At 42.1% G+C, this 57,671-nt stretch carries 55 protein-coding genes and 3 pseudogenes; 29 read left to right on the forward strand and 29 right to left on the reverse strand.

Annotation, left to right across the window (positions count from 1 at the left end; genetic code table 11):
• Positions 1-206: 206 nt before the first annotated feature.
• On the reverse strand, positions 207-1,277 hold the full coding sequence (locus PUQ00_RS07525; protein WP_300414736.1) for an Mrp/NBP35 family ATP-binding protein: 1,071 nt from the start codon (positions 1,275-1,277) through the stop codon (positions 207-209).
• Between the two features lie 387 nt (positions 1,278-1,664).
• Positions 1,665-2,189 carry an SRPBCC family protein gene (locus PUQ00_RS07530; RefSeq protein ID WP_300414738.1) on the reverse strand — a complete coding sequence of 175 codons (525 nt, stop codon included), beginning with the start codon at positions 2,187-2,189 and terminating at the stop codon, positions 1,665-1,667.
• 453 nt (positions 2,190-2,642) lie between these two features.
• On the opposite strand from PUQ00_RS07530, the gene hemF reads away from it, so the two are divergent.
• The 3 genes from hemF to PUQ00_RS07545 all read left to right on the forward strand — a co-directional run bounded on the left by hemF (position 2,643) and on the right by PUQ00_RS07545 (position 4,352).
• The gene (gene hemF, locus PUQ00_RS07535) at positions 2,643-3,683 is read left to right on the forward strand and encodes an oxygen-dependent coproporphyrinogen oxidase (RefSeq protein ID WP_300414740.1); all 1,041 of its coding nucleotides are present in this window, start codon (positions 2,643-2,645) and stop codon (positions 3,681-3,683) included.
• Positions 3,684-3,728: 45 nt separating this feature from the next.
• Positions 3,729-3,860, forward strand: a complete 132-nt coding sequence (locus PUQ00_RS07540; protein ID WP_300414742.1) for a hypothetical protein — start codon at positions 3,729-3,731, stop codon at positions 3,858-3,860.
• Between the two features lie 123 nt (positions 3,861-3,983).
• Positions 3,984-4,352 (forward strand): STAS domain-containing protein, encoded by a 369-nt coding sequence (locus PUQ00_RS07545; RefSeq protein WP_292830645.1) that lies wholly within the window; start codon positions 3,984-3,986, stop codon positions 4,350-4,352.
• A 97-nt stretch (positions 4,353-4,449) separates the two neighbouring features.
• Here PUQ00_RS07545 and PUQ00_RS07550 read toward each other — a convergent pair whose 3' ends face one another.
• Positions 4,450-5,046, reverse strand: coding sequence for a chromophore lyase CpcT/CpeT (locus PUQ00_RS07550; RefSeq protein WP_300414744.1), 597 nt, complete (start codon positions 5,044-5,046; stop codon positions 4,450-4,452).
• A gap of 350 nt (positions 5,047-5,396) precedes the next feature.
• On the opposite strand from PUQ00_RS07550, the gene psb29 reads away from it, so the two are divergent.
• On the forward strand, positions 5,397-6,104 hold the full coding sequence (psb29, locus tag PUQ00_RS07555) for a photosystem II biogenesis protein Psp29 (RefSeq protein ID WP_300414746.1): 708 nt from the start codon (positions 5,397-5,399) through the stop codon (positions 6,102-6,104).
• Between the two features lie 104 nt (positions 6,105-6,208).
• On the opposite strand, the gene PUQ00_RS07560 is transcribed toward psb29, so the two are convergent.
• The 3 genes from PUQ00_RS07560 to PUQ00_RS07570 all read right to left on the reverse strand — a co-directional run bounded on the left by PUQ00_RS07560 (position 6,209) and on the right by PUQ00_RS07570 (position 8,309).
• On the reverse strand, positions 6,209-6,571 hold the full coding sequence (locus PUQ00_RS07560; RefSeq protein WP_300414748.1) for a phage holin family protein: 363 nt from the start codon (positions 6,569-6,571) through the stop codon (positions 6,209-6,211).
• A 270-nt stretch (positions 6,572-6,841) separates the two neighbouring features.
• The gene (locus PUQ00_RS07565; RefSeq protein WP_300414750.1) at positions 6,842-7,537 is read right to left on the reverse strand and encodes a biopolymer transporter ExbD; all 696 of its coding nucleotides are present in this window, start codon (positions 7,535-7,537) and stop codon (positions 6,842-6,844) included.
• Between the two features lie 40 nt (positions 7,538-7,577).
• On the reverse strand, positions 7,578-8,309 hold the full coding sequence (locus PUQ00_RS07570) for a MotA/TolQ/ExbB proton channel family protein (protein ID WP_300414752.1): 732 nt from the start codon (positions 8,307-8,309) through the stop codon (positions 7,578-7,580).
• Positions 8,310-8,580: 271 nt separating this feature from the next.
• On the opposite strand from PUQ00_RS07570, the gene PUQ00_RS07575 reads away from it, so the two are divergent.
• Together PUQ00_RS07575 and PUQ00_RS07580 are read left to right on the forward strand one after the other, a co-directional pair.
• Entirely contained in the window at positions 8,581-8,736 is a 156-nt protein-coding gene (locus PUQ00_RS07575) for a hypothetical protein (RefSeq protein WP_300414754.1), read from the forward strand.
• An 87-nt stretch (positions 8,737-8,823) separates the two neighbouring features.
• The gene (locus PUQ00_RS07580) at positions 8,824-9,138 is read left to right on the forward strand and encodes a YkvA family protein (RefSeq protein ID WP_300414756.1); all 315 of its coding nucleotides are present in this window, start codon (positions 8,824-8,826) and stop codon (positions 9,136-9,138) included.
• Between the two features lie 31 nt (positions 9,139-9,169).
• Here PUQ00_RS07580 and PUQ00_RS07585 read toward each other — a convergent pair whose 3' ends face one another.
• Positions 9,170-9,547, reverse strand: coding sequence for a GxxExxY protein (locus tag PUQ00_RS07585; protein ID WP_300414758.1), 378 nt, complete (start codon positions 9,545-9,547; stop codon positions 9,170-9,172).
• A gap of 31 nt (positions 9,548-9,578) precedes the next feature.
• Positions 9,579-12,785 carry a glycoside hydrolase family 15 protein gene (locus PUQ00_RS07590; RefSeq protein WP_300414760.1) on the reverse strand — a complete coding sequence of 1,069 codons (3,207 nt, stop codon included), beginning with the start codon at positions 12,783-12,785 and terminating at the stop codon, positions 9,579-9,581.
• Positions 12,786-13,817: 1,032 nt separating this feature from the next.
• Between PUQ00_RS07590 and mgtE the strand changes: the two genes are divergently transcribed.
• The 3 genes from mgtE to PUQ00_RS07605 all read left to right on the forward strand — a co-directional run bounded on the left by mgtE (position 13,818) and on the right by PUQ00_RS07605 (position 18,041).
• Complete coding sequence (mgtE, locus tag PUQ00_RS07595; RefSeq protein ID WP_300414761.1) at positions 13,818-15,170, forward strand: magnesium transporter; 1,353 nt, start codon at positions 13,818-13,820, stop codon at positions 15,168-15,170.
• Between the two features lie 505 nt (positions 15,171-15,675).
• Positions 15,676-16,728: an aspartate carbamoyltransferase catalytic subunit gene (locus PUQ00_RS07600; RefSeq protein WP_300414763.1), complete on the forward strand. Its 1,053-nt coding sequence runs from the start codon at positions 15,676-15,678 to the stop codon at positions 16,726-16,728.
• 872 nt (positions 16,729-17,600) lie between these two features.
• The gene (locus PUQ00_RS07605; protein WP_300414765.1) at positions 17,601-18,041 is read left to right on the forward strand and encodes a pentapeptide repeat-containing protein; all 441 of its coding nucleotides are present in this window, start codon (positions 17,601-17,603) and stop codon (positions 18,039-18,041) included.
• Positions 18,042-18,111: 70 nt separating this feature from the next.
• Here the strand turns inward: PUQ00_RS07605 and PUQ00_RS07610 are convergent, their stop codons facing one another.
• The 9 genes and pseudogenes from PUQ00_RS07610 to PUQ00_RS07650 all read right to left on the reverse strand — a co-directional run bounded on the left by PUQ00_RS07610 (position 18,112) and on the right by PUQ00_RS07650 (position 26,763).
• Positions 18,112-19,452 (reverse strand): TldD/PmbA family protein, encoded by a 1,341-nt coding sequence (locus tag PUQ00_RS07610; RefSeq protein WP_300414767.1) that lies wholly within the window; start codon positions 19,450-19,452, stop codon positions 18,112-18,114.
• A gap of 79 nt (positions 19,453-19,531) precedes the next feature.
• Positions 19,532-19,891: pseudogene (locus tag PUQ00_RS07615) on the reverse strand (four helix bundle protein).
• A 33-nt stretch (positions 19,892-19,924) separates the two neighbouring features.
• Entirely contained in the window at positions 19,925-21,397 is a 1,473-nt protein-coding gene (locus PUQ00_RS07620) for a TldD/PmbA family protein (protein ID WP_300414769.1), read from the reverse strand.
• A 375-nt stretch (positions 21,398-21,772) separates the two neighbouring features.
• Complete coding sequence (locus PUQ00_RS07625) at positions 21,773-22,597, reverse strand: glycosyltransferase family 2 protein (protein WP_300414771.1); 825 nt, start codon at positions 22,595-22,597, stop codon at positions 21,773-21,775.
• 45 nt (positions 22,598-22,642) lie between these two features.
• Positions 22,643-23,947: an NAD(P)/FAD-dependent oxidoreductase gene (locus PUQ00_RS07630; RefSeq protein WP_300414774.1), complete on the reverse strand. Its 1,305-nt coding sequence runs from the start codon at positions 23,945-23,947 to the stop codon at positions 22,643-22,645.
• A gap of 92 nt (positions 23,948-24,039) precedes the next feature.
• Positions 24,040-24,396, reverse strand: coding sequence for an EamA family transporter (locus tag PUQ00_RS07635; protein WP_300414776.1), 357 nt, complete (start codon positions 24,394-24,396; stop codon positions 24,040-24,042).
• On the reverse strand, positions 24,393-24,812 hold the full coding sequence (locus PUQ00_RS07640; protein WP_300414778.1) for an EamA family transporter: 420 nt from the start codon (positions 24,810-24,812) through the stop codon (positions 24,393-24,395). The genes PUQ00_RS07635 and PUQ00_RS07640 overlap by 4 nt, the downstream gene beginning before the upstream one ends.
• 277 nt (positions 24,813-25,089) lie before the next feature.
• The gene (locus tag PUQ00_RS07645; RefSeq protein WP_300414780.1) at positions 25,090-25,266 is read right to left on the reverse strand and encodes a hypothetical protein; all 177 of its coding nucleotides are present in this window, start codon (positions 25,264-25,266) and stop codon (positions 25,090-25,092) included.
• A gap of 1,242 nt (positions 25,267-26,508) precedes the next feature.
• Positions 26,509-26,763 (reverse strand): hypothetical protein, encoded by a 255-nt coding sequence (locus PUQ00_RS07650; protein ID WP_300414782.1) that lies wholly within the window; start codon positions 26,761-26,763, stop codon positions 26,509-26,511.
• A gap of 521 nt (positions 26,764-27,284) precedes the next feature.
• Between PUQ00_RS07650 and PUQ00_RS07655 the strand changes: the two genes are divergently transcribed.
• Positions 27,285-29,444, forward strand: coding sequence for a Tex family protein (locus PUQ00_RS07655; RefSeq protein ID WP_300414784.1), 2,160 nt, complete (start codon positions 27,285-27,287; stop codon positions 29,442-29,444).
• A 506-nt stretch (positions 29,445-29,950) separates the two neighbouring features.
• Here PUQ00_RS07655 and PUQ00_RS07660 read toward each other — a convergent pair.
• Complete coding sequence (locus PUQ00_RS07660) at positions 29,951-31,234, reverse strand: HAMP domain-containing sensor histidine kinase (protein ID WP_300414786.1); 1,284 nt, start codon at positions 31,232-31,234, stop codon at positions 29,951-29,953.
• Positions 31,235-31,419: 185 nt separating this feature from the next.
• Positions 31,420-32,100 (reverse strand): two-component system response regulator RppA, encoded by a 681-nt coding sequence (rppA, locus tag PUQ00_RS07665; protein ID WP_300414788.1) that lies wholly within the window; start codon positions 32,098-32,100, stop codon positions 31,420-31,422.
• 144 nt (positions 32,101-32,244) lie between these two features.
• Here rppA and PUQ00_RS07670 point away from each other — a divergent pair, with 144 nt between their 5' ends.
• Positions 32,245-32,631 carry a hypothetical protein gene (locus PUQ00_RS07670; protein WP_300414791.1) on the forward strand — a complete coding sequence of 129 codons (387 nt, stop codon included), beginning with the start codon at positions 32,245-32,247 and terminating at the stop codon, positions 32,629-32,631.
• 68 nt (positions 32,632-32,699) lie between these two features.
• Here PUQ00_RS07670 and PUQ00_RS07675 read toward each other — a convergent pair whose 3' ends face one another.
• Complete coding sequence (locus tag PUQ00_RS07675) at positions 32,700-32,933, reverse strand: hypothetical protein (protein ID WP_300414794.1); 234 nt, start codon at positions 32,931-32,933, stop codon at positions 32,700-32,702.
• A 160-nt stretch (positions 32,934-33,093) separates the two neighbouring features.
• Here PUQ00_RS07675 and PUQ00_RS07680 point away from each other — a divergent pair, with 160 nt between their 5' ends.
• Together PUQ00_RS07680 and PUQ00_RS07685 are read left to right on the forward strand one after the other, a co-directional pair.
• Positions 33,094-33,318, forward strand: a complete 225-nt coding sequence (locus tag PUQ00_RS07680) for a hypothetical protein (protein WP_300414797.1) — start codon at positions 33,094-33,096, stop codon at positions 33,316-33,318.
• Between the two features lie 174 nt (positions 33,319-33,492).
• Positions 33,493-35,586, forward strand: a complete 2,094-nt coding sequence (locus PUQ00_RS07685; RefSeq protein WP_300414800.1) for a glycoside hydrolase family 32 protein — start codon at positions 33,493-33,495, stop codon at positions 35,584-35,586.
• 498 nt (positions 35,587-36,084) lie between these two features.
• On the opposite strand, the gene PUQ00_RS07690 is transcribed toward PUQ00_RS07685, so the two are convergent.
• The 4 genes from PUQ00_RS07690 to PUQ00_RS07705 form a co-directional block, all read right to left on the reverse strand.
• A complete protein-coding gene (locus PUQ00_RS07690) occupies positions 36,085-36,573 on the reverse strand; it encodes an SRPBCC domain-containing protein (RefSeq protein WP_300414802.1) in 489 nt (162 codons plus the stop codon).
• On the reverse strand, positions 36,557-36,736 hold the full coding sequence (locus tag PUQ00_RS07695) for a hypothetical protein (protein ID WP_300414805.1): 180 nt from the start codon (positions 36,734-36,736) through the stop codon (positions 36,557-36,559). Before PUQ00_RS07695 ends, PUQ00_RS07690 begins: the two co-directional genes overlap by 17 nt.
• 88 nt (positions 36,737-36,824) lie before the next feature.
• Positions 36,825-36,953, reverse strand: a complete 129-nt coding sequence (locus PUQ00_RS07700; RefSeq protein WP_300414808.1) for a hypothetical protein — start codon at positions 36,951-36,953, stop codon at positions 36,825-36,827.
• Between the two features lie 78 nt (positions 36,954-37,031).
• A complete protein-coding gene (locus tag PUQ00_RS07705) occupies positions 37,032-37,283 on the reverse strand; it encodes a universal stress protein (RefSeq protein WP_300414811.1) in 252 nt (83 codons plus the stop codon).
• A 290-nt stretch (positions 37,284-37,573) separates the two neighbouring features.
• On the opposite strand from PUQ00_RS07705, the gene PUQ00_RS07710 reads away from it, so the two are divergent.
• The 5 genes from PUQ00_RS07710 (at position 37,574) to PUQ00_RS07730 (ending at position 42,445) form a co-directional block, all read left to right on the forward strand.
• Positions 37,574-38,116 (forward strand): hypothetical protein, encoded by a 543-nt coding sequence (locus PUQ00_RS07710; RefSeq protein WP_300414813.1) that lies wholly within the window; start codon positions 37,574-37,576, stop codon positions 38,114-38,116.
• 128 nt (positions 38,117-38,244) lie between these two features.
• Positions 38,245-40,995, forward strand: a complete 2,751-nt coding sequence (locus PUQ00_RS07715) for an HAD-IC family P-type ATPase (protein ID WP_300414816.1) — start codon at positions 38,245-38,247, stop codon at positions 40,993-40,995.
• A gap of 87 nt (positions 40,996-41,082) precedes the next feature.
• A complete protein-coding gene (locus PUQ00_RS07720) occupies positions 41,083-41,424 on the forward strand; it encodes a 2Fe-2S iron-sulfur cluster-binding protein (protein ID WP_300414818.1) in 342 nt (113 codons plus the stop codon).
• Positions 41,425-41,732: 308 nt separating this feature from the next.
• Complete coding sequence (locus PUQ00_RS07725; RefSeq protein WP_300414821.1) at positions 41,733-42,131, forward strand: phage holin family protein; 399 nt, start codon at positions 41,733-41,735, stop codon at positions 42,129-42,131.
• A 122-nt stretch (positions 42,132-42,253) separates the two neighbouring features.
• A complete protein-coding gene (locus PUQ00_RS07730; protein ID WP_300414824.1) occupies positions 42,254-42,445 on the forward strand; it encodes a YqaE/Pmp3 family membrane protein in 192 nt (63 codons plus the stop codon).
• Between the two features lie 444 nt (positions 42,446-42,889).
• On the opposite strand, the gene PUQ00_RS07735 is transcribed toward PUQ00_RS07730, so the two are convergent.
• Positions 42,890-43,690: a histidine kinase gene (locus PUQ00_RS07735; protein ID WP_300414826.1), complete on the reverse strand. Its 801-nt coding sequence runs from the start codon at positions 43,688-43,690 to the stop codon at positions 42,890-42,892.
• 195 nt (positions 43,691-43,885) lie between these two features.
• Here PUQ00_RS07735 and PUQ00_RS07740 point away from each other — a divergent pair, with 195 nt between their 5' ends.
• The 6 genes and pseudogenes from PUQ00_RS07740 (at position 43,886) to PUQ00_RS32745 (ending at position 49,293) form a co-directional block, all read left to right on the forward strand.
• Positions 43,886-44,110 carry a hypothetical protein gene (locus tag PUQ00_RS07740; RefSeq protein WP_300414827.1) on the forward strand — a complete coding sequence of 75 codons (225 nt, stop codon included), beginning with the start codon at positions 43,886-43,888 and terminating at the stop codon, positions 44,108-44,110.
• A gap of 133 nt (positions 44,111-44,243) precedes the next feature.
• Positions 44,244-45,263 (forward strand): aldo/keto reductase, encoded by a 1,020-nt coding sequence (locus PUQ00_RS07745; protein WP_300414829.1) that lies wholly within the window; start codon positions 44,244-44,246, stop codon positions 45,261-45,263.
• Positions 45,264-45,472: 209 nt separating this feature from the next.
• The gene (locus tag PUQ00_RS07750) at positions 45,473-46,654 is read left to right on the forward strand and encodes a CHAT domain-containing protein (RefSeq protein WP_300414831.1); all 1,182 of its coding nucleotides are present in this window, start codon (positions 45,473-45,475) and stop codon (positions 46,652-46,654) included.
• Positions 46,642-48,141 carry a tetratricopeptide repeat protein gene (locus PUQ00_RS07755; RefSeq protein ID WP_300414833.1) on the forward strand — a complete coding sequence of 500 codons (1,500 nt, stop codon included), beginning with the start codon at positions 46,642-46,644 and terminating at the stop codon, positions 48,139-48,141. The genes PUQ00_RS07750 and PUQ00_RS07755 overlap by 13 nt, the downstream gene beginning before the upstream one ends.
• 89 nt (positions 48,142-48,230) lie before the next feature.
• Positions 48,231-48,353, forward strand: a pseudogene (locus PUQ00_RS07760) (DUF433 domain-containing protein); the annotation flags it as partial.
• A 688-nt stretch (positions 48,354-49,041) separates the two neighbouring features.
• Positions 49,042-49,293, forward strand: coding sequence for a DUF5992 family protein (locus PUQ00_RS32745; protein WP_366145948.1), 252 nt, complete (start codon positions 49,042-49,044; stop codon positions 49,291-49,293).
• Between the two features lie 340 nt (positions 49,294-49,633).
• On the opposite strand, the gene PUQ00_RS07765 is transcribed toward PUQ00_RS32745, so the two are convergent.
• Positions 49,634-50,137 carry a DUF4385 domain-containing protein gene (locus PUQ00_RS07765; RefSeq protein ID WP_300414835.1) on the reverse strand — a complete coding sequence of 168 codons (504 nt, stop codon included), beginning with the start codon at positions 50,135-50,137 and terminating at the stop codon, positions 49,634-49,636.
• A gap of 76 nt (positions 50,138-50,213) precedes the next feature.
• On the opposite strand from PUQ00_RS07765, the gene PUQ00_RS07770 reads away from it, so the two are divergent.
• The 3 genes and pseudogenes from PUQ00_RS07770 (at position 50,214) to PUQ00_RS07780 (ending at position 51,731) form a co-directional block, all read left to right on the forward strand.
• A complete protein-coding gene (locus PUQ00_RS07770; protein WP_300414837.1) occupies positions 50,214-50,681 on the forward strand; it encodes a VOC family protein in 468 nt (155 codons plus the stop codon).
• Between the two features lie 39 nt (positions 50,682-50,720).
• A pseudogene (locus PUQ00_RS07775) lies at positions 50,721-51,299 on the forward strand (Uma2 family endonuclease).
• A 150-nt stretch (positions 51,300-51,449) separates the two neighbouring features.
• Positions 51,450-51,731, forward strand: a complete 282-nt coding sequence (locus PUQ00_RS07780) for a hypothetical protein (RefSeq protein WP_300414840.1) — start codon at positions 51,450-51,452, stop codon at positions 51,729-51,731.
• 38 nt (positions 51,732-51,769) lie between these two features.
• Here PUQ00_RS07780 and PUQ00_RS07785 read toward each other — a convergent pair whose 3' ends face one another.
• The gene (locus PUQ00_RS07785) at positions 51,770-52,483 is read right to left on the reverse strand and encodes a Uma2 family endonuclease (RefSeq protein WP_300414842.1); all 714 of its coding nucleotides are present in this window, start codon (positions 52,481-52,483) and stop codon (positions 51,770-51,772) included.
• A gap of 202 nt (positions 52,484-52,685) precedes the next feature.
• Positions 52,686-53,453, reverse strand: a complete 768-nt coding sequence (locus tag PUQ00_RS07790; protein ID WP_300414843.1) for a class I SAM-dependent methyltransferase — start codon at positions 53,451-53,453, stop codon at positions 52,686-52,688.
• A gap of 6 nt (positions 53,454-53,459) precedes the next feature.
• Between PUQ00_RS07790 and PUQ00_RS07795 the strand changes: the two genes are divergently transcribed.
• Complete coding sequence (locus tag PUQ00_RS07795; RefSeq protein ID WP_300414844.1) at positions 53,460-54,278, forward strand: methyltransferase domain-containing protein; 819 nt, start codon at positions 53,460-53,462, stop codon at positions 54,276-54,278.
• 108 nt (positions 54,279-54,386) lie between these two features.
• Here PUQ00_RS07795 and PUQ00_RS07800 read toward each other — a convergent pair whose 3' ends face one another.
• A complete protein-coding gene (locus tag PUQ00_RS07800; RefSeq protein ID WP_300414846.1) occupies positions 54,387-54,620 on the reverse strand; it encodes a hypothetical protein in 234 nt (77 codons plus the stop codon).
• A 106-nt stretch (positions 54,621-54,726) separates the two neighbouring features.
• Between PUQ00_RS07800 and PUQ00_RS07805 the strand changes: the two genes are divergently transcribed.
• The gene (locus PUQ00_RS07805) at positions 54,727-56,988 is read left to right on the forward strand and encodes a cation:proton antiporter (RefSeq protein ID WP_300414848.1); all 2,262 of its coding nucleotides are present in this window, start codon (positions 54,727-54,729) and stop codon (positions 56,986-56,988) included.
• The last annotated feature ends 683 nt before the right edge of the window (positions 56,989-57,671 follow it).

The raw sequence follows: 57,671 nt of genomic DNA on the forward strand, positions 1-57,671 counted from the left end.
ATTGGGCATTGGGCATTGGGCATTGGGCATTGGGCATTGGGCATTGGGCATTGGGAAGAGACAAGAAAGAAACTTGTTTAAGAATTCTCCCCCATCTCCCCCATCTCCCCCATCTCCCCCATCTCCCCCATCTCCCCACTCCCCACTCCCCACTCCCTAGTATTCCCAGGCTATAGCCCAGGAAGCAAATAGAAATTAAAATTAATTTATGTCAAAGCAGCAACTGATACTTTACCAGCAATCGTAAGAGCGATCGCTGTTAATGCTTTTGCCGAAGCCGAATCTGGTTCACCAACTACTATCGGCACACCACTGTCACCACCAACTCGCGTGGAAATCTCTAGAGGTACACACCCCAAAAGTGGCACTCCTAATTCTGCGGCTGTTTTGGAGCCACCACCGGAACCAAAGATGTCATATTGCTTATCTGGTTGATCAGGGGGTATAAAATAGCTCATATTTTCCACGATCCCCAATACCGGGACATTCATTTGTTGGAACATCCGCAATCCCTTGCGAGAATCTAACAGGGCTACAGTTTGTGGCGTGGTGACAATTACTGCCCCTGCCATCGACACTGCTTGGGTTAAGGTTAACTGAGCATCTCCGGTTCCCGGTGGCATATCTACAATCAAATAGTCCAGTTCTCCCCATTCAACTTGATAGAGAAACTGGCGAATTACACCATTGAGCATAGGCCCCCGCCAAATTACTGGTTGATCTCGGTCAATCAAAAAGCCCATTGAAACTAATTTGACACCGTGATTAAAAGCAGGTTCCAAGATGTCACCTGTTTGGGTTGAGCGCACAGTAATTTGGGCATCAGCTAGACCCAGCATGGTAGGGTCATTGGGGCCGTAAATATCAGCATCTAGCAAGCCGACTTTCGCCCCAGTTTGAGCTAGAGCCACTGCTACATTCACAGCCACCGTACTTTTACCAACGCCACCTTTGCCACTGGAAATAGCAATGATATTTTTCACCCCAGAAATGCCAGTGCGGTCGGGTAAACTTTTTTGTTGCAGTGTTTCTGCCGTCACTTCTATGTTGACATCTGTAACGCCTGGGAGTTTTTTGACAGCTTTCTGACAGTCTTCAACGATAAATTCACGTAAAGGACAAGCAGGAGTGGTTAACACTAAAGTGAAACTAACCTTACCAGCGTCAATTTTGACGTTGCGAATCATATTCAGTTCTACCAGACTTTTGCGGAGTTCTGGGTCTTCCACTGGTCGCAAAACTTCTAAGACAGAGTGAGAATCGAGGACATCGTACATAAAAATTCAAAATGAAGAAATACACTCGTGGCGAACATCTTAGTTATCAACTGGATGCTTTCTTAAGTAAGGTCAGCTTAGTGTTTTTACTGTTACTGCCGTAATAAAACTTAGCAAATTGCATTATCACCTAATAGAATCTTAACTTTCTTTAGGAACATAAAAAGGTAATAGGGTACAGGTTACAGGTAAGCCAATGCGGTCTTCTCTACGAGAAGGTACGCAAAGGGGGTTTCCACGCCACTTCCTTCTCCCTACAGCCCTTCTCAAGACATGAGACGATACGCGTAGCTTGCTTGTATTGTAGGGGTACGAACCCGAAGGGGCACAGATTATTCGCTATCAGCTGTAACCTCTAACCTGTACCCTAACGCCACTCTCCAGTACCTAAAAATCAAAACAACTGTCATTAAGGGATTTTTTCTTACTAGATACCGTTGCCAATGCTGTCTTTTCTACTGACTCTACTAAAGACCGTGCTACGCGGTCTGCATAAGGACGGGATAAAGACCAAATCAGGGGCGATAACCAACCCCGTAGCGTTACAGAATAAGACAGACAAGTACCACAAACCGTTGACTCTACTTGATAAGTCACCCGTTCCTCTATCCCAGGAATCGCCAGCACTCGGATACTCAGCATCTCTCTAGGATTGACGCGTTCGACAAAAATCCGAATGGGAATCGGGGAAAAGCGTGTTACAGCTTGAAAAATCAATCCTGGTTTGGGTACTAATCCGTATGGGACATTAGTACTCTTAAGTTGTGGATGCCAGGAAACATCTGTTAAGTCAACCACTTTTTGCCACAGTTCGTCTACAGAAGCAGAACTAATCTCTCGATACGTCCACACCAGAGAAGCGCAAAAACGACGACGTTTGCGGTGGATGAATTTGGATAACCAACCTTGCATTTTCCTAATCCTGCTCCCTTGAGACTTTCTGGTAACTCTGGTATGGTGTGCAACTAGGCTCAACCCCTAAATTAAAACTTTCTCAGAAATGCCCTAAACATAGCAAGCCCCGATTCCGCGCAGACACCAACAGCCAACATCGGAATATGGCAAAGAAGTTTTGAGTAAGGCAGTCAAACCCTTGATATTTCAAGGTTACGACTAAAGTCTAGTGTTTATATCAAAATATTCCAATTAAAAATAAAATTTCAAAAAAAACTCAGTCAATATACAAGCGTATACGCATTTGAGGGAAAATAACTCTAGTGATGCCCATCAATCCTATAAATGCTTAACCAGTAATAAAAAAGCGGGTTGGGCAAATAGAGCTTGATTGTTGGTGCGTGTTTCCCCTAAATTTTAAGATGATAAATTTGTGGCTTTCTGGAAATTGTAATTTAGGTTCAAGAATCTATGTTGACCAACTCACAAACACCAACTGTAGCAGCATCATCCAAGTCTTTGCCAGCGACTGACGCTCAGACTAGGGTCAGTCAGTTTATGAAACAGCTGCAAGACGAAATTACCGAATCATTGGCAAAACTAGATGGTGTGGGTAAGTTTCTCGAAGATAGTTGGGAACGCCCAGAAGGAGGCGGAGGCAGATCGCGTATTCTCCGTGATGGTGCAATCTTTGAACAAGCAGGTGTAGGTTTTTCGGAAGTTTGGGGAGATAGTTTGCCCCCATCAATTTTAACCCAACGCCCTGAAGCAGCAGGACATGGCTTTTATGCCACGGGCACTTCACTAGTATTACATCCTCGTAATCCTTACGTGCCGACAGTTCATCTAAATTATCGCTACTTTGAAGCGGGGCCAGTGTGGTGGTTTGGTGGTGGTATTGACTTGACACCTTATTACCCCTTTGCTGAAGATGCGGCACATTTACACAAAACATTAAAACAGGCTTGCGACCAACACCACCCAGAGTATTACCCAGTGTTTAAGCGGTGGTGTGATGAATATTTCTACCTCAAGCATCGTGATGAGACACGGGGTGTAGGTGGTCTGTTTTTTGATTACCAAGATGGTCAGGGTGCTTTATATCGCGGGCCAAACCCCAATGGGGAAGCGGCTATTTATAGCAACCAGGTGGGAATACCAGCAACCCGCAATTGGGAAGATTTATTTGCCTTTGTGCAAGGCTGTGGCAAAGCATTTTTACCAGCTTACGTACCAATTGTAGAACGGCGACATGGGATAGAGTATGGCGATCGCCAACGGAATTTTCAACTCTACCGCCGGGGACGGTATGTAGAATTTAACTTGGTTTATGACCGAGGCACAATTTTTGGTCTGCAAACTAACGGACGCACCGAATCAATTCTCATGTCCCTACCACCTTTAGTGCGCTGGGAATACGGCTATCAGCCAGAACCCAATTCCCCTGAAGCCGAGTTATATGAAACCTTCCTCAAGCCCCAAGATTGGATTAACTGGACACCACCTCAATAGTGACTTGAAAACCGGGCATTAGGCATTAGGCATTAGGCATTAGGCATGGGGCATTGGGAAAACACTTTCTTCATCCCCCTGTCTCCCACCCTGCGGGAAGCTAAAGCTACATCCCCCTCATCTCCCCACTCCCCATTTCAACTTGCAACTCAGCACTATTTTGGTGAGTTAAACTAAGTAGGTGGGCACTTAGCAGAAAAAGGTGACAATTTTAGCTATAGCTTGTTAGTCTCAAGTGACAGCATTAGAAAATTCTGTAAGTAGTTAATCTGACAAAAGAATGCCACGGGGAGGGCTTTAGTGATTCATATAGACCAAAAAAGTTATACAACCCAAGACGGAAACACCGTTATTGTCCTGACGCCAGCAGGTCGCCTAGATATCACCACTGCTTGGCAATTTCGCCTAAAGTTACAGGAGTGTATTTCCAAACTCAGCCGCCATGTAGTTGTAAATCTGGCTCTGGTAAATTTTATTGATAGTTCCGGTCTTACGTCTTTGGTAGCTGGGATGCGTGATGCTGATAAAGTCAAGGGCAGTTTCCGTATCTCGAATGTACATCCAGAAGCCAAACTCGTGTTTGAAGTGACCATGATGGATACTGTCTTTGAAATCTTTGAAACAGAAGAGGAAGCTTTAGAAGGTGTGCCTCGTAGCATCGCCAGCTAAAAAGGAGTTAGGAGTTAAGAGTGAGGAGTTAATTCAAAATTCAAACTCATAATTCAAACTCATAATTCATAACTCATGACTCATAACTTTATCTTGTTCAATACTGATTTCGCTTGGTGTAGCGATAAGGCCCCATAATCGCTCCCCAAGTTGCTTTTCCAGTTACTGGATCAATTCCTTTGTCGTAGCTGTGAAATTCGGCTCCAGTGGCTTCAAATCCCAAGGAAACATAGACGCTATTGCCAAGATAAGTAAAGCTGCAACGAGTCTCTGATAGTGGGGTAGCGGTAAACTGATAGCGATCGCGGGCCAGTGTTTCCTGGGTAACTGTGAGGATACAACCTGGTAGTAAATCTAATTGTTCAGGTGTTAGTGTGTTCAGTAGGGCAGGGTTATCACCTGCACCTCTTAATGCACCTGGATCTTGAGGCATGTAGTATTGTACTTCCAGAGATGCGTCAGAGTTGCTCCTCTGACGCAACCGCATAATTCGCTGGCGGTAAGGTTGATCTATGTTAATAATGTTTGCTTGTTCGGCAAACAGGGTGATGCTATCTTCTGTGAACAGATTAACTGGTCTTTGCCACATGCGGAGGTGGACATACCAAACTGGCTCTGCTATGGCTTGTTCCCGATTATCAAATTCACCAGCTAGGTACTCACCTAAAGCAATTAACTGGGGCGAGAAGTTCATAAATGCGATAAACGAATCATTCAGGATAAGAATTTTTGGCTAGTTTTTAGGGTAAAGGGTCTTATTCCCTGTGGCTAGCAGCTTATAAAGTACTTCTGATTTAGTCTATATTAGACTTATCCGGAAATGAGAACTTTATTTGGCTGAAACCTAGCTCTGGAGAGGGTTTTAGAGGTTCCTGTTTTATATAAGCTAAAAAGCCAGCTATGTAAGGGTTTCAGCTATTTTGAGGTTTATTTGTGGATAAGTCTATTGTAAATGAAACCGTCACCAGCTAAAAGCTTAACTTGGCAAAGTTGGCTTTAAGCGAGAAAATAAAGGAACGTCGCCCTTAACATTCTCTTTTCTTTGTGAACAACGTCCGTACTGTCTCTGATACAAAGCGAACTTTCTACAATCTTCACACCCGTCCGATCAACACTATTTATCGTCGGGTAGTAGAAGAATTGATGGTGGAAATGCATCTGCTGTCAGTAAATATCGATTTTAGCTACAATCCAATTTATGCCTTGGGTGTCGTCACTACCTTTGACCGCTTCATGGAAGGCTATCAACCAGAACGTGATCAAGAATCAATTTTTAACGCCCTATGTCGCGCTATAGAACGAGATCCGCAACACTATCAACAGGATGCCCAAAGATTGCAAACTGTAGCTAAAGGTTTACCAGTTAAAGATTTAATTGCGTGGCTAAGTCAAACTACTCACTTAGATCGAGATGCTAACTTGCAAGCGCACCTGCAAGCGATCGCCAACAATCCTAACTTTAAATACAACCGTTTGTTTGCAATTGGTGTGTTTTCGTTATTAGAACTGTCAGATCCGGAATTGGTTAAAAATGAAAAGCAACTCACTGAGGCACTAAAAGCGATCGCTGCTGGCTTGCACCTCTTTGATGACAAACTAAACAAGGATTTGGAACTATATCGTTCTAACCTAGACAAAATGGCGCAAGCCCTGGTGGTGATGGCAGATATGCTCTCAGCCGATCGCAAAAAACGCGAGCAACGTAAACAACAAACAACTACCCCAGTTGCTCCCCCAAGTTCCAACGAATAGTTAGGAGTTATTCAATTTTAGATTTTAAATTTTAGATTTTAGATTTTTACTCAAATCCAAAATTCAAAATCTAAAATTGGGAGAGTTAAGAGTTGCTCTTAACTTTATACGCCCAATAATTTGTAGATTAAACTGTTAATTATAGTGAGCGCAAATGCCCCAATAACAGCACTCCAAATCCCGTAACGCAAGCGAAAACCTTCTACTAACCAAGCAGCCATACTAAAACAAACCACAGCAATCATAAATGTGAAAATGCTGGATAACAAGTCTAATGTGAGTAAATTTGGTACTGCAAAAACGAGGCTTAAAATTGGTCTGACTATTGCCGTCACAATACCAAGCACTGCGGCAGAAAAGAAGGCTTTACCTGGAGTATCAATTTCGACTCCCAGAGGCAATTTGCTAATGATCAACAGACTGATAGCTGTTACTATCCAAACAATTAAAAGCGTCACGAGATTCATGCCACAACCCTTGAAACGTGAATGGCAATTGGTGATAAATTACTTTAGTTTATCGGTGGAAAAATCTTTAAAGCTCAACCAATTATTTATAAATTAGCAGTAAATTTTTCTCTAACCAAATTTTATTTTAGATATCTTTAGGATTGGGAAAGAGCTTGAAGGGGAGTGGAGATAGGGGATGAAGAAGCAGGGGAGGCAAGAGGAGAAATAACCAATGCCCCATGCCCCATGCCCAATGCCCCATGCCCCATGCCCTTATCTCATTTTTTATTAAGAAGTAGGTTGGGTTTGTTTGGGTGCTACAGGCGCTTGAGATGCTGGTGGGTTAGAAATACCAGGATTGATTGGACTGATGCCTTGTCTAGTTGAAGGTTGACCAGTTACCGTAGGCAAGGGTACAGAATTAGGTGCTAAGGGAAATTTAGGGGTAATATTCCCTTCGGGATTAATGCCTGGAAATGGTGCTGTGGTGGGTACTGGTGCTGCACCAGGATTGAATGGAAATGACGGGACAGTAGGCTGGTTAAGTGAGTTTGTGGGTGGTTCAGATGGGCCGGGAATAATTCCCAAAGAAACGCGATCGCCCCCTACTTGCCGTAGCAAGTCCAATGTCTCAATCACATCATTGTAAGTTGCTGTCCGTGAAGCATTAAGCACCACAATGGCACTGGGATTTCGTTGGAGATACTGTTTTAAGCTCTGTCGCAAATCCTCCCGTTTTACAGGCTGTTTTTCTATATAAGTATTGCCAACGGCATCGATACTTACAATCAGACTTCCACTCTGTGAGCTTATCCCAGATACTGTACTGGGGCTGGCTTTAGGCAAATCAACATTTATTGCTTGTTGCCGGGTAAATTGCAAAGCTGCTAACAAAAAAAACGTCAGGATACAAAAAATTACATCAATTAAGGGAATGATTTGAACTTGGACTTCTTCAATTGGAGTATGTAGATTAACTTTCATTGTCTCACTCTAACGTCTAGTTCAGGGGTTGAATTCTTGACTATTGCTCAGATGAATTTGGAGGTTCAGGGGGTTCAGAAAGCTTAGTCTTTCCTGGCTTGCGGGGTGGAGTAAAATTTTCCCCCACAATTGCTGATGTTCTATTACTAAAATCAGGGGGGGACTGGCGGTAGAGCAATTCCATCTCATTCCCTGCCTTCCGAAAAACTTTAACTTGGTTGACTACAAAACTTTGAAATAGGCGGTAAAATGCCAAACTAATAATCGCAACGATTAGCCCAGTTGCCGTAGCAATCAGTGATTCACCAATACCAGTTGTCACTCCAGCTGTAGATTCAGTTCCCAAATCGCCAATCCGAATTGAGCGCAAAGCGCGGATCAAACCCAAAACCGTACCTAACAATCCCAGCAGTGGCGCTAGGGCAATTACGGCTTCTAAAAGTTTTTCGCCCCGCCGCATTCCAGCTAATTCATCTTCCGCCGTAGCCTCCAGTGCTAGTCGAAAGATTTCCGCATCACTTTTTGTGAAGCGTAGAGGGGCATAGAGAAAACGCCCGACAGGCTGATGGCTTGCTTGTCTTGCAATGTCCGCAGCTAGTTCCCAATTATCCTGGGCAGCATTCAGGATGCGATCGACTATTTGCTTTTCCTGAGTCAAAATTCGCAACCAGAACCACAAACGTTCAAAAATCACACTTAAAGACAGAATCGAGAGAACTAGCAAAGGCCACATCGCGGGCCCGCCCTTATAAAATAAATCTAAAATATCCACTGTTTAAGTTTCCTCCCTCCATGACTAGAGCAAATATGCTAAAGCATTTTAATTCTAGAGATTAATGCAAAATGAGGGACTTCCAAAAAATAAATTTCTCGAAAACCTAAAAAGACGGTGTAAGTATGGCGTATTTGACTTTGACTGCTGTAGAAACTTGGTGCTGGGTAGGCAATTGAATGATAAACTGACTTCCTTCACCAAGAGTAGAAAAACATTAATGGGACGACCTGCTGAAGCAGCGATGTATGGATGATTGGGATAATTCGAGGTGAAAATCCTCGACCAAATAGGTTTACCAAGTTTCCTTAAAGTTGTCCCAATCATAAATAGTAGTAACATGGGTGCGATCGCCCTGATTATTTGTTGTCAGGGAATTACTAGACTCTTGTGTAGAATCGCAGAGGAGGTATTTGGTGACGAGTAGCGTCTTCCAGACTAACTAGGGCGGTTATTCCCACCAGGAATTTTTAGGATAATTTGTCAAAATTAAAGATAACTAGAGGTTCAAAATATGAAATTTTCAATTCAATCACTTTACACTTGGTATGGCAATTTGCTTCGTAACCCCAAGTACCGTTGGTGGGTAATTTTAGGAACGTTAGTCTATTTGGTCAGCCCAATTGATATTGCCCCAGATTTTATACCTGTTGTGGGACAGATTGATGATGTTTTCCTTTTGACCCTGCTAGTTAGTGAGGTATCCGGGCTAGTAATTGAAGGCTGGAAAGCTCGTAAAGGTGATGTGGATACTGAAGTAGCTAATAGTACTGAGGGTTCTACCTCCACTGGAAGCACCATTGATGTTGATGCTGTTTCTGTTAAGTAGATTTTTAAGGCAAAGGAACGCGGAGGAAGAGTTAGAGGTTGTTGACTACGCGTTTAAGACCTTCTTTGAGGTGGAGGACGTTGAAGTTGATGAGAAGACCTAGTTTGCAGTTTGCTAGTTTGAGATAGGTTAGGAGTTGAACGGAGTGAATCGGGTGGAAGGATTCTACAGATTTAATTTCTACAATTACTTTGTTTTCAACTATCAAATCTAATCGATAAACACATTCCAGTTGCACATCTTGGTAAACCAAAAGCAATGGAATTTGCTTACCAACATTCAATCCGGCTTCCTTCAACTCGTAATCCAAGCACACTTCATAAGCCGACTCCAATAAACCAGGCCCCAAACCAGTATGCACCCTCATCGCACAACCAATAATCACTCCACTCAACTCATTCTCTCTCATCCTTTGCGTTCCTCTGCGCGTTCCTCTGCGTTTAAAAATCTTTCACAAACTCTGTTAAAAAGCGGAAAGCTTTCAAAATATAACTAGCGCAATCTCTAGAAGAGGTGTTGTAAAACGATCGCCACGCATTAGCCTTATCCTCATCATAGAGATCGCCTCTATCGGGATGGTGTTCTAACCATGCTAATCGTACTGCATGACCAATTAACACATCCAACACAATATATTCTTCGATTTGCAGGTTGGGATTATTGGCAGCGATCGCAGCTAATTCTCTTAATGCTTCAATATTAACTTGGCGATATTCTGGAGCTTCGATTTTATTCAGCAAATGCTCAACTAACAGAGCAAAATTTCTTTCCCCGGCTGTCATTTCTGACAACATTAGCTCACTATCTAAACGATTGCGGCGCTCTAGTTTATCGCCAATTACTAGACCCTTGCAATGTTGCATTAATAGCCAAACTTGCTTAAAAAACTCTTTTGGTACGCGCCCCGTCGCACCCTCAGCTTGGCGAAATCGTCGCCAACCGTCTGGCGGGACTTCCATTACTTCTCCTATTGCTGGTAACACCACCCAAGCAATATCACTTTCTTTTTGCTTGACGTGCAGTGATTCTTGCTGGCGCAACAGGTTACTCATGCCAGCATATCTAGTTAATACTTGACGCAAGCGCATTTTCACTTCAAAGGGTGAGAGTTGCATTAAGTGATCGTATGCTTCATCTTGAGTAACATCCAATTCCTGGGCTAGTTCACTGGTTATCAATAAGATGAGATAGCCGACTCTCAGCGTCAGTAGTCCCTGAAATAGTTCAGATTCTGATCGAATTAAGATACCAAGATAGATTAAAATCTCTTGAGTTAGGACGCGATCGCGTATATCCTCACGACAAAAATGATTAATTTTATCGGCAATTTCATTGTGGGACATGGGTACGGTAATTAAGGACGTTTCACTGTAAGCTTTACCCACAGCAATCTGCTTGCCCCGTACCAAAATACTTGTGACTGCATCTGATAGGCTGATATCAACCATTTGCCGTAATCCCGCAGCTCGGCGTACCACTGCCCAAATACCTAAATCTCCAGCTTTGGTGTAAACTTCATCTAGTAAATCGGCTACGATCACGGGATGTCCTGGTTCCCCGTACCCTGTATCAAATTTCATTCCTTGCAAGCGAGTTAAAGTTTGCAACAACTCAATTTGCTCGTAGATATTCTCTGATGAGCGTAAGTAAGAAAGTAATAACCCCAAGTTGGTTTCGCACTCCATTTGAAACTCTTGGGTATTTCTTAAGCGCCAGTTTTTCTCAGGATGATAAGGTAGGTAATAGCAACGTAGCCCAGCATTTTTCACTGGCGATCGCGAGAATTCTGCATTTGGAAGAAAATCAATTCTTTGGATTCCAGCTGTCAGCATTAGCTGATTTAGCCGCCCTAATTTCACCCGCACACCGTTACAAACACCATTTTTCAGTTCTTGCATTAGTTCTAGTAATGCCTCAGAACCGATTTCTAACATGGTATGCGTCAACATTAAAGTCAAAGTAGGACGCCCTAAATCATTCCAATATTTTTGAATGTAAGCTAGTTCGCTTCTAATTTGATCCAGGAGAAAATGGTAATCAAGGGTTAAGTAAAACTGTTGAGAGTCGGAAAAGGAAGGTAAAAATACAATTGTTTCGCCACGAATCCGAAAGATTCTAGATGTTGTTAAACTCCGCAGCCGCCGCACTGGACGCCCAGTTAAACCAAGTTTATCGTTACGTCCAATTTGGGTATAAATAGCGGAAAAATCTCCAGCTTTTCTCACCTGAATCGGTTCTACTTGGGTAGGCGTTTGTGTTTCAATTCCGTGAACTTCTAGTTTCGTCTGTAAATCTTCATCTTCTGCTAAGAAAGCGATTTGTACCAACGCTTCACGCTGTTTTCCCACACACAAATGTCTCCCCAAAGGGTCGATATCACCAACCGCGACTAAGCCTTCACTCAACATTTGACTGAGAAAATATAAACTCTGCGCCCACACCAAGGGAATATTTTCATTGGGCAAACGTGGTTGCGTTTGGGGTGCTAACTTTTCTGCTTCTATGTTTTCTGCTGGAACATAATAAAGTTCTGGCAATAAACGCAACCCATTTTGTTCTATAAGTAATGATTCTAAAAGCTCTTGGTATTTTTTAACTTGCTCTTGCTCGCCGCTAAATAAGCCATCTAGAACTAAATAAGTGAAAAATAACGGCCATTCGCATTCAATATGCTCAAATTGCTTGAGTTCCCACGGTTCGTAGTGCAAGCGTTGATGATCTTCTAAAACGGTTTGGTGTCCATCACGTAGAAAGCGTTTGCAGCCGTATTTACCTGCGAGTTTATTGATGATATCGTTCAACGTGCGATCGCGTAACTGCAAATCTTCCACTGCAAAGGCAGGATAACTAATAATACTTAACAACGCTGCATCAATTTCTTTGGAACCAGATTCTCTCGGTAATAAGGATTCTAAAGTAATCCGGGCGCGGGCGATTTCATCTGGTAGCACATGAATCACCGATGCTTGACTACCACGCACACCAAATAAATTTAGTCCGTTGATAGCTTCTAAAGCAGCTTTTGCCATGCCTACGGAACTGGCATTTAACTCAGCACTACCACGATTAATTTTATTGCCACGTTCCCAAATGCCGTAATCTGGTGTGCGGTAAGCTCGTCCAATGTAGTAAACCAAATTTTGGACGAAATTAACTTCATCAATGGTAAAAATTATTTGCAATCCGGCTGCGGTCATTTGTGCCAACATCAGTAAAAATATAGATGTGGCATCCAGTTGTAAATGTCCCCATTTGTCATCACCAACAACAATGTCGCCGGTTGCGGTATTATATTTAGCGTGCAGTCCATCCAGTAGCGACTGAGTATGTTTAAATGTCTCTACTTTATGAGCCTGTCGCATCATTGCAAAGAGCAACCCGCGCATCAGTTTGATCACACTGTGTTCTAGCTCATAAGTGCGTCCCTGATCGTCATCAATCTTGCGGTATGCAAGTCCTAAACCCCAAACTGCCAAAATGCTGTAAACGTTGTCTCGTACCCAAGCATCAGTATAATCGCCGTGGGCTGTAATCGCTGTACTCGCAGGTAGTAAACCAGTAATCGGATTCTGCCGAGTCAGGATGATCGTTTTGATTTGCTGGTAATAATACTCCAGGCGAGCTAGCAATTTGGTAGATGTTTTCATTGTTTGGTTCAGAACAACTTGCAAAATTTGACCCTGTGACTGTCAAGTGAATTACCTAAACCAAGCCAGAATAAGTTCTGTAATGGTTGATGGGACAACAGCTGAAGGTGATGTGAGCTTATTATTATCTCGTGTAAATAGGTTTATGGGTACTTAATTTTAGCGATCGCAAACTAAAATATGATCTTTATTCAAATATTTATCAGTACGTAGAATAATTTATACTTAACCTATACCTTTTCTTAAGGCATAATGAATTCTTTTGTTGATAGTTTACATTAGATAAACGAGCGCTAATTTCAGCGATCACTCGCAGAACGTTTAGGAAGTTATGAAGCAGAAAGAATTTATTACGATATCTTTCACAGCACTACTACTGAAAGCCTGCAATAAGAGAGCATTTATAAAGTTTAGTTGACTAAATGAATGCTCTTTGTTTTCGAGATAATCAAGGAGTCCGCGAAAGCTTTTACCCTTGGTTTGGTTGCCAATGATTGATCGCGACGATCCTTAAGTATCAATTTTTGTTTGTATGTCTAAGTATAGAGTAAACTAGGCACACCCAAGAGCGATCGCCAAAGCTCAAACAGATTACTGCAACTATGAAGTGAAACCTGCTAACCCATTTCTGATTCTTCGTCGTCCAGGTGACTACGCATGAAGTTGCTTGATACCAACAGACTACTTATAAGGTTGTAAATATTTTAACTCGATAAAGTTTGGGAGTAAATTCGTTGATTGGCTTGACATAGCTTGGAGGAGTAGTAAAATCTGCTTAGTTATACGGAAATTAGCTGAAACTCAGGGCTAATTGAGTTAGTGAAGAATATCACAAGTACTGAATGCTAATATTCAGTATCTTCCGAAGATTGCTATTCCGGGTTAGGATGATGACTAGCGATGCGTTGATTTAGATATCGATATTGAATTGTTGAAATTTTATGGACCATAGTCCACAAGATGGCAGTATCAACCTCCTCTGATCTGGCGAGGAAGTCTCCCAGCCCGGGGGAGACTTAGGAGATATATCTCATGCTCACACAAGATATTCGAGATTTGCTGACTGATACTACCGATTTAAACCAGTTGAAATGGGATTTAAATCGCTTACAACCGGTGGATGTGGGAGAATATATCACACAATTGCCTGAAAAACAACGGGCGATCGCATTCCGTTTACTCAACAAAGGTCAGGCAATTGATGTATTTGAATATCTGCCCACAGAGGTGCAGGAAGAACTAATTAATTCTCTGCATGATGTGCAGGTAGTGCAACTTGTAGAAGCGATGAGTCCCGACGAACGGGCAGAATTGTTTGATGAACTACCTGCTGGGGTAATCAAACGGCTATTGCAAGAACTCAGTCCAGAACAAAGGCAAGCAACAGCAACGATTCTCGGCTATCCAGAAGGCACTGCTGGGCGGGTGATGACAACCGAATATGTCCGGTTGCGGCAAGGATTGACTGTAGGCGAAGCCTTGAGCAAAATCCGCCGTCAGGACGAAGACAAGGAATCGATTTACTACGCCTACGTCACAGATGACAACCGGACACTGGTGAGAGTAGTTTCACTGCGCCAGTTGCTGTTTACCTTTCCCGATGTTTTCATCAAGGATATTGCTAGCGATCGCGTCATTAAGGTGACAACTGAAACCCCCCAAGAAGAAGTGGCGCGAATCATGCAACGTTATGACCTAATCGCTATTCCCGTAGTTGACCGAGAAGACCGATTGGTTGGCATTGTCACCATTGATGATGTTATGGATATTTTGGAAGAAGAAGCCACAGAAGATATTCAAAAACTGGCGGGTGTGAGTGGTGATGAAGCAGCTTTATCCTCTCCCCTACTCACCATCCGCAACCGCTTGCCTTGGCTGTTGGGCATCATGGCACTGTATATTGGTGCAGCCAGTGCGATCGCGCCTTTTCAATCTGTAATTGCCGCAGTGCCAGTTCTAGCAGTAATCATGCCGATTTTTTCTAACACTGGTGGTACTGTTGGTATTCAATCATTAACGGTAACAATTCGCGGCTTAGGGGTGGGCGAGGTAACACCCAAAGATACCTTGAAAATTCTTCGTAAAGAACTTTTAGCCGGTTTAGCTACAGCCCTAGTTTTAGCCACAACGATGATCCTGCTTTCCTTAATTTGGGCACGACCTCAAGAGCGATGGGTGGCTTTAATTGCCGGAATGGTAATGGCAACTAATACAATTGTGGCTGTTACACTCGGTACTTTACTGCCAATGGGTTTGAGACGACTGAAGCTTGACCCGGCACTAGTTAGTGGGCCGTTGGTGACTACAATGCTAGATACAATTGGGTTTTTAACGTTCCTTACCCTGATTTCGTTTGCTTTGCAGGTATTACATTTACCAAGTTAATGGACGTATGAAAGACCAAGAAAATCTGAAGTCTCCTAACGTTTTAGAGCACATTCAGGCAGAGTCTGAAGCCCTAAATTTTCGTATGGCTTCAGACTCACTGACAGGTTCTTTTCTAAATTGATGATATGTTGCCTCAAGCCATGTGGTCTGAGGATCAGGCTTCAAAAGCTAGCCAGCTGATTTCAAGCTTAGAATGCAGGAGCGATTTGACGCTTTCAAAAATTAACTGGTCTACAGGGTTAGTAATTGCAGCGAAAGTTAGAGGGGAGACAGCGGTAGGATTGCCAGGAGAGGGATTTTTTTCGGGGGAGATGGGTAACAATTAAGTGATTTATGTAATACCTGCTCCAATTGACAAGCGCTATATAAATCCTTGATGCTAGAAAGAACAAGTAGGTAATTTGATATAAAACAGGTGATATCATTTCCTCTGCATATGTAAATTAAAAAGCTATAGAGACGCGATTGCTCGGATCTCTATGCAGGAAACTGATTGCTATTTATGCCTACTACCACTTGGAATCGTCATCACATTCTTTCCCTAGCTGACTTCACTACCACTGAATATGATACAGTTTTGCAAACTGCTGCCAGTTTTCAAGAGGTGCTATCACGGCGGACGAAGAAAGTGCCAACCTTGCAGGGACAGGTGGTGGCGAATTTATTTTTTGAACCCTCTACTCGGACTCGTAGCAGTTTTGAAATCGCTGCCAAACGCTTAAGTGCGGATACGCTGAACTTCGCCGCAGCCACTTCCTCTATGACTAAGGGAGAGACAATTCTCGACACGGCGAAAACCTATTTGGCTATGGGAACTGATATTATGGTAGTCCGCCATCGAGAGGCAGGAGTACCGAATGCGATCGCGGCTGAAATGGATCGTTTAGGTGTAAAAGTTAGTGTCCTCAATGCTGGTGATGGTCAACATGAGCATCCTTCCCAAGCCCTGCTAGATTTATTTACCATTTGTACTCTAATTGACCCAGCGAGTCCCCGACTGGATCTTTTAAAGGGTAAAAAGATTGCCATTGTTGGGGATATTCTCCATTCTCGTGTGGCGCGATCAAATATCTGGAGTTTAATTGCTAGTGATGCCGAAGTGCATCTGGCAGCACCACCTACTCTCTTACCCAAGTTATTTGCCGAATTTCTCTTGGAATCAGGAGTCAGGAGTCAAGAGTTTATTATCTCTTCATCCCCCTCATTCCCCACTCCCCACTCCCCAAATCAACAACTTTTTCTACATTGGCAACTAGAACCAGCTTTACAGAATGCCGATTTTGTCATGACTTTGCGCCTGCAAAAGGAACGCATGACGGCTCATTTACTGCCAAGTTTGCGAGAATATCATCAGCTGTTTGGCATTACACGCACAAAGCTGCAACTTTGTAAACCTAATGTGAAAGTTTTGCATCCAGGCCCAGTTAACCGTGGTGTCGAAATAAGCTCTGAGTTGATGGATGACCCGGAATTTAGTCTCATTCAATCGCAAGTTACCAGTGGTGTCGCCGTTCGCATGGCCCTGCTGTATTTATTAGGCAGCGGCAAAGCTTAATAACAGGATAAACTCAAGCTAAATCCTAGCAATACATTTTCACCTGATAATCTTGTAGGTAGATTTCGCACTTCTACATTCTGTCCTTGGCAATAGCTGCGGCAAGTTTGAAAGATTTTTTGACCTGAAAGTTTGCTTCTGTATATAGGACTGATATTTGATTTTTGAAATATACGTAGGGTGCGTTACGTCAAAGGATAACGCACCACCTCTGATTCCAGGTGCGTTACGCTACGCGATAACACACCCTACATATACTTAGATTTTTTCACAAATCAAATCGGATTGCTATATACCCATTAGTAACAAGTTAAGGCTGTAAGAGACCATTTATAAAGTAAATCTTTAGAGGCTATTTATAAAATAAATATTAAGTAGGGTGTGTTACGGCTATGCAAGGATTTGGGAGTTTGAGAGAGTGAGAAGTAGCCGTAACGCACCAGTTTCTCGGTGCGTTAAGCATTGCTATAACGCACCCGACAATTTAAGGTTTACTTTATAAATCATCTCTAAGATAAGCGTAAATCCTTGAGATTACTGGTTTTGGGGTGTGGGGAATTAAGAGACAACTGACGGCTGCCTCTAACCCCTTCCTGTTTTTTTAGTTATCATTCTTAGATTGGATTAATTTCTATACTTGGGCATATTGACAAAATTTGCTCGTTTTTAACTTGTTACCAATGCTATATGCCTAAAGTTATGACTTAAAATCTTTTAATTTTAGTCCTATGGGACTAGCTCAGAGAAGAATACCTCATCTCATAGAAATTATATCTTCCTCCGATCGCATGAGGACAGAATCCTGTAATCTTGGCACACTGGTAGCGTAGAAGTTAAGAATTTAATGACTTCTAGAAGTGTCGGAGGTAAATATGAAACGAATTTTTTTGACGGCAGCAGCCATACTCAGCACGCTATCTTTAGCTGCTCCTATTCCCGTCAAAGCAGAAAACTCCGCCCCTGTCCGGCGTTTGCTGGAAACTAGAGCATGTTTGGGATGTAATTTAGCAGGTGCAAACCTCAAAGGCGCTCATCTGATAGGTGTTGACTTGAGAAATGCAAATTTAAAAGGAGCTAATCTCGAAGGTGCTAACTTAGAAGGTGCCGATTTAACTGGTGCCAATTTGAAGTCTGCTAATCTCACAAAAGCATTCGTCAGCGATACTATCTTAAATAATGCTAATCTCACCAACGTTAATTTGAGTAATTCGCGTTTATATAACACTGACGTAAATGGCGCAGTTATGGCTAATATTGATTTAAGCGGTGCTGATGTATTTAATACTGCCATTAGCGTCGGTGGTGAATATTAATGGTGAGTAACAATTTCAAAGTGATGAGTTAAGAGTCATATTCAACTCCTAACTCTGCACTTTTTAAGTTTTATTCACCAGTAATCGACAGTTCATCAACCCAGATTTTCGGGCAAACTCCCCCTGGCGTTAACTCCACCTCTTTTTCCACATAAATAATTGACTTTAAGAGTTCTAAGAAATCGCCAGCAACAGTTGCTGACTCAATACTCGTCTTGACACCCTTATTAACTAGCCAGCCATCAAACGGCAAAGAAAACGAACCTTGCAAGGATTTAACTCCTGCATGGAGAGCTTGTAAATCATCGATAAGAATCACATTTTCAGCCGTTTCTAAGCTAAACTCCTGCTCAGGAGTAGCTGTTGTAAAAACGTGATAAAAATTGGGACTGACGCTGACTTTTGCGCCAATACTGGCATTACCTGTTGGCTTAGTATTTAACCTTTTAGCAGTCCCTGCACTGTGGAGAAAGCTGGTTAAAACACCATTTTCAATCAGCGAAATCTGACGAGTAGGAGTTCCTTCACCATCAAAACTTTCTGCTCCTACGTTAGCTGGGTGTAGTGCATCATCAAAAACTGAAAGCAGAGGCGAAGCAATTTGCTTACCTAAATCATCAGGAGTAGATAGGCTTTGATTGTCCAAAATACTTTGGGCATTGAACAAGTTAGAAAAACCACCCAACAGACTTAAGAAAGCTTCCGCTGAGAAAACAACTCGATATTTACCAGTCTTGATTTTTTCATAGTTCAAGTGACTGATAGTTTTATCGGCGGTTTCTTTGATGCAACCATTAATGTCTAGTTTATCTAAACTTTGGTTGATTCTAAAAGCACCTGCACTGCGAGGTTTTTTTCCTTCTTCCTCAGTTTTGCTGTAAAGATAAACTGATGCTAAAGAGTGAGATTCAGTTCTGGCTGCACCGTCGCTATTGAGATAAAACCTGTCAATATCTCTTTGCGATAAACCATTATAAGGTACACCTTTGATGGCTGGATGAGCTGCCAGTAATTCTTTTTCAGCTACCAACAATCTTTCTATGAGTTCAGCAACAGGTGCTTGGGGTGTCTTATCCTGAGGTTTATTTGGAATAAGAACAGTAGCCTCTGGACTAAAATCAGGAACGTTTTCTTTAACACCAAAGAAACTGGCTTCGTATGCAGTCTTCAAAGCTAATTCTAGTCCCTTGGCATCTACATCTGTAGTGCTGGTGACACCCATTGTATTATCTTCATTCCAGACACGAACTGTAACGCCAGAGCGATTGGAGGCTTTGACTTGTTTTGGCTCACCTTGGTCTACTTGGACATTAGTGTCATCTACTGTTGAGCCATAAATGTCGAATTTCTTAATACCAAGCTTATCAGCATTGTCCTTGGCAGAATTTGCAATCTCATTGATATTCGGCATAGTCAATTTTAGATTTTGGATTTTAGATTTTGGATTGGAAGCGATTCCATTTTAGATATTAAATTTTGGATTTTAGATGTTATGACTTATATTTTTCTCGTAGTGTTTTTATTGACGAAACAGTCATAGCTAGAATTTCGGTAGCTTCTTGCATTAGGCTTTTTAGTTTTTCTGCTGTCATTAATCCAGATTCAATAACAAGCTCCAACCAGTAAAGCGTTTCATCAGCTTCTTCTTACACAATACCGAGTTTGGCAATTAAATCAGCTGTTGATTTAGCTCGACAGGCTGCTCGATAATTAGCACCAACTGAAGTTGCTGAACGTAACAACTGTTTGCCAATGACATCAGCAACTCTAGTTTCTGGCAGTTGCTCAACTAGACGAATAACTCCTAATGCCAGCTGCTTTGTTCTAGCCTTAAACTCCTGCTGATTCACAATCTAAAATCCAAAATCTAAAATCTAAAATTTTTATCGTCCCCCGAGGGTAATAGAATCAACCTTGATGTGGGGTTGTCCAACTGTGGTGTAAATACTGCCACTGACGGAGCCACAAAAACCGGGTGCAATTTCCAAATCTTGGGAACACATGGAAATTTTATTCATAATTTCCTTGGCTTCACCGATAAGAATTGCTCCTTTTAAAGGTTTAGTGATTTTGCCATTTTCAATCAAATAAGCTTCATCAACACTAAAGTTAAATTGGCCTGTAGCACCAACACTACCACCACCCATCTTTTTACAGTAAATACCTTTATCAACAGAGGCAAATAACTCATCAATGCTGTATTCGCCAGAATCAATATAAGTATTACGCATCCGGCTAGCAGCAGCATAGGTATAATTTTGGCGGCGTCCACTTCCAGTTCTGGGGTGTCCGGTACGTGTAGAACCTGTTCTATCTGCTAAAAAGTTTTTCAGAACGCCTTTTTCAATTAGTAGGGTTCTTTGAGCTGGCATACCTTCGTCATCCATGTCAATTGTCCCGAAGGCATTTTCAGAGCGCCCTTCATCCCAGGCTGTCAAACTTTCATGGGCAATTTTTTCGCCTTTTTTGTCAGCAAAGGGAGAGGTATCGCGTTCAATTTGAGTGGTTTCTAGTAGGTGTCCGCAAGCTTCGTGGAAGATGACACCGCCAAAGTGATTGGCCATAATGATGGGGTAAGTACCCGATTCCACGTAATCTGCGTAGAGCATTTTTCCCGCAGATTCTGCTATTTTCTCAGCAGCTTGTTGAGAATCCCAAGTTCTCAAGAAGTTGGCATCGCTAGTATTACCCGCGCGATCGCCAATTGAGGTACGATTAGTACCATCAGCAGACAACAGGTTAAACCCTACTGACTGTGTAAGGCGAATATCGCGGGCAAAAGTACCATCACTGGCGGCGATTAAAACTTCTTGCCAATCCCGGAAATAGGTAGCACGGCGCGATTGAACGTGGCTAGCTTTTTGCTTCAGGTGGGCAGTACCATCAAGGAGAACTTCTCCCATTTCTCGGATGGAGCTACATACTGGTAGCCAGGCATCTTTACCTCTTTTGGTGGCGTAATCTCTCAATAATTCCAGGTTGATTTCTGGAATGAAAGCTTTAGGAGTAGGTAGTTGCAATCCCAAGATAGAAAGACCTTTTTCTAAGGCTGCTTTCAAACCGGAAAAAGAAAGGTCATTAGTGCTAACGTAGCAGTCAGCTTTACCGCGAAATACTCTGACTCCCGCACCTGTAGATAGACTGGGTGAAATACTTGTGATGGCGTCATCTTCTGCAAGACAACTAATATAGTTGCGACGCTCTAAAAATAATTCGATGAAGTCAGCGCCAGCGGCGCGTCCTAGTCCCAGAAGGGTAGCCAGGGGGGCTTCCCAGGTTTCATCGAAACGCTCTGGTGTGGAGGAATATTGGAGGGTCGGAAGTTGATTTGAGAGAAGTAGCGTACTTGTAAGCATGGGTAGCCTCGTCTGCTGGCGTAATTCAGAGATTTGACTGAAAAATCCTGGTGTGTTCAGTCTAACAAATGAGCGAAAGCCAAAGTCGGCAGAAAGGCAGTAGAGGTTTCCTCACCTGGGAAACTCACTTTCCCCTCTTAAGCGTCAATGAAATATTGTCAGTAACCCCCTTTCCAGAGCGATGCCTACGGCGGTAAACTACGCACTTCATGTAAATTCGAGATAGAATACAGTTTCATTTTGCGACAATAGGGGTAAAAGTTCCACTGCATTGCTAATACCCGCAGGGACTGTTTTACCTAGAAAAGGAATATAACAAATGAGTTCGTATGCTTTTTGAGTTAATTATTGGTGAGAGCCTATTCCTTCTCAGGTTTATTTACGATTTCCCATTTTTAGGGGAATTCTTGATGTTTCTTGCCCATTGAAAGTCTGACCTAAATTGGAAGTTGGCGCTGCCCCTAATAGATTCTTAAACAAGAGCTTTAGTATTCTAGTAATAGTTTTAATAACTTTCATTTTACTGGCAGTCGGCTTTTGATCGTATCTCAAAACCATTGGAATTTCTACGATTTTTGGTTTGAGTACTTTGGCTTTCAGCAGTAAATCTATCATGCAAGCAAATCCACTTTCAGTGAATAAACTGTCCCCATAATACATATCCAGTTTAGTGACGAAAGTACGGTTATACAGCCTGTAACCACAAGTGTAGTCTCTTACACCTGGTAGAGGGGCTGCAATTCTAAAAAGCCAGCTAGCTCCGTAACTCATCAGCTCTCTAAATTTTGATAAGCCTATGACTTTAGAGCCTTTTCGATATCTAGATGCGATCGCAATATCATAGCTGCCAGCTATCATAGTGTCATACATCTTGATTAATAGTTCTGGTGGTTGAGTGTTGTCACAATCCATAGCAGCTAAAAAATCACCTTCTTTGGAAATTTCTAAGAAAGTCGCGAAACCTGTTTTAATTGCTTCACCTAAACCAGCATTTTTCGGATGTTGTACTAATTTCAGTAATATACCCAGTGATTGAGATTCATCTAAAGCAGTCTGAGCAGTTTTATCACTACTGCCATCATCAACAAGAATCAGTTCTATCTCCATATTAGAGATTTGCTGCAATGTCTGAAACCTTTTGAACAAGGGGCGAATTGATTCTTGCTCGTTGTATGCGGGTAAAAGAACAAAAAGACTCATAATTACCTCGTATGACTTTTAAAATAAAATAATATTTCTCAACTTTCAATAATTCAGTAATATTGATTTTTTGAGAAATTCATCGACCTGTCGCACAACTGCGTTATTATTAACGCTATCATTGACCAACTGTGAGGTATTGACGATGAAAAAATCATCGTTTTCAGTACTCACTTTGGGAACAATATTTGAATAGTCTAAAACTTGTAGCGGCTGTACTTTAATAGCTCGATTAATGTGTACTGCCACAATATCATCTGCTTCGAGTTCTGGAAACATCAAACGTATACCCTGGAAAAATACTTGGCGCAATTCATCATCTGGTTGTTTTAATAACGGGTCAGTGGAAAGTATATATTTTGGTAGGAATGTCATGTGATATCCTGCCGTTTCTTGCAAAGAAACTAAGTTACTCATACCGATAACTCCGGTAAAGGGAATATTTCTATCGGCAATATTTACTACGTAATAAGGAACTATAGCCTTGCGAGTAATAAGTACCATGCAGATTACACCCAGGTATTCTACTGTTGCACCAGTGTCTGAAACTTTCACCAGTTCTTTGGCAGCAACCTGTTGCAAAATATTAACCGGGCCAGTAAAGATGACTTTATCAAAATGTTCCTTTTTACCCTGAGATTCTACCCACATTCCACCCCCTGAATGAGGTGCAATATATTCCACCGCAACACCTGTGCGAATATGACCTCCATCTGCATAAATTAATTTTTCTATATGGTCAAAAACAGTTTTGTAACCGCCTGAAACATAACCAAGTTGTTCTTTATTTAATGAAGAATCCCGCGCTGAAAATAGTCGTTTGATATAAGCCCAGATAAAAACTGCTGATATTCGCTTATAGTTCTCTCCTAATTTGGATAGAAGCAAAGGTTTCCAGAGCTTTTCGTATGTGTTTTTACCACTAAGTTTCAAAAGCCAATCTTCAACTAAAATCTTCTCTAAGCGCCGCCAATTATTAAGGCGCGAACCATACAGCAGAGTAACAGCTAATCTGATTTTACCTATGAGTCCAAACAGAGGAAAGCGCAGAAATTCTATAGTGTTACTAATAGAATAAAATTTTTGATGCTCGTAAAAACCTGTTAAACTTCGATGCCAACGCAGTTTATCTCCAAGACCAATATCTCTCAAGAAATTTATTAAATGAGTATCAGAAGGTAGGATAACGTGATAAAAGCGATCCCAGGTAAACAACCCGTAATCATGATAGGTGGTAAGTCCACCAAGCTGCTTATTGCTGTCGAATATAGTTACTATATGTCCTTGATGTGAAAGACGTTGGGCTAATACTAACCCAGTTATACCCCCGCCAATGATGCCTATATTCATATAAATTAGATTCAGATTTTTTCGGGATGTTTGTGAGAACTATATTCAGAAATTCTTAATATTAATAACCTAATTTATTGCCTGTTAAGCTATTAATGGACAACAAGAATTACGCCAGTTATAATCACGGAAATTCCTAACCACTGGCTAAAAATAACTTCCTCTTTTAAAAGATAGTGAGAAGCAATTGGTATAAGTGCATACATTAATCCTAGAACTGGAAATGCTTGACTCAGAGGAATTGTCCGCAATACATAAAGCCACAATATAGTCATAAATGTATAACAGATAAACCAAATCAAAAAATAACGAGAGAATAATAGATTTTTGATAGATGTGCTTTCTCCCTTAGTAGCGCTAGAAATGTAAAGTCCATACTTGAGTGATACGTTAGCTGTTGTTCCGAGTAAAACTACAAGCATTAAAATTAGCCAAGTAATGATGTTCATTTGTCAATACTTTTTGGGGAATTTCCTAGAGAAAATATAGATTTTTTAATGGGAATAACCACTAAAATAACACCTAGAAAAATAGTGATTACTCCTACTATTCGAGTTAGTGTAATCACCTCATTAAAAAAATAGTATGAACCGAAAAGTATACCGACATAATTTAAACTAGTGAGTGGATAAGCAATACTCAATTTTACAGAGCGCAGAGCCAATATCCAATTTACTACTCCCAAGCAATAAACACTTACAGCTAATGCTAATTGTTGAATAAATACCCAAGTAAATAATCCTTCATTTACATTACTCATGGTATTTTTCATCAGCAATTGCCCAGCAATACTAAATAAAATACTGATAAATAAAAGGGTATAAGGAATTATTTGAAACTGGGAAATTTGCAATATAAATTTCATTGTACATTTGCCTCAATCGAGATAGTAGGTATGAACCGGACAGGAAACAACTTGTTGTTTTGAACGTTTCGGATCTCGGTAACACCTTCTGTGCAATTCGACTTCCACTTCAGTAAATAGACAACGAAATTAGGAAGGCTATGTTGAAGAAACTGATATCAAAATGACCGTTTCAGCTGATGTCCTAGAGTTAAAAATTAATAGCTGTATTATCTGAGCCTCCGATATTATCAAAGTAGAGTACGCTAATTAGGTTTAGTGGGTTATACCAGAGAAATCAGTTTTCTTGCTTGGCAATTGGCATAATTAATTTAGGCTTTGTCCAACTGTGAATTACAGAAATCTTCTGTGTCAGCCAGTTATGCATCAAGACTACTTTTGGCGCGATCGCAATATTTATGTTATAAACGATACAGATATAGTCAAGGTTGAGAGCTTTGTCAGTCGTAGACATCGCCTACTGAAATTCTCAAGCCATTAAATTAACTGGATTGATAAATGTTCTTACTTTCCTCCAGAAAAGTTTATTAATTTACTGATATCCCATAGAATCTCTCTAGGCTCACAGACATATCTGTAACCTCGGCTGGAAACTAAGCCAATTCATAAAAATTTTTACTCACATTCAGTGTGTATACGTGCTCTTTCTGCACATGGGAACACAATAAGTAATAGAAGTCTGCTTGGCTGCGGAAACCATAGATAAATCAGTCTACAGGAATGTGCTTTACAGGTTTCTAGGGAATTTTGCTGAATGTGCAAACGGAATTTTTGACCACACTAACGGCTAATGTAAACTAGCTTTGGCTGATCAACTCGGAGTTAATGTTAATTGCATCTGATTTGAGATGTTTTTACATTACTTAGTATTAGGTTGGCTTAACTTGTTCTGAATTACATGTAATTTTAACTATAGGTTTACTTTAACTTTATTGTTACATGTAATCACCTACTAGAATACCATGAGAAAAGCGGGTTGCAAATTTATCGCCACACTTTATCAAAAATTCATTTACTGAAAATATACTGAAACACAAACTTCATCAAATCGAAATTTTCTCTACATGAATTTTTATTTTTAAGGATTTGTGCATTTATGAAGCACTTTCTGGCTAAGAAACTTGCCGAAGTAGCGATTTAGCCTCAGACTCTAGAAGTGCAAATGTAAAAGTTTGATAAAGCAGAATTGAAATTTCAACAACAGTGTAAGCACTGGGAAATTGTAGTATAAAAATACATTATTTACAGCACAAGTTATAAATGCAACCGATAGTCTGAATCGTTTTTTGTTTATCCAAGAAAATTTTCAAATTTACATATTTCAGACAAAACTTGGTTGATAGTTAATTCTGACACTAAGTAAGTCAAAATATTTTATCTCTGAATTCTGTCATCAAAGTTTATTTGATACTAAAGATTGATTGTAAGTATACTTTTAAAAGTTAGCGTAGGTTTAGAGATACAAAAGCTCAACAATACCTAACCATAGCGTTCATGGGGTGAAGGAGAAGATCAAGCTTGCCATTATAAGAAAATATTTCATTTCAAAAGCGAGTATCAAGTGGTCAAAATCATACTCATAGACAAGAATTTCCCATAAAAAACTACCAACTTCCGTGTTTAAAGACATTACTGGGTTAGCTGTCTGATAATTTCCAGCAGTTTCAAGTTGAGAAAAAATTCGTGATACTCGGTATTATTTAATTTCTCTAAGTTGTTTTCTTCTAGCTTCAGTTTGTTTTAACTCATTTTCCTGCAAAAGCCTGTTGGTAATGATCAAGACAATGATTAACAATCCAAACTGAATCTGCCAGGGTGCTAATACTAAAGTTAAAATCAAGCTAATAGCTGCAAATACACCTGCAAGATATGCTATTTCATCAGTACTTTTTTTAAATAAGTAGCCAGTGGCTAAAGCAGTACATAGTGGTATCAAGAAAAACAAAGGCATTTTACTCACCTCTGAACTAAAGGTTGTAGTGTTTATGAAACAAACTTTTTGGAATTGGGGTTAATTTTACATCCAATCAGGTTTTAGCCACAACAGTCGATCGAAATAAATATTATAGAAACTCAAGATTATGCAATGTTGTATATTACACCAATTTGAATAATTATTGCGACAGGTGAAGCTACCCAAAAGCTTGGCGAATAACTCCTTATTCTGTGGTTGTCGGTGGGTTGTGTTTATTTCGCCAATTGCACTCTTACAGCAGATTTCAAGGAAGGTGAAGTAGACAACGATTCGTTTCAAAGCCAGGTATAAAGCGTGTTTTAATTCTGTTAGCACGGGGCGTAGCCTATTCACCAATTCTGACACCTCGGCGGAGTAATCGCAAGTTCCGCTCCTGAATTCTGCTGTCTGAGCAATCATCTGGTAAATTAGCTTAAAACTTTGGCCTTGCGCCAGGATAAGGATCTAGCATATTACCTTTAGAAGTAGCTTTTTCATTTTTTCATTTTAGACACCTAATGCTGAACATTCCCCAACTACTGGCAACTGAAATAAACCTCAAACCCCATCAGGTGCAAAACGCGCTGGAACTTTTGGCGGAGGGTGCAACAATTCCCTTTATTGCACGTTACCGCAAAGAGCGCACGGATGAGATGAATGAAGTGCAACTACGTGAACTGGCTGATCGATATACTTATTTAACAGAACTGGAAGAACGAAAATCGGTGATTTTAAGTGCGATCGCTCAACAAGGTAAACTTACAGATGAACTCAAAGCCAAAATCTCATCCTGCTTACAAAAAACCGAACTTGAGGATTTATACTTACCTTATCGACCAAAGCGTCGCACCCGCGCCACCATCGCCAGAGAAAAAGGACTCGAACCACTGGCGGAGTTCATCAAGTCGCTAAATGTCAAAAATGCTGCAACGGCTTCCCTGGAGGAAGAAGCGGCTAAGTATATTTCCCAAACCAAGGGAGTAAAAACAGCAGAAGAAGCGCTCAAAGGTGCTGCTGATATTTTGGCGGAAGAAGTAGCTGAAAAAGCTGAGTTACGGGCTTATATCCGTGACTACCTTTTAGAAGAAGGGGTATTTGTCTCCCGCATCAAAGATGATTATCCCGAAGGTACAACCAAATTTGAGATGTACCGTAACTATCAAATTAGGGTAAAAAATATTGCGCCCCACAATATGTTGGCGTTGTGTCGGGGTGAAACTGAGAAAGTATTAAGCTTTGAAATTGCTTTTGATGAGGATACGGTACTTTACTATCTTGAGTCGCAAGAAATTAAAACCAAAGTTCGGACAATTCGGGATTTTTATCAGTCAATGCTGAAAGATGCATTCAACCGTTTGATGAAAGTCTCTCTTATGGGAGAAGTAATTTCTGAGAAGAAAGTTTATGCAGACATGGAATCAATTAAGACATTTGAAACTAATCTGCGGGAGTTACTACTGTCTGCACCAGCAGGAATGAAACCAACGCTGGCCATAGACCCTGGATTTAGAACTGGGTGTAAGGTTGCAGTCCTCGACCAAACTGGGAAATTTTTGGAATACCAAGCAGTATTTCCCCATCAAGCGGCTGAACAACGACTCAAAGCAGCACAAACTGTCAAAAATCTGATTGAAAAGTACAAAATTGAGTTAATCGCCATCGGTAACGGTACAGCGTCCCGCGAGACAGAGGAATTTGTCACACAAGTATTGCAAAGTATAGAACGCAAACCAGTTAAGGTAATGGTGAATGAGTCTGGCGCATCTATATATTCTGCGAGTACTGTGGCGCTGGAAGAATTTCCCGATTTAGATATTACCGTGCGCGGCGCTATTAGCATCGGTCGCCGTTTACAAGATCCCTTAGCAGAATTGGTGAAAATTGATCCCAAATCCATTGGTGTAGGACAATATCAGCACGATGTCGATCAGAAGTTGTTGAAAAAGAAATTGGATGACACTATAGAAAGCTGCGTTAATTACGTCGGCGTAGACTTAAACACCGCCTCCAAAGAACTTTTGACTTCCGTCTCTGGAATTACGGCAACAGTTGCCAATAATATTGTTGTCTATCGCAACCAGTATGGAGCCTTTAAAAATCGCCGACAACTTTTAAAAGTTCCCAAATTGGGGCCAAAGGCTTTTGAACAAGCAGCAGGTTTTCTGCGGATTCGCGGCGGTGACAACCCATTAGATAATACAGCAGTGCATCCAGAGAGTTATTCTGTAGTAGAAGCGATCGCATCTGATCTAAATGTGCCATTAAATCAGGTGACACAAATTGCCGAAAAACTCAAAAAGACCAACCTGAAGAAATACGTTACCGATAGCGTTGGCGAACCCACACTACGCGACATCCTCAGCGAACTGGAAAAACCAGGTAGAGATCCTCGTGCTGAATTTAAGTATGCCACCTTCAAAGAAGGAATTAAGGAAATCAGGGATTTAAAGGTGGGAATGGAACTAGAGGGAATCGTGACGAACGTCGCCAACTTCGGCGCCTTCGTTGATATTGGCGTACATCAAGATGGTTTAGTGCATATATCCCAACTTGCTGATAGATTTGTAGACGATCCCAACAAAGTTGTCAAAGTTGCACAAGTAGTTAAAGTGCAGGTGTTAGAAATCAATGAGAAACTCAAGCGGATTAGTTTGTCGATGAAAGCAGTTAAACAGTAAATCTCAGTATAAATACGAAGAATGCATCTAAACAAGCAGACCTAGAGATGTTAAATCTGTCTACTGCCACTGGAGAAATAGACCTGAAGTATTTGGATTAATCAGGTTTCTGTATGTGGAGCGAGCCAAGTTATACATATTACCAACCAGGTGAGCAAAAACGCTTAAAGTAAACGAAGTACGTGAGTGTAGATTAAACTTCGTCATTTATCTCGTATCTCGTTCCCAGTCTCCGACTGGGAATGCCTGATTAGAGGCTCTGCCTCCAGTCAGAATGTTAGACATCTCCGAAAAAGAATGTAGAGACGCGAAATTTCGTGTCTCTACAAGGGTTCTAGATAACGCATATTTAATTTCACCAGATGTCTATTGAATCAGATACTCAATGAATGCGTTAAGAGTCTGGGACTGGGAACGAGAAAAGCCTGATCAAGCTAGGTTTTTAGGACTTGTGTGTACACCGTAGGCTTGCTCTTAGGGGGTTGGGGGTGGGGTTCAGTACCTACTCAACCGAGAACCGCTATAAGTGGTAACTTTATCTGGAACGTCGAGCCTTTACCCTCATTGCTCATCACATGAATGTGACCGCCGTGAGCCTGGACAATTTGTTGAACGATCGCTAATCCTAACCCAAATCCGCCGCTTTCTCTGGCACGTTCTGTGTCAACCCGGTAAAAGCGATCAAAAATGTAAGGTAAATCTGCCTCTGGAATTCCAATTCCAGTATCGATGACCTGAATTACTGCCCGATCTGGGTGAGGTTCTAAGCGTAACCAAACAGTTCCACCAGATGGAGTGTAATTGCAGGCGTTGTTGAGTAAGTTTTCAACAGCTAGCCGCAGCAAATCGGGGTCAGCCCACAACTCAATAGGTTGTTCTGGTAAATGGTTGATCAACTTGATCGACGCTTTTGCAGCTTGAGTATTGTAATAAATAGCTAAATTCTCTAGCAAGCTATTAAGATTAACCTTTTTGAGAGATTCGGGAGTTAATTGTCCCTGATGTCGAGCCAACAGCAGTAGGTTATTGACCAAGGTACTCATCGACTTGGCGCTATCGATGATGTTCTCCACTGAGGGATGGATTTGGGGATAGTCTGCTGCCATTAGTAACCCAACTTGGGCATTGGTCAAAATTGCAGAAAGGGGCGATCGCAACTCATGGGAAGCATCTGATGTAAAGCGTTGCAGTTGATTATAGGCTTGCTGAACTGGTTGCATGGCTATGCCACCGAGTACCCAACCTGTAAGCCCAATTAATCCCAGCGCTACAGGTACAGCCAGCGTCAACATTAACTGAAATTGTCTGAGATCGTTTTGAGTCTCTGTAAGTGGGATAGCTACTTGAAGATAGCCGATCACCGAATTTCCTCCTTGAACAGGTAGCGTGACTTGACGCAGCCAAAGCGCCTCGTTTGTAAGAGGGTCAACGGACTTAATCGTGAGAAACTCAGATGCTATTTCTAACTGTTCTGGAGGTGGAGTCCCAAAAAACCGCTTAAGTTTACCTTCAGGGTCATACCAGCGAACATAAACCAGTTCAATATCAGCGGGGTGAGAACCACTACCCAATAAGGGTATATTGCTCAGATCGACTTGTTTTTGTTTTTGATACAGCCGATACTGCGAACTGGCTGCCATTAGCTCTGCTCTTTTATAAAGCAGCTGATCTAATGCTTTGAGCTTGTCTTTTACCTCAAGATTATAAATGACTCCAGCAAAGAGAATCAGAATGCACCCCATTGAAAGGGTAAACCAACGAGCTAAGTTACGACGACTGCGGTTAAACACAACTCATACTAATTCGTAATTACAAGACTTTTCAAGTAATTGAACTATACTAAGCTGTCGCGCATTTAATTTGCACAACTAGGGCGGGCAAGATGCCCACCCCACAAGAGATTCATTTTTTTGAGGATGCAAATTAAAAGATTTTTAGCTTACTGCCTACTCTTTGTCCCAGCCATGATCAAATTTCAAGATGGTTCTGGAGGGTTGAGGCGATAGCCCATGCCGTAAACAGTTTCAATCCAATCGGCTGCTGCTAATGTTTGCAAACGTTGGCGAAGTTTACGAACTAGAACGGTGATTGCATTGCTTTCTGGCTCACTACCCCACTCCCATACAGCTTGTTCAATCTGGTTACGAGTCAGGACTTGCTTAGGATGACGCATGAAGTACTCTAACAACTGAAACTCTTGGCTGGAAAGGGATACAATCGCCCCTTGTCGCTCCAAAATTAGTGTATCGAGATGAAGTTGCAGGTCTAGCAAGCGGAGGATGTCCCCTTGCCAGAGAGGCGATCGCCTCCTCAATGCCCGCACCCGCGCCATGAACTCTATAATATCAATTGGTTTGACTAGGTAGTCATCTGCTCCCGCATCTAATCCTATGACTTTATCAGGTGTAGTATCTTTTGCCGTAATCATTAATATAGGAGCTGTTTTTCCCGCCGCCCGATACTGTTGACACAAACTCACTCCACTAATCCGAGGTAACATCCAATCCAAAATCAGCAGATCATATTCTTTTTCAGCCAAAAGCCATTGAGCGGTTTCACCATCCTTGACACCATCGACGCTGTGTCCAGCCTGAGAAAGAACCGTTTGCAGCGGCATTAATTGCTTTGGATCATCCTCTACCAGTAAGATTTTCATCACCTTTATACACTTGTGCTTGTTTAAAATAATGTATGTATTGAAGCAATTTCAACGTCTTTCATTAGTCAGATTTCAGGGGATTGTCTACCCCTTTAGGATATACATGAAGTGTGACCTAGCAAAATCAGAAGCAGGTGTAGTGTGTGGCGTATTAGTAAACGTTGGATGCAAGGGCTGGGATTAGAGTTTTGGTTGCCTCTACCACTGATAGCGGTTGTGTTTTGGCTTGGCTGTAGTTTCCTAGCTGCTCAAGAGTTAAGCCGACCCTACTCCACGAAGAAAAAACTTCAGTCAGATACTCAACTTGAAGCACGGGTATCAGTCAATGTGTTGCTGATTAACGCCGCCGTCAACCGAACTAAGAGAATTACCCAGGTAGAAGTGGAAACAGCAGACCCAATCTTGAAGCGATTGGAATTAGAACTTCCAACGATAGAATTTAGCCAAATAGAAACAACAATTGCCCAAGAACTAGGTCTACCCCGTGAGGATGTTAGAAAGTTAGTGCGCTATGAAGTTGTTGACTAATATTGATGGTATCTTGCGCGGTCACACTATCCAGGGCGACATTAAGCAGCATCGAATCAGGCAAATGCCTACACGATTTTTATTGGGACTCCAAAAACTAAAACCCTACTAATTAATCCTAGATTTCTTTTAAATAAAGTTCTATCAATATCTAAAACATTGATGTATAACCCCAGTGCGATCGCGGTATTCATCAGTTCTTCAAGATAGGGAATGCTTTTGGCATTGATGCCAAACCAAACTGCAAACCAATGAGCTGCAAATCCCAACCTAAGTGACAGAATACCTAACTTAAGCAGCATTTTTGTCACCTCAGTAGAAACGTAACCGTTCAGCGGGTAGAAAGAATGTCAACACCTACTGCCCAATACCTCACCACTAAGTGAGATGGTAAAGCACGTTTTCGCTCTTCACCTGCTTTTGCTTTAGCAATCGCTTGTTCTAATCACATCAGATGGAATTGTGGTGGTTTCTAAGGCTTTAAGCACTGTACTTAATTCGATGACAAGGGATATCAGTGAGAATTCGCCACCGTTGCATTATTACCGAACGCACACTGAAGACAAAGCTAAGTTTACAGGCTTTTTGGTCTTAACCGAACCGTATTGGGCGACTATGTATCTCACTTTCTGCCCTGCTAGCAACTCTCAACAGGTGATGCTAGCAGTTGACTTGAAAAAACGCTAATAGTAATGTTCTTGCATGAATGGAGCGTCATGGAAAGCGGAAAAGTGTTATTTTTTGTTTACTCCATTAAATGCTTACCATGAAAATTTAATATATATGTAATGCATCCACTTACTTGCGTCAAAGTGGTGAAGTTTCAGCTGGAATTGCAGGGATATTCTTTGGAGAAGAGCGATGAAGGTGCGTACTGTTTCTGTACTCTATGCGACCGCGGCTTTGTTGATTTTTCCCGTTCCTGCTCGGTCTGCGATCGAAAAGGTTGTTGGAGGTGGTAGTGTTCATCAGGGTGAAACACGCCGTATTACTGTGGTCGGAGATGGGATCGATTTTGCGACTTCGGTCGCTTCCTCGGATGCACGGATTAGTGTCAGGCTTCTCAGTAAGAAAGGACTTGCACAGGGCAGAGCAAAAGGGCAGATTTTACTGGAAGTTGCTGTTCCCCTCGATGTCCCTAAAGATCAGAACTTTAACCTGACGGTTAAAATAGCCCCAAACCTTTATTACTCCAAGGGAGGTTCTGAAACGGTTCGGCTGAATGTGCAGGAATATCCTAACAGTTCATGGAGACCTTTCTTTCATTTTGCTCCTTCATGGGGATGGATGAATGATCCGAACGGTCTTGTCTACGTAAACGGGACATACCATCTCTATTATCAGGCAATTCCATTCTCCCGGGATCTTAATGGTCAACTAAACTGGGGACATGCAGTTAGCACCGATCTGGTTCACTGGTCTCAGCGCAGAGACGCGATGTTCAGTCCGTCAATGGATCTCCTTCCAAGTAGCGATGATCAGAATCAAGTCTGGTCTCCTTTCTCGGGGTCTGCGGTGACTGTTAGTGGTGAGGCAGCAAGACAGCTCCCCTGCGACTGCTCAAACCTTTGTGTTGCTTCTATATTCACCAAGAACACTGCTATTATCTCACTCCAGGATCAGTGGCTTGCGGCTAGCTGCAATGGAGGCGAGTCCTTTAAAGCACCGGAGAGTGTGTTGCCTAACTTGACACCTCCTAAGCCAGATTTTCGAGATCCGAAGGTATTCCCCTATAAGGGACGCTGGATTATGGTGTTAGCGGTTGGAGATAAAGCCGAGCTTTACGGGTCTGCGAATCTGAGACAATGGCACCTCCTTTCTTCTATCCCCCTCTACAGCAGCTTCACCACTTTAGGTCCTTTCGTCGAAACCCCAGATTTGTTTGAGTTACCGATCAGCAATTCGGGGACGAACCAGACCAAGTGGATACTGACCTACAGCGAAGGTTTCCTTCCGCCTGTGGTATGCCAGGGTCTTCGAGACAGTACTGAAATGCCGCTCACTGACCCCAAACTCAAAAAGGACTGTGAAAGATCCCGAAAATTTACGTCACGTAGCTTCTATATCGTCGGCGAATTTGATGGGAAGCAGTTCAAGCAGGAGTCACAGCCTCGACCTATAGATTTTGGCTCAGATTTTTATGCGCCTCAAACCTGGTCTGGCACTCCAGGACGACGCATCCTGGCTGGCTGGCAAAATAATTGGCATTACGCCCACCAAACTCCAACAACGCCGTGGCGAGGACAATTGAGCATTCCGCGAGACCTGGGGTTGATGAGAGATTCTGACACCTATTGGTTGACTCAAACTCCGGTTCAAGAACTAGCGCTTCTGAGAAATTCTGCACTTGGGCGTGTGACTCGGCTGCGGGATAAACCCTTGACTAACAGGACACCAGAGGAGTTGAAGAATTTTCGTTCCACTGCATTCGATGCTGACCTAGCAATTGATGTTGCTGGTTTGCCCAAAGTGAACTCTGAAATCAAGATTCATCTTCGAGCGGGTAATACAGGGCAAGGAATGGTGTTGGCATGGCGACGTACTGGTTCCGACAAAGGAGAGTTATCACTAACGCGCTCTGCTTCTGAAGCGGGTGGATCGACTTCAGAATTAAAACAACAAGAGTCTGGGTTTATCGGTAAATGGTTGTCTGTCTCTCTTCCTTTTGCAGCATCCACAATTCAGAGACTCGTATCAAACTTCAGGAATGCCCAACCCAATGAAAGCTCGCAGATCACTCAGGTGCCTGTTGTGACACGTGGCACGAATAATAGCCTCTTAAAACTTCGGATTCTCGTGGATCGAAGTTCGGTAGAAGTGTTTGCGGGCGATGGACGAGTAGTGTTAAGTAGTTTATTCTTTCCTAATTCAGCCAATAAAGAGTTCAAGCTGTATGCAACAGGGGGAAATGCAAAGATAGTGAGCTTGGTTATATACCCGTTCAGTAATGACTGATGATTTCAGATAACGACTGCAAACTAATCAACCATCAGTGCGTAGACGCATTCGCGGAGCGTCTCGTAGAGAAGCGGCTTGTCGCCAGACATCGCTTTATTGATGTTCTAGGCAACTATGTATCTCACTCCCTGCCCTGCTGTCAACTCTCAACAGGTGATGCTAGCAGTTGACTTGAAAAAGCGATTTAGCGCGATGGTCGCTTTGCATTCCCCGAAGGGGTTCTCGAAGAGTACCGCCGCAAGCATCGCAAATATAATCTTCATTTGCCTTCCTATATATGCTTCATTGTTGTCAAAAACTTCCAAGACTTTGCCCTGCGTACCCTAATTCACCAGTTCTAAATTTTTTATCTCCAGATTGCCAAGTTAAGGCTTGAGAGCAACTTAGAAGTTACCTTGCTTATTTTTGTTTCTTACTTGCGCCCAATTTTATAAGCAAATCCCTGATTAATTATTAGTACGCCCCATCAAATCTTTCATAATTTGGGGATTCAGGCTAGACTTGTGCATTTAATGAAGTAGTCGTAGTTTGATTAATGCGTTCTGCCTTGGTTTTCAATGTTTGGTTCATCGCTTCAAACCCTTGGCGAACATCAATATTTAATCGACGAGCCAGCAGAGGTACTAGTAAGCCCTGGAAAGATGCTTGCTGAATGAAGCGGACGCGTAGGCGTAGCCCGTCGTAGATATCGCTTGCTAATGGTTCAATGATAAAGCTATGTTCACCGTCAAATAGTCCTGGGCTCAAAAAATGCCCTAACCAGCGCAATTTGCGATTAGGTTCTACCGTAATCACAGTCGGTCGAAAGGTCATAATATCTGTACCTGGAGGCTGAAAGTGAACGGTTAGCTGTGCCCCTTCACTCAGCGAGCCACTAATTTGACGAATAAACAGATTCCAATGTGGAAAACTGGCAAAATCAGTGAGTAAGTTCCAGACCTGCTTATCGGATGCTTGAATTTCGATTTCAGTGTAGATTTTCATGGGTATGAGTTGATAGGAAAACCAGAATTAAAACGGTTATTCCTGCTAAAAATAACCCAATATATTGTTGTCCTAGTACTCGACCAACCCAAAAATTACGGGTGAAGGTAGGTAGATAAAGCAGGGGAAGCAGGGGGAGAAAAGAACTTGATTTTCCTACCATAAAATAAACCCCGCAAAATTTCTTTGGTGAACTACGAGGAAACTAGATTGTTTCTTGTAAAGCATAATCAATACTATTCGTGGAAAACTCACGTTTGAACAGCAAAATTCTGGCGGTTGGTAGACAGTTGTGAAGGAACACAGATATTAGTCCCAGGATCTCCTGTTTGATAAGGGATTTCCAAGAAATAAATTATCCCATCTTGTGGGGTGGGCATCTTGCCCGCCCATGATTACGGGCGGGCAAGATGCCCACCCCACAATAAATAGTTGTATATTTTTTTATTTGGAAGTCCCTAACTGGATTCTGCCATAATGCCTTGTGTTTTCGCTTTCTGATAGTACAACCGGAGTAAACTTTGTGCCTGTCGTGTTTCTATTCCCAGGTCTACTAAGTTCACAGTCAGTTGACTAGAAGCTGCTAGCTCAATGCTGTGACTAATCATTAACTGAGCAGCATCTCTTTGGGCTAACTTTAGCGCTTTTGCAAACACTGTTGCAGTAGCAGGTGAATCATCGACTGCCACCAAAATATTCTTAAAGCTCATATCCAGCTCCAATAATCAATTACTTCATTCACTTGTGTTGTCTTTTAGCTTGAGAGACAAATGTGATTTAAAAGTGAAATTAAGTACGATAAACGATTTATTCACTTTTCGTTCACATTCATCAGCAATCCTGGAAAAGAAGCAGAGAAACGAAACTAACCAACTGAGGTTTAAAACGAATAGCCGAACTAATACGGTTCATGCTCACACTAGAAAACTATAGTTTTTTCCTATTTGGAGATTAATAAAGCTTCGTTTTAAACTTACTGATTTTTATAGGAGATGTTGTGATGAATTTCAGTCAAGTTAAAAATTCAATCGGTATCATTTCTACCCGTCAGGCTGCAACACAGGTGCTTGATGAACTCAGAGCGATTGACTTTCCTATGCATAAAATTTCTGTGTTCACTTTAGACTCTGAAGATCAAAAGTTGCACGAGGATGCTAATGGGGGTAAACATACCATAACTCCGATCGCAGGTGCCAAAGCAGGCGCAATTACAGGAGGAACAGCCGGAGGCTTCCTGGCACTCACAGCCGGACTTGGTGTATTAGTTATTCCCGGTTTTGGGCCGGCATTAGCGGTTGAATCTGTGCTGGGTACACTGCTGGCGGGTGGAGCAAGTGCGATTTTTGGCAGTGTGTATGGCGCGTTTCAAGGTTGGTTTGCTCCCGAAAGGCAAGCTAGACTCTGTGAGCCAACCACCTGCCAAGAAGAATTTTTGGTGAAGGTAGAGGGAACAACAGATGAAATCTGGCAAGCAGAATCGATTCTCAGTTATTGGGGTGTGCGGGAATGGCATATTTATGAACTTAGCAAAAGATTCTCGTAATAACACCAATTTGAAAAAAGAAAAGTACAGATTCAAACAGAGAAATCCCTATTAAATCTGATGAGTCTTAATTACGAACTTGTACTGAGCGTAGCCGAAGTATTAGGAATTAGTTTTTGGAGACTGAGATGACAGCAAATACGATCGCTACAAATACTTTTGCCCAGACAACAAAAGATTTACTCAACTATGAATGGCATACTCTGGGTGAACAAAAGGTTGTGCAAACCTTAGCCAGCCATCCCGAAGCAGGTTTGACCAATGAAGAAGCTACCATGCGACACCAGCAGATGGGTGCAAATCAACTGACTAGTAAAAGTGGAAAAAGTCCTTGGCTACGATTTTTAGAGCAATTTAATCAACCACTACTATATATTTTGCTGACGGCGGGAGTGGTGACACTGCTGCTGCGAGATTGGATCGATGCGGGAGTAATTTTTGCTGTCACCCTGATTAATGTCATCATTGGCTACATTCAAGAATCTAAAGCAGAAGGTGCGATCGCTGCTCTATCCAAAGCCGTCAATACCGAAGCAACTGTGATTCGCGATGGTCAAAAAACCCGTTTGGCTTCGACTGAACTTGTTCCTGGTGATTTGGTACTGCTGGCATCTGGGGATAAAGTGCCTGCGGATCTGCGGCTATTAAGTGTGCGTGGCTTGCAAATTGACGAGTCTGCCTTAACAGGCGAATCCGTTCCGGTCGAGAAAGCAAGGGCATCGCTGGCTATCGAAACACCGTTAGCCGAACGAAGCAATATGGTGTATGCAGGAAGTTTCGTCAGCTTTGGACAGGCAGAAGGGATTGTAGTCGCGATCGCAGATGCCACCGAAATCGGTCGGATCTCGCAGTTAATTGAAAGCAGCACAAATCTGAAAACACCGCTAACACGAAATATTGACAAGTTTAGCAAAAGCTTGTTGTATGTGATTTTAGGTTTGGCTGCCCTGACATTTGCAGTCGGATTAGGACAGGGTGAATCTTGGATTGATGTTTTCAAAGCGAGTGTAGCTCTGATCGTCAGCGCGATTCCAGAAGGATTGCCTGCAATTGTTACCGTCACTTTGGCGATCGGAGTTTCCCGGATGGCACAACGTAAGGCAATTATTCGTAAGCTACCTGCTGTGGAAACCTTGGGAAGTACTACCGTTATCTGCTCTGACAAAACTGGGACTTTAACTGAGAATCAGATGACGGTTCAAAAGATTTATGCGGGTGAGCAAAACTACACCGTCAGTGGTATTGGTTATGCCCCAGATGGTGAAATCCTACTGAATCGACAGCCCGTTGATTTTAATGCAGATGCACATGTTGCTCTTTGGGAATCCCTGGAAGCAGGATTGCTCTGCAATGATTCTCACATCGAATGGGGAGATGGACAGTGGAACTTAGTCGGAACCCCAACCGAGGGAGCATTGATTACGGCTGGCAATAAAGCGGGATTGACACAAGAGAATCTAGAGCAAGAATTACCCAGAATAGACACCATTCCCTTTGAGTCTCAATTCCAATACATGGCGACTTTGCATGAATTGGATGCAAAGGCAGGGCTGAATGTGATTTATCTCAAAGGTTCTGTGGAGGCAATTCTCCAACGATGCGATCGCCTGCTCGATGCTCAAGGACAACTTGCTCGTCTCAATCCTGCCACAGTGGAACAGGAAGTTGCTGGCATGGCAAACCAGGGGTTACGAGTGCTAGCTTTCGCCACTAAAGAAGTTGCGACTAAGCGCTCCTTGGATCGCAATGATATCGATCAAGGACTAGTGTTTCTGGGACTTCAGGGCATAATCGATCCGCCCCGTGAGGAAGCGATCGCCGCAGTCAAAGCCTGTCAATCTGCCGGGATTCAGGTAAAAATGATCACTGGGGATCATGCGCTCACAGCAGCTGCGATCGCCCGCCAAATGGGAATTTGCTCCACTGAAGCACAGGTATTCACCGGACAGCAATTAGCTCAGATGGATGAAAAAGAATTCGCCCAAGCGGCTGAACAAGGTATGGTATTTGCACGAGTTGCCCCAGAACAAAAGTTGTATCTGGTGAAAGCGTTGCAGTTTCAGGGTGAAATTGTTGCTATGACTGGAGATGGTGTAAATGATGCTCCAGCTCTCAAACAGGCAGACATTGGTGTAGCGATGGGCATAGCCGGGGCAGAGGTTGCCAAAGAATCCGCAGATATGCTTCTCACTGACGATAATTTCGCCTCAATAGAAGCCGCTGTGGAGGAAGGACGAGGTGTTTACCGCAACTTGCGAAAAGCGATCGCCTTCTTGCTGCCGATCAACGTAGGCGAATCTATGACGATTTTGATTGCCATTTTCCTGGCAACCGTGCTTCCCATCTTACCAATCCAAATTCTCTGGCTCAACATGGTCAGTTCTATAGCCTTGATTGCTCCCCTCGCCTTTGAGCCAAAATCTGGACAGGTGATGCAACAACCACCACGCAACCCCAGAGAAAGACTTTTATCGGGTGGGTTACTCCAGCGTATCATCGCGATTTCCCTCTTCAATTGGCTGGTAATTTTTGGGATGTTTCAATCGGTACTTCAAACTACAGGCAATGAACCATTGGCGCGAACGATGGCAATTAATGGGCTGGTGGCGGCAGAAGTCTTTTACCTGTTAAGCATTAGCCAGTTTTTACCATCTCTAGTCGTGAGAATCCAAGGTAAACGCACACCTGTAGCCTATGCACCTGCGATCGGAATTGTAGTTGTGGTGATTTTACAATGTCTGTTCAGTCAGTGGAGCATGATGAATCAAGTGTTTGACACCACACCTTTGACATTTACCCAAGCTCTCATTTCTATAGGTGTAGGTTTGCCAGTGGTGTTCATAGCTCTCATCTTGCAGCGTTTTGATCCGCTCAACTAGGGATAAAAGTATTTGGTCAATCTTCTTGTCCCAGATCCAAACACGCCAGAAAATAACAAAATGTGACTCTCAAATTAGAAACAGCAGATGGCAGTTTATCAAGTTCGATTCATCAATCCTAGTCTTGGGTTAGATTGCACCATTCCAGTGCCAGATGATCAATATATTCTGGATATGGCGGAAGATGCTCGTATCCGCCTCCCATCTGGGTGTAAACAAGGCGAATGTTCTGCCTGTATTGCCAAACTCATTAGCGGTGAAGTTGATCAAAATGAGCAAAAATTTCTACGTCCAAGTGAAATACAGGCTGGTTATGTTGTTACTTGTGTAACTTACCCCTTGTCTAATTGCACTTTAGAAACCCATCAAGAACAAGTCTTGTATAAATCAGCCCTTTACTATAAGCCTGATTCTGGAAAATCTGAGTGATTGTTGGACTATGACATTAAATTAATCTTAAATTTATCGGCTGCGTTAAACAAATTTAACGCAGCCTTAAAAACACTGCATCACGGCACTTGGGAGTTTTGCAATTAGTCAAATAGAGTAGGGACGCATAGCTAGCTGTGCGTCCCTACTTTCTATTGCATGTATATTATAACCGCTATAGTTTTCTCAATGATAGACCTAATGGTAGAAGTAAATTCTATCTTGCAAGAGAGGTTAAAACGTAGCAGATAGTTAAAGATTAGATAAGAAGTTTCAAACGAAAAATCTTTAGTTATTAGGTAAAAACAATGTTGACTCCATTATTAACCGCGCTAGCTACAGCTTTGAGCCTGTTGATTGTTGATTTAGTTGTTCCAGGCGTTAATATTGCTAATTTTCCAGCCGCCTTGATTGCCGGGTTAGTAGTTGGTTTAATAAACGGTTCATTTAAACCAGTTCTCTCTACTCTTTCTTTACCACTTAACTTTGTCACGTTTGGAGGATTTTCGCTGATCGTCAACGGTTTTTGTTTCTGGTTAGCATCAGTCCTAATTCCTGGGTTCTCAGTTCACGGAATTATTGGTTTTCTTCTCGGGCCAGTAATTTTATCTTTTGCTAACACCTTCATTAACAACTACTTTGTTGAAAGAAACCTTTTAACCGGCAGTGGTAATGTAAAAAGCCAAGGTGAATTACCTTCAAGATAAGTATTAGAAGGAGTAGAAATACCAATCTTGCTTATCACGTCTCTACTCCAAATAAAATATCCGAAGGTGGATTTCCTCATTCGGCATCTTCAAATTAAACAAAATCAAAAAGTTGTAACATCATGAAATTAGTTCGTTTTCTTCTCGGTTTGTTAGTGCCTCCTTTAGGCGTTTTCCTGACAGTTGGAGTTGGCCCAACTTTGTTTATTAACATTTTGCTTACAGTTCTAGGTTGGCTACCCGGTAGTATTCATGCAATTTGGGTTATTGCCAAGCATGAAGAACAACTTAATGAAGGGGGACGTATTTACTAATACGCAAGATTAATTTTAAGCATTTCCAATCAAATAGGGTTCGTTAGCTGGAACACCGTAACGCACCCTATTTGATTGGAATCTGCCGTTGTATTAGGTGCATACTTTGTATTTGTAAAGAAAAACATTTATGGAAAACGTCTAACGCACCATCTTAAGGATTTACAACAAATAAATTATCCAATTTTGTCGGGTGGGCATGGTAGTATCTCACTTTCGGATAAAAGCCTTGTAAAACCTCACCCCAACCCTCTGCGTGGGTTCGGAGAGGGAGCAAGAGTGTTGTTTCTCATCTAGTATATTTGCTTTCACTGAGATGCCCACCCCACAATTAGTAGTTAAGTATTTTTTTATTTATCAGTCTCTTATACAGCGATGCGTTACGGCTTTAGCCGTAACGCACCCTAATTAAAATTTACTGAGCTAAATCAACACCAAAACAGTCTATTTATGAATAGTTTCCCGCTCTTTATCAGCAGGTTCCTTATCTTTGAACAAGTCAGCCGCCGTTAAGAGTAACTCCCTTAAAGTTTGTTTGATTTGGTGCTCTTTTCTCGCTAAAGATGTACCAGCTTCACCCAGTTTATCTTCTAGCTGCGATCGCTTGTCTCCTACCTGTGCAGCTACAGATTCTGCTTGAGGACGAGCTTTATCATACCAGTGTTTAGCCTCGTCTAGATAATCTTTAACCTCCAGAGAACGTCCGCCATGACGTGCAGCTAAGTTAGCTCGGACAATGGCTAGCTGCGCTTGCAGTTGAGCGTAACGCTTCTTTAACAATCCTATTTCTTCACTACCTTTAATAGCATTGACAGCAGAATCAATTGCAGTTTTGGTACTAGCAGGTTTTTCCTTACCCGTCTCTTCAATCTCAGCCAAGATTACATCAACCTCTTGTTGGAGTTGTTCTTCTGCACCATCCAGTTGAGCCTGTAGCCGCTTGATATCTGTCTGAGTTTTAGCAATGTTTTCGTGTCTTTGACTATTAATTCCTTCCAACGCTCCTTCAATGGAAGCTGTCACTTCATCTTTGAGTTCGCTACCTTTTTCTTGGAAGTTTTCAACTACAGCAGAAACTGCATCTCTAACTAGGCTACGAAGTTCACTAGAACCTTGTTTCAACTCAGAAGCTACTTGAGAAACTGCGGATTTCACAATTTCTCGAACCCGCTCAGTTCTTAATTGTCCGGTTTCTTTTGCTTGTTGCAAATCGGCTTGAATTTGTTGTTTGATATTGTTAGGCATTTTCAACTCTTGGGATTTAACTAATTTGGATGGATAAAAGTTTCTAGAAATGTTCGTACACCCATATTATGGCGTAGTCTGATTGGGCTAGGCACTTCCTTTAGATAGAAAATTACAGCCCCAAAGAGGTGATGTGTAATATGTTGCCTATTTATGAGATGATCAAGATTTAGTGGTAGTCATTGGGAGTGAAATATGTGGCGAGTAAATATTACTTGTTCAAGCGATGCCTGGAAGCGTTATGGTACTGAATTTAAAGTGATCGCAGAGAAATATCAAGGTGAATTGATTGGTTCCAAAAAAATGCCAGATGGTACCCGCATCATGTCCTATAAAATCGAGGATGTTAGTGATGCAGAAGCCTTTCAAGAAGATTGTGCAAATTTTACTGGATTTACAACTGACTTTGAATCTCTGTAGTATTGGTTCGGACACTTATGCCTGCAAGCATATGTCAAAATCGAGAGAGGTTGAGTGAAAAAACTACTCTTCTCACTTCTGTACAGACGCGATTAATCGCGTCTCTCCCCACTCCCAACTCCTAAACTTGAAAATGAACTTACCCGCAGCTAGCCGTCTCCAACTTACTCCCGATTTAAACATCTGCCGCATATTAAATGGTATGTGGCAAGTCTCCGGCGGACACGGACAGATAAATCCCAATGCCGCCATTGAGACTATGTTCAAATATTTAGATGCAGGCTTTACTACTTGGGATTTAGCAGACCATTATGGCCCCGCAGAAGATTTTATTGGCGAGTTTCGCTGCGAACTAATTGATACTCGTGGAAAAGATGCTTTATCTCAGGTACAAGCTTTTACAAAATGGGTGCCTCGTCCAGGTAAAATGACGAAAAAACTGGTTGAGGAAAATATTGATATTTCCCTGAGAAGAATGAATGTGCAATCGTTAGATTTGATGCAATTTCATTGGTGGGAATATCAGGATAAAAATTACCTCGATGCCCTCAAATATATGGCGGAACTTCAGACTGAGGGTAAAATTAAGCATCTAGGTTTAACTAATTTTGACACGGAACACTTGAAGATTATTACCGAAGCAGGCATCAAAATTGTTTCTAACCAAGTGCAATTTTCCCTTGTTGACCGCCGTCCCGAAGTTAATATGGTGGAGTTTTGTCAACAGCATGACATAAAGCTTTTTACTTACGGTACAGTGTGCGGCGGTTTGTTATCAGAAAACTATTTGGGCAAACCGGAACCGCGAGGATTTGATCTGTCTACAGCAAGTTTGAAAAAATATAAAAATATGATCGATGGTTGGGGTGGTTGGCAATTATTTCAAGAGTTGCTGGCTATCCTGAAGGAAATTGCTAATAAGCATGGGGTAAGTATTTCTAATGTAGCAGTGCGTTACATTTTAGATCAGCCAACTGTGGGAGGTGTGATAGTTGGTGCAAGGCTTGGTGTATCTGAACATATTGAAGATAACGCCAAAATCTTTAGTTTTAGTTTAGATGGTGACGATCGCGATCGCATCAATGCAGTATCTCGCCAATCACGCGATTTATATCAGCTAATCGGCGATTGTGGCGACGAATATCGGCGATGATAGTTAAGGCTTGAGGAATTGGGTGATAATACGGTGAAGGTTATTAGACTTATCCGGAAATGAGAACTTTATTTGGCTGAAACCTAGCTCTGGAGAGGGTTTTAGAGGTTCCTGTTTTATATAAGCTAAAAAGCCAGCTATGTAAGGGTTTCAGCTATTTTGAGGTTTATTTGTGGATAAGTCTATTGTAGAAACTACCCCTGCAAGCCATGCCCCTAAACTTTGCCTTCGCCCTCAGTCAACAGCAAACTTTTGAACTGCGCTTTCAGAATGTTTCACGTCGCTTGGATAAAGCAGAGTTGGCAGCGCTGATTGATTTGTGTGAGCAAAATTACTATGCTCAACAGAAAGATCATCTACCCTATCTCACCCAGTTAGGACGGCAACTTTATCAATGGCTGGATGGTAAAGAAGGATGGCTGAGAAAGTCGCTGGATGAGGCGGATGAGCAAACGATTCTTCTAGATTTGATTAAAACCAGTGAAGCAAAGGGATTGAACCCGGAAACAGAACGGGTAGCGTTGGGATTGGCACATCTACCTTGGGAATTGCTACATGATGGTGCAGGGTTTTTAATCGAACGTCAGAATCTTTCCGTCTTACCAGTACGTTCTGTGCAGCGTCAAACCCCACTGATTGGCGTGCAAAATCGCCCATTGCGGTTGCTGTTCATGGCGACTTCTCCTGAAGATCCCAGAGTTCCACCATTAGGGTTTGAGCAGGAAGAAGCGAACATTTTGCAAGCAACTAAAGATCAGCCTTTGGCGTTGATTGTCGAGGAAAGCGGCTCGGTTGCGGAGTTAGCCAATTTGGTGAAATCCTACCCAGAAGACTATTTTGATGTCTTTCACCTCACGGGACACGGGATAATTTACACCAAAAAAGATTACGGCTCTTTGCTGCCAATAGGTGCAACGTTAGCAGACAATACCCCCTGCTTCATCACTGAAGATGAGGTGGGGAATTTGCAACTGACTACCGTCAATGATTTAGCTAAAGCCTTTCGCGGACGCTGGCCGCGTGTAACTTTTCTTTCTGGTTGTCATACGGGACAGGTTTCTAATAAGGGGACAGTACCCTCAATGGCGCAGGCATTGGTAAAGGCAGGGGCAGGTATAGTTTTAGGCTGGGCGCGTCCGGTGTATGACCGCACGGGTATTGTAGCGGCACAGGCACTTTATCAAGCTTTGGCGACGGGGGCAACAGTTGAAGAAGCAGTCAAAGCGGCGCAGCAGGAGATGATTGACGAAGAATGCACCGACTGGCATCTGTTGCGGATGTATCGGGATACGCGCCCCATTAACCAACTGGTGACAGCGCTGAGAACAAAAAATCGCAGATTGGCGATGTCAGAGGTAAAGCCACTACCCTCAACAACATGGCTCTGGTAATCGCCCAACAAGGAGACATACCTAGAGCGATCGCACTCTGGGAGCAAAACTTGGAAATATTTGAGCAGATTGGCGATGTCAAAGGTAAAGCCAATACCCTCAACAACATGGCAACGGTAATTATCGACCAAGGAGACATAGCTAGAGCAATCGCACTCTACGATCAATCCTTGGAAATATCTGAGCAGATTGGTGACATCCAAGGTAAAGCCGTTACCCTCAACAACATGGCTCAGGTAATCGCCCAACAAGGAGACATACCTAGAGCGATCGCACTCTGGGAGCAATCCTTGGAAATATTTGAGCAGATTGGTGATGTCCAAGGCAAAGCCACTACCCTGAGCAACATGGGACAGGTAATCTCCCAACAAGGGGACATCCCTAGAGCGATAGCACTCTGGGAGCAATCCTTGGAAATATTTGAGCAGATTGGTGATATCCAAGGTAAAGCCGCTATTGTGGGCTGCATGGCTCAGGTAATCTTCCAACAAGCGGACATTGCTAGAGCGATCGCACTCTGGGAGCAAAACATGGAAATATTTGAGCAGATTGGCGATGTCAAAGGTAAAGCCGCTACCCTCAACAATATGGCTCAGGTAATCATCGCCCAACAAGGTGACATCCCTAGAGCAATCGCACTCTACGAGCAATCTTTAGAAATAAAGGAGCAGATTGGCGATGTCAAAGGCAAAGCCATTACCCTCAACAACATGGCTGAGGTAATCGTCCAACAAGGGGACATCCCTAGAGCGATCGCACTCTGGGAGCAATCCTTGGAAATATTTGAGCAGATTGGCGATGTCCAAAACAAAGCCACTACCCTGAGCAATATGGGATGGGTGAGCGATCAACAAGGGGACATTGCTAGAGCAATCGCACTCTACGAGCAATGTTTGGAAATAAAGGAGCAAATTGGCGATGTTCAAGGTAAAGCCACTACCCTTAACAACATGGCTTCTCTTGCAGGTAAAACTGGAGATAAAGCTAGGCAGTTAGAGCTAAATCTGCAAGCTGCTTTGGCACTAGTACAGGTTCGTGCCTATGCTCATTTAGTGACAGTTCTGGGTAATTTAGGCGTAGCAGATAAAAGCAACGGTTTGGTTTACCTGGCTCAAGCAATCTGGCTGACGCTGAGGATTCAAACCCCCTTAGCCAACACTATTCAGTTAATCCGTGTTTTTTTATATAATGCAGTCCCTAAAAACGATGAACTAGAAGTTTTATTAGGAACAACGGCTATGTTCTTTTGCAACTACCAAAGTGAAGGTCATCCCCAGTTAGAGGAACTTCAAGAGCGTAGTTTCGAGATGATATCAGGGGCGGCAAGTGCCCAAGGAATTGAGACACAGGAAGCATTTGATAATTGGTTTGTTCAGCAACGGCTAAATGATCCAGAATATTTCCTCCCCCGACTCAATCAACGTCTAGAGGAGATAGTCGGCGATCGGTGGTTGTTTGACCGCAGTCAAGTTTCAATGGGTGAATAAAGGGAAATGCGATCGCATTACTCTTAAATTAATTGGCGACAATGTAACCAGCTTATGCAATCCCTCAATATCACACTGCCAGATGCGATATGGAACCTCAACTAATACAGAGTTCTCCCGACATCCTTTCTGGTACACCAGTTTTCTATGGAACTCGCGTACCAGTACAAACATTGGTTGATTATCTCGAAGCAGGCGATCGCCTCGACGACACTACAGCTATTAGACTTATCCACAAATAAACCTCAAAATAGCTGAAACCCTTACATAGCTGGCTTTTTAGCTTATATAAAACAGGAACCTCTAAAACCCTCTCCAGAGCTAGGTTTCAGCCAAATAAAGTTCTCATTTCCGGATAAGTCTATTGTTACATAATTATGATTTATGTTGGATTGCTGAGGGGAAATGCGATCGCGTTAATCTTAAATTGGTGACAATATAACCAGCTTATGCAATCCTTCAATATCACACTGCCAGATGCGATCGCTAATACTCTCAATGCCTATAAGTAAGTCGGCGTTAAAAAATGAACCTATATAACAAAGTATAAAGTCAGCAAAAAGCTTATAAATGAATCGTTCCATGGTTTTACAAAAATTAATATACCTTGGTTTTATTGTGCCAACTTACTTATGATATAACTATCATTGTTGACTTGTTGCCATCTAAGCAACACAGTAGAAGCTTGAATTACTCACTATATCCGTTACTTTAAGTAATAATGAGTACTTCGTTAGTCTGTAATATGCACAACAGAAAAATAGCCTGGAGATTAATAAAATGTTGACAGTTATTAAACGTTTGTTCATCGGTACACTAACACTTGTTTTTCCATCTGGTATCTTTTTAACTACTGGAGTTGGCGTTGCTAAAGCTGACTATTTAGTTAAAAACGCATAGATCACAACTGTTCAAAATACTTCATCTAATGGCGATAATTATGCTGTTGGTGTAAGCGGTGGAATCGGTCCTTGTATCAATCAGATAGTAATCTTCCCTGCATCAGCAGTACTCAATCGCGATATTCACTCACGTGGCTATCAAGCTGCATTAACTGCACTAACTCAAGGATATTTAGTAAGTATTTACGACTATTCTGGTACTTCTTGCAGTAATGGAGGTCAAATATCTATTAGCAAACAATCAAACTAAGTACAGGATTTCATAAGTTCGTAGCGTTATTAAATCTTGTAAAGCCTTACTAGTAGGTCGCTCAATTCGTTACGAACTTATAATAAAAGACAGACTGACAATAAGTTGAAAGAGGCGCTAAACGATTCTGGAATCCCAGATAAAGACCTATAACGCCCAATTACCCCATTGGACTCGCCCTAACGCCCGATGCTGCCTCTAGTAGCTAGGGTGTTTTGCTTTGTGGTTTAGACGCAGTACGCCACAACACAGCAATGGGCTATACAGACAAAACCCACGGAGGTGGGTTTCAAATTCCTGAGTCCGCGCAGGCGGAGGAAAGATTGTGTAGCGGCGATTTCTAATCACCAGGTATATTTATTTGTAAAGGTGAGATGCTCTCATACATCTGTTTATGTTTGGCTAAAAGGTCTTGATATTTCTCATTTGTCTTTGCTTCTACCCACTTGGCTTTAAATATTGCTGCTGACTCGGCTTTAACTGGGTCTACTTCATAAGGAAGAATCTCTTTTTTGGAATCTGAAGTTTCCGAATTTTGTTTATATTTCCTGCCACTTTTATGATTAGCATAACGGCGAGAGCGTGTATAGCCCATTTGGATAAACTTCCTTGCCATATCTGCGCCGACAAAATCATCTTCTTCTAGATATGCAAGAAAAATCTCGTATATTTTTTCACTCGACTCTCTAGCAATATCAGGAGTTTTAAACCGCCAGTAGGGAAGAATTTCCGATTTGTATGGTTCAACCAAAAGTACACCCTGCTCACCCTTTCCAACACGATAAAGTTCGGGATGTTGGCGAAAATCGATATTTTTAAAGTCTAAAGAATAATCAAATGGCATGATAGATTTTTATTATTCATAATAAACTTTAAGAAAAAGTTGAACTTCTATCCTAGTAAAGAGATTTTGTTCTACTATGCTATCTAGTACCCAATCCGTAAACAGTCTCCTTGCGCCAGGAAATCTGCGTAAAGTACATCACATTGCCCTCAACGTCCAGGATATGCAAGCCTCGCGCTACTTTTATGGCACAATCCTGGGTTTGCATGAACTTACAGGCGACGAAGTACCCGCAACCCTAGTGAAACTTGTCGCATCTGGGAAAGTAGCCAACTTCATCACCCCGGATGGGACAATTTTGGATTTATTTGGGGAACCAGATTTAACACCACCAAATCCAGACCCAGAAAAGACTTTCACCAGAGCCTACCATCTCGCCTTTGACATCGATCCGCAGTTATTCGATCGCGCGGTGACAGTGATCAGAGAAAATAAAATAGCGATCGCTCATGGCCCAGTCACTCGTCCTACTGGTAGAGGAGTGTATTTTTACGATCCAGATGGCTTTATGATTGAAATTCGTTGCGATCCAGATGTCCATTAAAAATTATTTGTCAGCGAACAAAAAACGGTAAATGCTTCTATGACAGCACTGACATTAAACCTTAATTCAATTATTAAACTGACAAGAGAGCAGTTCTATCATCTGTGTGAAGAAAACCCCGATTTAAAATTAGAACGCAATGTCCAAGGAGAATTAGTCATAATGCCACCAACAGGAGGAGAAACTGGAAAAAGTAATGTTAATTTAATTCTGCAATTAGCATCATGGAATGAACAAAAGCAACTAGGCGAAGTTTTTGATTCTTCAACTGGATTTACTTCACCAAACGGTGCTGACCGTTCTCCTGATGTTTCTTGGGTAGAAAAATATCGTTGGGATAGTTTGACTAAAGAACAAAGAGAAAAATTTCTTCCTTTATGTCCTGACTTTATAATTAAAATAATGTCGCCATCTGACACTTTAAGAAAAGTTTAAGAAAAAATGCATGAGTATATGTCAAATGGGTGTCGTTTAGGTTGGCTGATAAATCGAAAAAAACAGGAAGTTTAAATTTATCGTCCCGGACAAGATATAGAAATTTTAAAATCACCTCAAACTCTTTCCGGGGAAACTGTTTTACCCGATTTTACACTCAGTTTGAAAAAAATTTGGGGATAATAATGTTTGAAAATGCCCGCACAGAACATAGGCTAGGCTAGCATAACTGTGCTAGCCTACTGTATTTCACAGAATTGATAAATGCTCGATGCCAAAAGTGGCAACAATTTTTTAAAGTCCAATAGTTAATCTACTATGATCGGCAAACTCATGCAAATATTTAAAGTAATTGAAGACACAATCACAAAACCACCAATTCCCCACGAACCATACAAGCAATCATTGAAAGCGTGGGCAATGTATTGTTTGCGAGACAAAGGTTTTATAGTCGTTTATGCTCAAAATGCCGACTTTGCTATTGAGAGGAAAGGCGCAGAAAATCTGTATTTTAAAGTTTCAAATAGCCCTGATGATTTAGATAATTCTCTAAGCTGGATTGTTTGGGATAGCGCAACTAAAAGTGCCAGTCTCATTCCCCAAAAAATAGACTGATGCCCAAATATTCATCAAATATTTTCCTGATTCTTTAACTATTCTGGCTCTTGAATTCTGACTCCTGAATTCTGACTAGACAACTGCTGCACAAATATTTGATATTCTGGTGAATTTAATCCCAACTGCAACACAGCCAATACTTGCTGCATATTCCCAGCAAGTAAATCTGACATTGATAACCACAAACCAGGAAATACTTCACTTTTGATAATTCCATCTACTTCCACTTCTAAGGAGACATATTCTCCTTGTTGCAGGCGAAACCAATCTAATTTGTTTTCAAATATTTGCCAAATAATGTATTCTTTTACCCCATTGCGACCATAAACTTTTTTTTTGTCATATAAATCAATAGCAACACTGCTAGCTGCTATCTCTATTACGAGTTCTGGCGCACCTTCGATGTAATCATCATGACTTAAACGAGATTGTCCTTGAGATCTTGGTGTTATTAATAGCACTCCATCAGGTTGCGGTTCATTGTCTCGATCTAAGCGGACTGTTGGCTTAATTCCCAATCTCACACCAGGGGTTGATGCTTCATAAACTCCCAACCAAGTGATTGTATGACCATGTGGTTCAGCATGACTTTCAAAGCGTAACGGGGATGCCAAGTATACAACTCCTTCAATTAATTCTGCCTTTTGATGACGGGGCATTGCTTGATAGCGCCGTTCAAATTCGTAGCGAGTGAGGCGATCGCCATTTTCTAAAGGAGGAATTCGCTGCTTGAGTGATACGTTGACCATGATTTTCTGCTCTGGCAAAGAGTCTTACTTTATTATGGCTTAGTGCATATTTTTCTTGTGATCCACTGCCCAAGCCTTATCTTGTCAAATAATCGCTATATAGCCCTTCTGGGTTGAGTTCAATACAGACCTAATCCCCACTTCCCTACTAGCGTTGGGGAGTAAGCCTCAAAGCTTCTCTCCTTTTAGGAGAGAGGTCAAATTATATTGCATACAAACGAGAAGCGCTAGAATCAGGTTTCTCAAACACCATTAAATGCTGTCGAGGTAACAAGTTTTTAGTTTCACGCCAAACTAAACCAACAGCTTGCATTTCTTTACGGACTTGCTTTTGAGTCATCTTGTGCAGACCTTTAATCATAATAAAGGGATTTTCACCTCGATACTCAACTAGCACTACCCGACCACCTGGTTTAAGTCCTTTGACAATTCCTTGCATCACTTCTTGGGGATACTCAAGTTCATGGTAAGCATCCACCATTAACGCCAAATCGACACTTTCAGATGGTAAGTTGGGGTCGCTAAGGGTTGCTAAAACAGGCTCAACATTAGTGATATTTTTCCCTTTTTTGAACAAATCAATGATTTCCAACATTTCTGGCTGAACATCTACAGCCAACACCTTACCTGCTGTTAATAAAGGCGCGATGCGAAAGCTCAAGTAACCTGTACCAGCACCAATATCCGCCACCACATCATTAGGTTTTAGATTGAGGACACTGACTACCTTACTTGGCTGTTCCTCTCCCTCTCGGCTTGGACGTTCTAGCCAGCCAGCGCCAGTGTATCCCATAACTTTGGCAATTTCTCGCCCCATGTAATATTTGCCGATACCATCTGGACTGTGGATTATCCGTTGTTCGTAAACTGTTGTGGATGAAGACGCAGCTTGTACTGTCAGGGTTGGGTTCAGCAGCAAACAACTCAATATCACAACAAGAGTTACTATAAAGTGGAGAAAATTTGACATTTGGTTATGACTGATCAGGATAGCTATAAGCAGCAACTAAGAGAATTTTATGGTAGTAGAACGACTTATGACTATGAAGAAGGTACTCGCCATCCTCTAGAAGCCAAGCTCTTACTTGAATTTGTGCCACTAAATTCGGGACAGAAAATCCTTGATGTGGCAACTGGAACAGGTTTAGTAGCGATACCCGCATCTGAAAAAGTTGGTTCAGATGGTTATGTGATTGGGATTGATATGACCCCTGGAATGTTGCATCAAGCAAGACTTAAGATTGCCGCAGCAAGATTACAAAACATTGAGTTGATTGAGGCAGATGCAGAATATTTCAACTTTAGTGATAGTAGTTTTGATGTTATCTTTTGCTGTGAGGCACTTGTACTTTTTCCTGATATTCTTGCTACTTTGCAAAACTGGTATCGCTACTTGAAAACAGGAGGGTATGTAGCATTTACCTGTCCTCCCGAAACTGCTTTTATGGCATCTCTTCAACAGAGGATCTGCGCTAGAGTTTTGGGCGAATCGCTACCACATATCCTTGAACCACTGGGGACTCCAGAAAAATGTCGAAATTTGCTCAATCAGGCAGGTTTTAGAGATATCGAAATTAAGATTGAGCCATCAGGACGTTATCGCCAGCTTAGGGATAGCAGATTATCTGGGACAGTAATTAATATAAATTTTAAAGGTAATCCGTTGTTGTCAAAATTATCAGAAGAACAATTAAATCAGTTGCAAGTTGAGTACAAAGCAGAAATTGAGAAATTAGCAACTGAGCAAGGTCTTTGGGAAGACACTACAAAGTTCTTTGTTCGCGCTCGAAAATAAATTGATGAGCAAAGCTTTAGTTCTAACCTGACCAATGATTCCTTGATGGTACAGAGCAAGTGCAATACGCTTGGATTAAGGTAAAATCTTTTGTCAAAGTCAATTTTTTTATCGTAGACGCAAAGCGGCTTGCCGCAGGCTACCACAGAGGCGCAGAGAACACCGAGACAAGAAAGAAATGCTTAACTGAACTGTATTGAGATTTGCGGATTTATTCGTGGGGTCATCCAAAATCCAAAATCGTTCGACTGAGCGACTTGCCTTGAGCGTACCCCTACGGGGAAGCAAGCTACGCGCAGCGTCTGGTAGAGAAGCCGAAAGGAGCAGAAGTCTAAAATCCAAAATTGTCTGACAGTTTAACCTCATAGACCGATGTAGAAGTAAATATTTTCAGATTTACTTGAAGCAGCTCCTTTAAAAATTCGTAATCCAACCTTTGGACGCTTATATGCAAAACCTGTCCCTAATGTTAGTGCCTGTACTCGCTGCACAGAAAATAGTAGGTGACGGTTTAATTAAACCTCTCGGTCATCATGAACTGCTGTTGGTACTGGTGCAACTGTCATTATTGCTTCTGGTAGCACGGGGATTAGGTGAGTTGATGCGCCGGATTAACCTACCGCCTGTTGTTGGGGAATTATTGGCAGGTGTGCTGCTTGGCCCTTCTCTATTTGGTTTGCTGCTTCCAGACTTACAGGCTCACATCTTTCCCAAAAGTCAAGAACAATCGAATTTACTTTCGGTGATTTCTTGGTTAGGCGTGTTATTTTTGCTGATTGTGACTGGGTTGGAGACGGATCTGAAGCTGATTCTTCGTAAGGGTAAAACGGCTCTGCTAATTTCACTGGGCGGAATTATTGTCCCGTTTATCACCGGATTTGGATTGGGGTGGCTATTGCCTGATAATTTTTTAGCCGACCCAGATAAGCGACTGGTATTTAGTCTGTTCATAGCCACAGCAATGAGTATTTCGGCAGTACCAGTGATTGCTAAGGTGCTCATGGACTTAAACCTGATTCGCCGTGACATTGGTCAAGTCACCTTAGCAGCTGGTATGACTGACGACACCATCGGCTGGATTTTACTTTCTGTGGTTTCAGGTTTAGCTAGTAGCGGCAAGTTTGACTTTGGGACAATTTTTCACTCCGTAAGTGCGGCTATATTGTTTCTAGCGATCGCCTTTACAATTGGGCGTACCATCGTAGACCAGATTTTGCGGTGGGTTGATGACTACGTTGGCGGAATCTCCGCTAGTATCTCGGTTGTGCTAATTCTTTCGCTTTCAGCAGCAGCACTTACCCACGCATTAGGTCTAGAAGCAGCATTAGGTGCTTTCGTGCTGGGGATTTTGGCAGGTCAATCCCGCCGCTTTAGCAATGAAGCTGGACAGATGCTAGAAGTCTTCACAGCAGCCTTTCTAGCGCCAATTTTCTTTGCTTCAGCTGGGTTGAAAGTTAACTTGCTAACCCTGTTAGTCCCTCAAACGTTGATATTTGGCTTGATTGTTCTCGTTGTCGCCTGTGTTGGCAAATTTACAGGTGCTTATATTGGTTCTCGCGTCGGCGGCTTGAGTCATTGGGAAGGTTTGGCGATGGGTTCTGGGATGAATGCTCGCGGGGCGATGGAAATTGTCGTGGCCACGATTGGTTTATCTTTGGGAGTGCTGAATCCACAGATGTACTCGATTATTGTTATGGTAGCGATCGCCACTTCCCTAATGGCTCCACCCCTTTTGCGCTGGTGTTTGTCGAAGGTGGTTATGAGTGAAGAGGAAGCTCGACGTTTGGAACAAGAAGAGCAGGATAGCCACAGCTTTATCAAGCAAATCCAGCGTGTCTTAATACCCACTAGCGGTGGCCCCAACATCCAACTCGCAGCGCAGCTAGTTGGTTACATGGCTCACCAAAACTCGATAGAAGTCACATCTCTATATGCCCTGAGTGACAAGCAACCCCAAAAAAAAGCACGTCGAACGGCAACCCAGCTAAAAGACACTGCCGCCGAGCAAGCTCTTGCCTCTGTTGCTGAGGAAATGCAGCTACCTGCTGATACCAACCTGCAAACAAAAACGGAGTCTGGGCGTAGTAAAGCGGAGGTGATTCTGAATGAAGCAAACAAAAACTATGACTTGATTGTACTGGGAGCTTCTGAACAGATACGCCCGCAGAAAGCATTGTTCAATTTGCTTGTAGACCGGGTAGTACAAGAAGCGCCTTGTGCAACGATGGTGGTGAAGTCGCACCTACCCCAACCCAAAGGCGAGATATGCAGAATCACTCAACAACAGCTGACAAAGATTCTGGTGCCAACGGTGGGGACAGAATATAGCAAAAATGCTGTAGAGATGGCAAGTACGATCGCTGCTCAAACAGGGGCTTTAGTGATGATCGTTAACGTAATTAATTTGCCACAGGCTGAGTATATTCTTTACGAACAGCGATCGCTAGCTCCAGTCAAGGAAATTGCCCGCGATCTGCTCGAACAGCAAGCAGCAATTGGCCGCAATCTGGGTGCTGATGTCAAAACCTATATTCTGCAAGGAACCAGCCCAGAAAGGGAAATCCTTAAGTTTGCCCAAAGCAATGAAGTTGACCTAATTATTCTCGGGAGTAGTATCCGAATGGTTACGGGTCGCGTTTTCTTCGGTCACAGAGTGGATGCAATTCTGAGTAAAGCCCATTGCCCAGTAGCGGTAATTACTGTACCATAGCCGTTCTCAACTTAGATGCATTTAGTTTGCTTGAATATAGCTATAGTTGCATAGATTACCAATCGAAGGATCTAAGCAAACTTTTATTTAATAGACATCTGGTGAAATTAAATATGCGTTATCTAGAACCCTTGTAGAGACGCGAAATTTCGCGTCTCTACATTCTTTTTCAGAGATGTCTAATGATCAATACAGTTCAGTTAAGCATTTCTTGCTTCTCTTGCTTCTCTTGCTTCTCTCCTTTGCGTCCTTTGCGTCCTTTGCGACGGCAGTCGCTCATGGGGGAGACCCCCAAGACCGCGCTGCCTCTCCTTTGCGGTTCGTTAAAAAAATTGACTTTGACAAAGAGTTTTAGCCTTAACTGAACCCTATTGGTCTAATAGACTTATCCACAAATAAACCTCAAAATAGCTGAAACCCTTACATAGCTGGCTTTTTAGCTTATATAAAACAGGAACCTCTAAAACCCTCTCCAGAGCTAGGTTTCAGCCAAATAAAGTTCTCATTTCCGGATAAGTCTAATGATTTGACCAGCAATTTTAGATTTTGGGTCGCACCTTTGGTGCGCTTCCAGCGCAATGCCGGATTTTAGATTAAAAGAATTTTTTGGTTCATGTCCCGTCCCTTGTGGTGTAGGGTCAATCCAAAATTGCAAATCGTTCGACTGAGCGTAGCCGTACTCC

Source organism: Nostoc sp. S13 (assembly GCF_029379315.1).
Classification (GTDB): Bacteria; Cyanobacteriota; Cyanobacteriia; order Cyanobacteriales; family Nostocaceae; genus Nostoc.

What these genes read in the sequence shown, in the direction of transcription:
- PUQ00_RS07795 (WP_300414844.1), top strand. Translation starts at nt 53,460, where the DNA reads ATGACTGATCAGGATAGCTATAAGCAGCAACTAAGAGAATTTTATGGT.
- PUQ00_RS07690 (WP_300414802.1), bottom strand. Translation starts at nt 36,573, where the DNA reads ATGAAAATCTACACTGAAATCGAAATTCAAGCATCCGATAAGCAGGTC.
- PUQ00_RS07755 (WP_300414833.1), top strand. Translation starts at nt 46,642, where the DNA reads ATGGCTCTGGTAATCGCCCAACAAGGAGACATACCTAGAGCGATCGCA.
- PUQ00_RS07805 (WP_300414848.1), top strand. Translation starts at nt 54,727, where the DNA reads ATGCAAAACCTGTCCCTAATGTTAGTGCCTGTACTCGCTGCACAGAAA.
- PUQ00_RS07585 (WP_300414758.1), bottom strand. Translation starts at nt 9,547, where the DNA reads ATGAGAGAGAATGAGTTGAGTGGAGTGATTATTGGTTGTGCGATGAGG.
- PUQ00_RS07740 (WP_300414827.1), top strand. Translation starts at nt 43,886, where the DNA reads ATGTGGCGAGTAAATATTACTTGTTCAAGCGATGCCTGGAAGCGTTAT.
- mgtE (WP_300414761.1), top strand. Translation starts at nt 13,818, where the DNA reads ATGCTCACACAAGATATTCGAGATTTGCTGACTGATACTACCGATTTA.
- PUQ00_RS07590 (WP_300414760.1), bottom strand. Translation starts at nt 12,785, where the DNA reads ATGAAAACATCTACCAAATTGCTAGCTCGCCTGGAGTATTATTACCAG.
- PUQ00_RS07620 (WP_300414769.1), bottom strand. Translation starts at nt 21,397, where the DNA reads ATGCTTACAAGTACGCTACTTCTCTCAAATCAACTTCCGACCCTCCAA.
- PUQ00_RS07705 (WP_300414811.1), bottom strand. Translation starts at nt 37,283, where the DNA reads ATGAGCTTTAAGAATATTTTGGTGGCAGTCGATGATTCACCTGCTACT.
- PUQ00_RS07580 (WP_300414756.1), top strand. Translation starts at nt 8,824, where the DNA reads ATGAAATTTTCAATTCAATCACTTTACACTTGGTATGGCAATTTGCTT.
- PUQ00_RS07530 (WP_300414738.1), bottom strand. Translation starts at nt 2,189, where the DNA reads ATGCAAGGTTGGTTATCCAAATTCATCCACCGCAAACGTCGTCGTTTT.
- PUQ00_RS07715 (WP_300414816.1), top strand. Translation starts at nt 38,245, where the DNA reads ATGACAGCAAATACGATCGCTACAAATACTTTTGCCCAGACAACAAAA.
- PUQ00_RS07685 (WP_300414800.1), top strand. Translation starts at nt 33,493, where the DNA reads ATGAAGGTGCGTACTGTTTCTGTACTCTATGCGACCGCGGCTTTGTTG.
- PUQ00_RS07525 (WP_300414736.1), bottom strand. Translation starts at nt 1,277, where the DNA reads ATGTACGATGTCCTCGATTCTCACTCTGTCTTAGAAGTTTTGCGACCA.
- PUQ00_RS07550 (WP_300414744.1), bottom strand. Translation starts at nt 5,046, where the DNA reads ATGAACTTCTCGCCCCAGTTAATTGCTTTAGGTGAGTACCTAGCTGGT.
- PUQ00_RS07645 (WP_300414780.1), bottom strand. Translation starts at nt 25,266, where the DNA reads ATGTCTACGACTGACAAAGCTCTCAACCTTGACTATATCTGTATCGTT.
- PUQ00_RS07650 (WP_300414782.1), bottom strand. Translation starts at nt 26,763, where the DNA reads ATGCCTTTGTTTTTCTTGATACCACTATGTACTGCTTTAGCCACTGGC.
- hemF (WP_300414740.1), top strand. Translation starts at nt 2,643, where the DNA reads ATGTTGACCAACTCACAAACACCAACTGTAGCAGCATCATCCAAGTCT.
- PUQ00_RS07785 (WP_300414842.1), bottom strand. Translation starts at nt 52,483, where the DNA reads ATGGTCAACGTATCACTCAAGCAGCGAATTCCTCCTTTAGAAAATGGC.
- PUQ00_RS07605 (WP_300414765.1), top strand. Translation starts at nt 17,601, where the DNA reads ATGAAACGAATTTTTTTGACGGCAGCAGCCATACTCAGCACGCTATCT.
- PUQ00_RS07625 (WP_300414771.1), bottom strand. Translation starts at nt 22,597, where the DNA reads ATGAGTCTTTTTGTTCTTTTACCCGCATACAACGAGCAAGAATCAATT.
- PUQ00_RS07730 (WP_300414824.1), top strand. Translation starts at nt 42,254, where the DNA reads ATGAAATTAGTTCGTTTTCTTCTCGGTTTGTTAGTGCCTCCTTTAGGC.
- PUQ00_RS07710 (WP_300414813.1), top strand. Translation starts at nt 37,574, where the DNA reads ATGAATTTCAGTCAAGTTAAAAATTCAATCGGTATCATTTCTACCCGT.
- rppA (WP_300414788.1), bottom strand. Translation starts at nt 32,100, where the DNA reads ATGAAAATCTTACTGGTAGAGGATGATCCAAAGCAATTAATGCCGCTG.
- PUQ00_RS07610 (WP_300414767.1), bottom strand. Translation starts at nt 19,452, where the DNA reads ATGCCGAATATCAATGAGATTGCAAATTCTGCCAAGGACAATGCTGAT.
- PUQ00_RS07640 (WP_300414778.1), bottom strand. Translation starts at nt 24,812, where the DNA reads ATGAAATTTATATTGCAAATTTCCCAGTTTCAAATAATTCCTTATACC.
- PUQ00_RS07560 (WP_300414748.1), bottom strand. Translation starts at nt 6,571, where the DNA reads ATGAATCTCGTGACGCTTTTAATTGTTTGGATAGTAACAGCTATCAGT.
- PUQ00_RS07565 (WP_300414750.1), bottom strand. Translation starts at nt 7,537, where the DNA reads ATGAAAGTTAATCTACATACTCCAATTGAAGAAGTCCAAGTTCAAATC.
- PUQ00_RS07780 (WP_300414840.1), top strand. Translation starts at nt 51,450, where the DNA reads ATGCAAATATTTAAAGTAATTGAAGACACAATCACAAAACCACCAATT.
- PUQ00_RS07630 (WP_300414774.1), bottom strand. Translation starts at nt 23,947, where the DNA reads ATGAATATAGGCATCATTGGCGGGGGTATAACTGGGTTAGTATTAGCC.
- PUQ00_RS07635 (WP_300414776.1), bottom strand. Translation starts at nt 24,396, where the DNA reads ATGAACATCATTACTTGGCTAATTTTAATGCTTGTAGTTTTACTCGGA.
- PUQ00_RS07725 (WP_300414821.1), top strand. Translation starts at nt 41,733, where the DNA reads ATGTTGACTCCATTATTAACCGCGCTAGCTACAGCTTTGAGCCTGTTG.
- PUQ00_RS07540 (WP_300414742.1), top strand. Translation starts at nt 3,729, where the DNA reads ATGGGGCATTGGGAAAACACTTTCTTCATCCCCCTGTCTCCCACCCTG.
- PUQ00_RS07695 (WP_300414805.1), bottom strand. Translation starts at nt 36,736, where the DNA reads ATGGTAGGAAAATCAAGTTCTTTTCTCCCCCTGCTTCCCCTGCTTTAT.
- PUQ00_RS07735 (WP_300414826.1), bottom strand. Translation starts at nt 43,690, where the DNA reads ATGCCTAACAATATCAAACAACAAATTCAAGCCGATTTGCAACAAGCA.
- PUQ00_RS07765 (WP_300414835.1), bottom strand. Translation starts at nt 50,137, where the DNA reads ATGCCATTTGATTATTCTTTAGACTTTAAAAATATCGATTTTCGCCAA.
- PUQ00_RS07770 (WP_300414837.1), top strand. Translation starts at nt 50,214, where the DNA reads ATGCTATCTAGTACCCAATCCGTAAACAGTCTCCTTGCGCCAGGAAAT.
- PUQ00_RS07790 (WP_300414843.1), bottom strand. Translation starts at nt 53,453, where the DNA reads ATGTCAAATTTTCTCCACTTTATAGTAACTCTTGTTGTGATATTGAGT.
- PUQ00_RS07720 (WP_300414818.1), top strand. Translation starts at nt 41,083, where the DNA reads ATGGCAGTTTATCAAGTTCGATTCATCAATCCTAGTCTTGGGTTAGAT.
- PUQ00_RS07675 (WP_300414794.1), bottom strand. Translation starts at nt 32,933, where the DNA reads ATGCTGCTTAAGTTAGGTATTCTGTCACTTAGGTTGGGATTTGCAGCT.
- PUQ00_RS07600 (WP_300414763.1), top strand. Translation starts at nt 15,676, where the DNA reads ATGCCTACTACCACTTGGAATCGTCATCACATTCTTTCCCTAGCTGAC.
- PUQ00_RS07700 (WP_300414808.1), bottom strand. Translation starts at nt 36,953, where the DNA reads ATGCCCACCCCACAAGATGGGATAATTTATTTCTTGGAAATCCCTTAT.
- PUQ00_RS07745 (WP_300414829.1), top strand. Translation starts at nt 44,244, where the DNA reads ATGAACTTACCCGCAGCTAGCCGTCTCCAACTTACTCCCGATTTAAAC.
- PUQ00_RS07655 (WP_300414784.1), top strand. Translation starts at nt 27,285, where the DNA reads ATGCTGAACATTCCCCAACTACTGGCAACTGAAATAAACCTCAAACCC.
- PUQ00_RS07750 (WP_300414831.1), top strand. Translation starts at nt 45,473, where the DNA reads ATGCCCCTAAACTTTGCCTTCGCCCTCAGTCAACAGCAAACTTTTGAA.